A 57,671-nucleotide genomic window follows, 5' to 3' on the forward strand; every position below is an offset into this window, starting at 1 on the left:
ACAGCCGGCCCTCGTCGTGGAACAGCGCCGGGTCGAAACCGTGGCTCGCGACCCGGCGCGGGGCAGCCCACTTCCCGCTGACGTCCGAGGCCGTGGTGATGTAGGTGTCGGCGTCGAAGTACGGGGTGCCGACCGAGCGGACGATCGCGTACGTCATCCAGAACCGCTCGCTGTCCCAGCTCAGCGAGGGTGCCCAGACGCCGCCCGAGTCCGGGACGCCCGCCAGGGAGTCGCCGGGGACCGCGCCCCGGACGTGGCCCGCGTACTGCCAGTCGGCCAGGTCGCGGGAGCGGTGGATCGGGATGGTGGGGAACCACTCGAAGGAACTGGTCGCCACGTAGTACCGGTCGCCGACCCTGACCATCGAGGGATCGGGGGCGAAACCGCGGACAACAGGGTTGTGCAGCAAGGTCACTTGAGGGCTCCCAGGGTGACCCCGGTACGCCAGTAGCGGCGCATCGCGACCATCATCACGGCCATCGGGACGATCGACAGGAGTGCGCCGGTGAGGACCAGGCTGGTGAGGTCGACGCCCGACTCCATACGTTTTCCTGACCAGTTGTAGAGGCCGAGGTTGAGGGTCCAGTTCTCCTCGCCGCGCAGGACGGTCAGCGGGAGGAAGAAGGCGTTCCAGGTGTTGACGAAGGCCAGGAGGAAGACGGTTGCCCCGCCCGTCGTCATCATCCGCAGCACGATGCTGAAGAAGATGCGGAGTTCGCCCGCGCCGTCCAGGCGGGCCGCCTCCAGGAGTTCGAAGGGGACCGTGGCCTCCGTGTACACCTTGGCGAGGTACACGCTGAACGGGTTGATCAGGCAGGGGATCAGCATCGCCCAGGGGGTGTCCACCAGGCCGATCTTCGAGAACATCAGGTACAGCGGGAGGGTGAGCAGCGCGATCGGGATCAGGAACGAGCCCACCACGCACGCGAACACCGCGTTGCGGCCCGGGAATTCGAAGCGCGCGAGGCCGTAGCCCGTCGCGAGGGCGATGAGCGTGCCGCCCAGGGAGCCGACTCCCGCGTAGAGGAAGGAGTTCGCGGTCCAGCGCAGGAAGATGCCGTTCTCGTAGGTGAAGACCTGGCGCACGTTCGCCCACAGGTGCATGCCCGAGAACCAGAGGCCGTTGCTCTGGTACAGGCCCGTGCGGTCCTTGGTCGCGGCGACGATCAGCCACCACACCGGGAACAGGCTGTAGGCGCTGGCCAGGACGAGGCCGACGAGGAGGAAACGCTGGCCGCCGCGTGAACGGGCCGCCGGATCGGGCTTGTTGAGGCGGCGGACCTGATGGGCGTTCCGGCGTTCTTCGGTGAGGGTCATCAGTCGGCCTCCTTCGCGGTGAGCCGGTAGAAGAGGAAGGAGGCGAGGCCGAGGATGAGGGCGAGGAGGACCGAAAGGGCCGCCGCGTAGTGGTAGTTGCCCGCGTTGAACGCCTGGTTGTAGATGATCATGATGGGCGTGAAGCTGTCGTTCACCGTCTGCGGGGTGACGTTCCGGAACAGCGCCGGCTCGTTGAAGATCTGCAGCATCTGGATGATCGAGAGCATCCCGGTCAGCACCAACGCCCCTCGTACGTAAGGGATTTTGATGCTTGTGGCGACCCGGAACTCGGAGGCGCCGTCGAGGCGGGCCGCCTCGAAGAGGTCGCGGGGGACGCCCTGGAGCGCGGCGTAGATGATGACCATGTTGTAGCCGATGCCGTGCCAGGTCAGCAGGTTGCCGATGGACGGCCAGACCATCGAGGGCGCGAAGAAGTTCCAGGACAGCCCGAACACCTTGCCCAGCGACGTCAACGGGCCGACGTCCGGGCTGTACAGGTTGATCCACACGATCGCCGCGACCACCCCGGGGATCATGTACGGCACGAGGAGGAAGATGCGGAAGCGGCCCGCGGCCTTCGAGGACAGCGCGTCCAGGAACAGCGCCAGCAGCAGGCTGATGAGCAGCATCACCGGGATCTGCACGCACGCGAACAGCACCACGCGCAGGACCGAGTTCATGAACGCCGAGTCGGTCAGGCCCTGTTGGTAGTTGTCCAGGCCGGAGAACCGCTGCGTGGAGCCGCCGAGACCGAGCCCCGACTGGTGCTCCACGAACAGCGACTCGTAGACGGCGTACCCGATCGGTATCAAGTACAGGAAGACGAAACCGAGTTGGAAGGGCACCGTGAACGCGGCACCCTTCCAGCGCTGGGAACGGATCATCGGCGCTGCCTCAGCCCTTGACGCTGATACCGCGGGACTTCAGGTCCTTGACCGTCCACTCCTGCATGTGCGCCAGCAGATCGGTGACCTTCTCCTGCTTGTTCATCACCTTCGCCCAGCCCGTCTGCAGCTCGGTGAACATCGCGGTCCAGTCCGGGCCGAACACCCAGTCCGAGGTGACGGTGTTGAGGCTGTCGGTGACGATCTGCTTCGCGGGCTCGTAGTTCGTGCCGAGGAGCTTGTCGGAGATCGACTCGGCGACGTACGCGTTGCTGTCGGCCAGCGCCGGCATCACACCGTTGCCGGTGGTCGGGCTCGCCATCGTCTTCACCGCACCGGTGTTGGTCGACATCCACAACGCGGCCTCGGCGGCCTGCTGTTGGTGCGCGCACTGCTTGGTCACCAGGGTGACCCCACCGCTCTGGTTGGTCCCGGCCGGCGTCTTGGCCGCCTCGCCCGCGAACGTCGGCCAGGGCGACAGCGCCCACTTGCCGTCGGACTTGGTGAAGTTCTGCACCATGCCCGCCATCTGCCAGGTGGAGATCTGCCGGGTCGCGGTGCCGCCGTCGTCGTAGTTGCGCTGGACGGCCGCGTAATCGGCGAACGAGAGCTTGGAGTTGAGGTCGTTGTCGATGATGTCCTGGATCACCTGGGCTGCCTTGAGGCTGCCCGCGTCCTGGAAGTCGACCTTCCAGGAGTTGCCGTCGATGGCGTACCAGTGCGCCCCGGCCTGCATGGAGAGCACCTCCAGGGTGCTGGGGTCCTCACCGGCATAGTTGGTGATCTTGACGCCGTGCTTCTTCAGGACCTTGCCCGCGGCGATGAACTCGTCCCAGGTCGTCGGCGCCTTGAGGCCGTACTTCTTGAAGACGTCGGTGCGGTAGATCGTGAACGCGGGGGCCGAACTCGTGGGCACGCCATAGGACTTGCCCTGCACCTGCGCACTGGCCCACGAGCCCGCGTTGAACTTGTCCTTGTCGGCGGAGACGTATTTCGAGATGTCGGCGAGCGCGCCCTGCGAGACCCAGGTGGTCACGTACTCCGCCGTGTTCTGCACCAGGCAGGGCGCGTTGCCGGCCTTGACCGCGTTGGTCAGCTGCTTCTGCATCGTCAACTGGTCGGTGACCTTGGTGTACTTGAGCTTGACGTCCTTGTGAGCGGCGTTGAACGCCTTCACGACCGCGTCCTGCCCGTTGGCCCAGCCCCAGAAGGGGAGGGTGACCGGACCGGAAGACGTCTTGTCTCCCGAGCCGGATCCGCCACAGGCGGAGAGCAGACCTGTCAGCGCGAGGCTCGCGACGGCTGCACGGGCGAACCTTCTCCGGGGGCTGGTGAAGTTCATCAGGCCGTGTTCCTTCGGAAGAGAAGAGGTAGAAACCGGTTGCTGGGAAGGTAGGCACCGAGGCATGTTCGGAGCAAGAGGTGTGCAGCAACTTGTTTCGACGTCCCTGGACAGACCCGCTCTGGCCAGGGACTTTAAAGGGAAACCGGTTACGTAACGAAGGATCTTCCGGTGCGCCTAGTCGCGCCGCGCCGGCGGCCGCACCGAGTTCCGTACGACGACATGCGTGCCCAGGACCAGATGGTCGCCGTCGCCGCCCCTGCGCCGGCCCGTGCCGCCGCCCTCGCGCCGGTCCGCCACCGCGCGCAGCGCGACCCGGCCCATCTCCTCGTACGGGACGTGCACGGTGGTGAGCTGCGGGGTGAGCTGGGAGGCCAGCGGGATGTCGTCGTAGCCCACGATCGACACGTCCTCCGGCACCCGCAGACCCGCCGCGCGCAGTGCCTGCATGGCGCCCGCGGCGACCACGTCGGTCCCCGCGAGCACCGCGGTGAAGTCCACGCCCTCCTTCAGGGTGTCCTCCACCGCCTCGTACCCGTGCTCGTAGTCGTACGGCCCGTGCCGCACCATCCCCGGGTCGAACGGCACGCCGTACGCCTCGAAGGCCCGTTGCGCACCCCTCAACCTGCCCTGGGCGGTGGTGAGTTCGGCGTGCCCGGGGAGTACCAGGACGCGGCGGTGGCCCGCCGAGAGGAGGTGGCTGGCCATGGCGTAGGCGCCGCCCTCGTTGTCGTAGTCGACCGTCGTCGCCGGGACGTCGCCCTCCAGCGGCGGGCGGCCGACGAGCACGAGGTGCGAGCCCGCCGCGTCGAGGGAGCGGGCGAAGCGGGCCATGCGGAGCTGGTACTCGTCGACGTCGTACGCCCCGCCCAGCAACACCACGGCGGCGACGCCCTGTTGGCGCATGAGGTTGACCAGTGCGAGCTCGCGCTCCGGGTCGTCGCCGGTCGTGCCGACCAGGGAGAGCCAGCCGCGCAGGGTGGCCGCACCCTCAACTCCCTTGGCCACGTGGGCGAACGCCGCGCCGGTGATGTTGTTGATCAGGATCGCCACCGTGGGCGTACCGCCGCCGGCCAGGGAACGGGCGTGCGCGTTGGTGACGTAGTCCAGGTCGCCGACGACCTTCATCACCCGGCGGCGCAGCTCCTCCGACACCGGGTAGTTGCCGGACAGCACGCGCGAGACGCTCGCCACGGAGACCCCGGCGCGCTCCGCCACGTCCCGGATCGTCGCCCGGCCGATGTCGCCCGACGCCTTGCGCTGACTCACCGTAGCGACTCCTTCACCATGACCGCGTTCCCGCCGGGCGCTCTAGGGCCTGACCCCGCGCCGGTCCGGAAACCGTATCCCAAGGTCGTTCCCGGTGCGGTGGCCTGTGGACGGCGCGGATCAGGCGACACGGGCCAGGTCCGCGTGCCGTACCTCGTGGGCCGGTGGCAGGCCCGCGGCCAGGCGTTCCAGCTCGTCGACGACGATGCCGCCGAGCCGCGCCAGTTCGTTGCCGAGGGAGCCCGCGATGTGCGGGGTGAGGAAGACGTTGGGGAGTTGGTACAGCGGGGACGTGGGGGGCAGCGGTTCGGGTTCGGTGACGTCGAGGATCGCGGTCAGGCGGCCGGACAGCAGCTCGTCGGTGAGGGCCTCGTGGTCGATCAGGGCGCCTCGCGAGGTGTTGATCAGCACCCCGCCGTCCCGGATGAGCGCGAGCCGCCCGCGGTCCAGCATGCGCTGTGTCTCGGGGATGTCGGGGGCGTGCAGGGTCACGATGTCGCTGCCGCTCAACAGGTGGTCCAGCGGCAGGAGTTCGGCACCCAGCACGGCGGCCTCGGTGACGCTGACGTACGGGTCGTGCAGCAGAACCTCGAAGTCGTACGGCCGCAGCAGCTCCAGCAGTCGGCGGCCCACCCGGGAGGCGCCGATGACGCCGATGCGGCGGCCGAGGTTGCCGATCGGCGCGGTCTCGGCGGGTGTCGGGTACGTGTGCGTGGTCCGGAAGCGGTCCCGCTGGGCGAAGGTGTCCTTCCCGGCCAGCAGGATCATCGCGAGGGTGTACTCCGCGACCGGGAGCGCGTTGCCGGTGACCGCGCTGGAGACGGTTACCCCGCGTTCCCACAGGGCCTCGCCGACCAGCGAGCGGACCGAGCCCGCCGCGTGCAGCACGGTGCGCAGCCGGGGTGCCGCCGCCAGCGCGTCGGCGTCGAGGTGCGGGCAGCCCCACCCGGTGATCAGGACCTCGGCCTCGGCCAGGGCCCGGGCGGCCTCGGGTGCGCCGAAGTCCCTTACGACGAGCCCTGGTTCGATCTCGGCCGTCTGCCGGAGCCGGTCCATCAGGGGTGAGGGGAAGAGCAGGGGCAGGTGCACCGGATCCATGGCGAACACGGCCCTCGGCGGCTGGGCGCTGGGCATGACCCTCCAGTACGGGGTGGGAAACGTTTTCTGAAAACGTCTTCTACCGTAGATCTGCCGTGGAGCGGGGGTCAATCGGTGAGAAGGGACCCCGGGCGCGGAAATATTTCGATCGGTTCCGGGACCGGAAGCGGGTGATTCCGCGCGGCATGACCCGTCCAGCGGAGTTCGTCCGCCGGAATAGCCGGGCGCGATGTGATGCTCTGATGAACATGGTTCACGAGCGCGACGAGGAGCTGGTGGGCAGATGAGGGCAGAGCAGCTGAACCCCGTGGTCGCCACCCCCTACGGGTCGGTGCGCGGCCGGTACGAGAACGGGATCGCGGTCTTCCGGGGCATCCCCTACGCGGCACCCCCGATCGGTCCCCACCGGTTCCGCCCGCCCGTCCCGCCCGAGCCCTGGACCGGAGTGCGCGACGCGCTCGCCTTCGGACCGACCGCGCCGAAACCGCCGTACTCCGAAGCCTTCGCCAAACTGCTCTCCGACCCGGTCGTGCCCGGCGACGACTGCCTCAACCTCAACGTGTGGACCCCGGAACCCGGCCCGGGCGCCCGGCTGCCGGTCATGGTGTGGCTGCACGGTGGCGCGCTGACCCGGGGTTCGTCGGCCGTCCCGGTCTACGACGGACACGCCTTCGCCCGCGACGGTGTCGTCATGGTCTCGGTCAACTACCGCCTAGGCGTGGAGGGTTACGGCCTCTTCCCGGACGCCCCCGCCAACCCCGGCCTGCGCGACCAGCTCGCCGCGCTGCGCTGGGTGCACGAGTCGATCGCGGCGTTCGGCGGCGACCCCGACCGGATCACCCTCTTCGGCCAGTCCGCCGGAGCGATCAGCATCGGCGCCCTGATCGCCGCCCCGCAGGCCCAGGGGCTGGTGCGCCGGGCCGTGCTGCAGAGCGGGCCACCGGAGGCCTTCGACCGCGACAAGGTGCGGCGGATGGTGCGCCGGATGGCGACCCGCCTGAAGATCCCCGCCACCGCCGAGGCCTTCGCCGCCGTCGACCGCGAACTCCTGCTCCGCACCCAGGCCGACGTGGGCAAGCTCAGCAGCCCGGTGCTCGGCGGCCCCACGTTCGGGATCGTCATCGACGGCGACCTCGTGCCCCGCGACCCGCTGGAGGCGCTCGTCGAGGGCGAGGTGGGCCGGGGCGTCGACCTCATGCTGGGCTGGACCCGCGACGAGTACCGGCTGTGGCTGGTTCCCGGCGGCCTGCACGAGCGCGTCGACCGGCTCGGCGCGGTCGCCCTGGCCGGCGCGATGGCCCGCTGCCACTGCGGAGTCGAGGTCCCGCGCGGCTACCGCGCCCTGCACCCCGGCGCCGGCACCGCCGAGACCGTCGGTCAGCTCGTCACCGACCACCTCCTGCGCTACCCCCTGCACCGCCTCGCCGACGCCCGCCCCGGCACCTCCCACGTCTACGAGTTCGCCTGGCCCTCCAACCGCCCCGACCTCGGCTCCTGCCACGCCCTGGAACTCGGCTTCGTCTTCGACACCGGCGAGATCCCCGAGTCCGCCAAGCTCGCGGGCCAGGGTGCGCCGCAGGATCTGGCCGACGCGATGCACGGGGCGTGGGTGCGGTTCGCGGTGGACGGCGATCCCGGGTGGCAGACCTGGGACGACACGCACCCGGTCCGCGTCTTCGGGGAGGGCGAGCCGTATGTCGCGCACGGGCCGCGCGACCCCGAGTTCGCCCTGTGGGCTGCCGACGCCGTGACGAAGGCGAAGGAAGCGGTGGTTCCGGTCGAGGGTGAGGGTGCGGCGCCCGTGCGGAGTGCCACCGAACTGCGGGCGGTGGTACGGCGGTTGCGGCGGACGGGGGATGTGCGGCGGTCGTCGTGAGGGTGGTCGTACGGCGTGGAAACCGGTTGCCCAACGTCGGCTGCCGACAACTGCCGTGCTGACGTAGGGGAATTGGCCGACGCACGCCCCTCCTCCCGACCGGCGCCCGCTGCTACTCTCCGCGCAGGGAACCGGTTGCCGGAGTGTTGCCACAGGCCGGGGAGGGGCGAGGCGGTACATGACCAGGAAGAGCCAGGACGCGAGCGGGAGCACCATCCGGGACGTGGCGGCCCACGCCGGGGTGTCCGCGTCCACGGTGTCGCGGGTGCTCGGCGGCGAGTACCCGGTGAGCACGGCGACCCGCACGCGCGTGCTGCGGGCCGTACGCGAACTGGACTACGTCGCCGACGCGCGCGCCAAGGCCGTCGCCGGCGTCGGGACGCCGACCCTCGCGTTCGTCCTGGAGGACATCACGGGACCGTCGTTCGCGCTGATGGCACACGGTGTGGAGCGCGAGGCGACCCGGCTCGGCCACCTGTGCCTGGTGTGCAGCACGGAGGGGGACGTCCAGCGCGAACTGGACTTCATCGAGACCATGCGCGCCCAGCGCACCGCCGCCGTGATCCTGGTCGGCGGCACCGCGGACACCCCCGAGTACCGCGAGCGCACCCGCCGTATCGCCGACTCGCTCGCGGCGGCGGGCTCGCGGCTCGTGCTCTGCGGGCGACCGCCGCTCGGCCCGGGCGCACCGGTCACGGTCATCGAGTACGACAACGAAGGCGGCGCGTACGCCCTTGTCGCGCACGTCCTGGCCCAGGGCCACCAGCGCGTCCTGTTCCTCGGCGGCAAGCCGGACCACGCGACCGCGCAGGGACGTGAACGCGGTTACCTCGCCGCGCACCGCGCCCGCGGCCTCGAACCCGACCCGGAACTCCTGCTCCACGGCGACTTCACCCGCGACTCGGGCCACCGCCTGATGCGCCACGCCCTGAGCCGGAAACTGGAGTTCACGGCCGTGGTCGCCGCCACCGACATGGTCGCGGCGGGCGCGCTCACCGCGCTGCACGAGGCGGGTCTGGACGTCCCCGGCGATGTCTCGCTGGCCGGTTACGACGACATTCCGTTCGCCCGCGACCTGTACCCGGCCCTGACCACGGTCCATGTCCCCTACGAGGAACTGGGCCGCCTCGCCGTACGCACCGCGCTGGGTCGCACGGCGGAGTCACCGGACGAGCACCTGCTGCTGGGCACGCATGTGGTGGTGCGGGACTCGATCGCGGCGATCACGGTGTGAGCGTCTGCCTGATGGATGTGATCGCCTTGGGTCCCACCCGGCAGCACCCCCCGATCAGCCGCGCGCCGGATGCCCGCCAGCCCTCGACCTGTTCGGCGGTGAAAGTGGAACTGCCCGTCCACGCACGGGCGTTGGCGTCCCAGGTCTCACCGCTGTTGGGGTAGACGACGACCGGCTTGCCGGTGGCGCGGGCGGCGATCTCGATCGCGCCCTCGACGTCCTCGGGGGCGCTGCAGTTGACGCCGACCGCGATGATCTCGTCCGCTTCGGCGGCGAGCGCGAACGCCTCCTCCAGCGGCTGCCCGGCGCGGGTGCGGTCGCCCGCGATCGAGTACGACAGCCAGGCGGGCGTCCGCAGTCCGCGCACCGCGCGCAGCAGTGCCTCGGCCTCGTCGGTGTCCGGGATCGTCTCGAAGGCCAGCACGTCGGGCCCGACGACGTCCAGTACTTCCAGGCGGGGTCGGTGGAAGGCCTCCAACTCGGCGACGCTCAGCCCGTACCGGCCCCGGTACTCGGAGCCGTCCGCGAGCATCGCGCCGTACGGTCCGACCGAGGCCGCCACGTAGAGCGGCCGCTCGATGCCCCGGCGCCCCGCCTCCACCGCCGCGTCGATGGCCAACTCCACGCTCAGGGCGATGAGTTCGGCGGCCCGGTCGTGCTTGATCCCGCGCTTCGCGAAGCCCTCGAAGGTGGCCTGGTAGCTGGAGGTGATCGCCACGTCGGCGCCCGCCTCGTAGTACGCGAGGTGCGCCTGGGTGATCGCCTCGGGCTGGTCCGCGAGCAGCCGCGCCGACCACAGCTCGTCGCTCAGGTCGTGCCCGGCCGCCCCGAGCTGGTTGGACAGCCCGCCGTCGAGGACGAGGGTCCCGGCGGCGAGGGCGTCGGCGAGGAGGGGAGCGGTGTCGCTGGTCATGCCTCGACGCTAGTCGATACGGCCGCGGAGCCGGGGCCGCGTCCAGCTGGCGAACGGTATGCCCGGAATCTGGACACCTAGGGGATTTCTGTGGGCGCTAGCCTTGCCCGCATGCTCGACATCGTGGCCACGGGGGCCGAAGCGCGCGACGTCCTGGGGCACTCCGACGGATCGGTCGGCGCGGCCACGCTCACCCACAACGCCAAGAACGGCGTCACCGCGGGCGTCTGGGTCATCACCGCGGGCGATCGCACGGCCGTCCTCAAGGTCCTCACCCGTAGCAAGGACACCACCGCCCGCTGGGCCGCCTCGGACGATCCCCGCCACTGGAATTACTGGCTGCGCGAGGCTGAGGTCTACGACTCCGGGCTCGCGCGGAGCTGGCAGCCGTACGGTATCCGCGCGCCCCGACTGCTCGCCCGGGTCGAACGGGCCGACGGGGATGTCGCGTTGTGGCTTGAGCGGGTGGTGGGCGAGCCGGGAACTGCCTGGCCGCTGACCCGGCATGTCGAACGCGCCCGCCGTCTCGGTGCCGCGCAGGGGGCCGTCCCGGTCCCCGATGAACCGTGGCTCTCGCACCGCTTCCTGCGTCAGTACGTCGGCAGCAACACGGTTGGCGAGGAACTCCTCGACGACGACGAAGCCTGGCAACAGCCCCTGGTTCGCGACCACTTCCCCGTCGGGCTGCGTCAGGACATGGTCCGGCTGCACCACGACCGGGAGTGGTTCTTGGACGTCATGGAGGCCCTGCCGCGTGCTTTCAGTCATCTCGACCAGTGGCCCGCCAACGTCCGTTCGCAGGGCCCGGACAGCGTTCTGTTCGACTGGGCCTTCGCCGGCGATGGTGCCCTCGGCGAGGATCTCGGCAACTACCTTCCTGACTCCGTCTTCGACCTGTTCGTCTCGGCCGCCGATCTGCCGGGCTATGCGGCGCGGGCCTATGACGCGTATCTGCACGGCCTGCAGGGGGCGGGGAGCCGGGTCGATGAACGGCTCGTGCGGCTCGGGGTGTGTGCCTCCGTGGTGAAGTACGACTGGCTCGCCGGCGCCATGCTCGCGCGCGCGGGCGAGGAGCAGCGGGACTATGGCGGTGAGCGTGCCGTCTCTGCGGAACTCCGGTATCGGGAGCGGGGGTTGGTCCTTGCCTTTCTTGCGGGGTGGGCCGATGAGGCGCGGGTGCTGGCCCCGCAGGTGGGGTTTCCGGAGGCGCCTAGTGGCCGTTAGGTACGACGGTGGTTGTGCCGCGATGGGTTGTCGTTTTGCTGCGGCGCCGTTGTGGCTGGTCGCGCAGTTCCCCGCGCCCCTAGGGGGTTGCCGAACCGGCGTTTGAGACGCGTGCTTTCTGCCCCCGGGCCTCTGGGGGGGCGAACCGGCGTTTAAGACGCGTGCTTTCCGCCCCTGCGCCTGCCGCTTGCCCGGGTGTGCTTGGTTGCTGGGACCAACAGGCCGCCGAGTAGGCCTAGTCCGAGGGCGTAGGGCCACCAGCCGAAGCCGTCGCTGCGGGCGGTGTTTGTCGTGCGGGCCTCGGAGAGCGTCGTCCCGGAGGGCAACTTGGGGTGGGTGGTGGGGGAGGGGCTGCTTGTGGTGACGGTGGTCAGGACGACGTCGTTGCCGTCGCCGCCCCGGTAGGTGATGCGGTACGTCGTGTTGGCGAGCTTGAGTTTGGTGCCCTCGGGAAGTCCCTTGAAGGTGCCGGTCGTTGAGCCCTTGCCCGTGTGGTCGAGGATCGTGATGGTCCGCGCGGGGTGCGTTCCGGCGGCCGAGAGGTCCAGGTCGCCCGCCAGGACGACCTTGCCTCCCACCTTCAACGGCTTGTCGCGCAGGACCAGTTCGCCCTTCGCGCTCTGCGTGTAGTTCCCGGTCACGGTGAGCCCGGTGGTCACCACGCTGTCGTTCGTCACCGAACCTTTCACCGTGCCCACACCGGTTAGATCAGTCGACACACGCAGGCCTGCCGTGCCCGCGTCCAGCCGGGCGCCCGCCGAGGTGAGCCGAATCGCCTTGCTGTGGGCGAGGGTTGCCCCCGACCGCAGGGCCAGCGTGCCCTTCGAGATCGTCGTCGTCCCCGTGTACGTCACCGCAGGGCCCGTCAGTGTCGTTGTCGCGGCGCCGGACTGGACGAGGGACCCCTTCCCGCCAAAGTGTGACAGTTTTATGGGAAGTGCAACGTTTTCCGCGACAAGGGTCCCGTCGTCGACGATCCGCCGCCCCTCGGTACCGGTCAGCAGTCCGCCGTCGCCGCCCGGCTTCCCGGACCCCAGCCGCAGCACCGCGCCCTTCTCCACGGTCGTGGAACCGTCGTAGTACTGCGGAGCCGCGAAGGTCACGTCGTTCCCGCGCGTCCCCGCGATCACGATGTCCCCGGCGCCGGGCGCGGCCAGCGTGTCGTGGTACCTGCCGCCGCCGATCGGCGCGCCCAGGGTGACCGGACCGTCGTAGTCGAAGGTCAGCTTGGAGCGGACCCCGCTCGCCGCATGGAGGTTGATGTAGACGGTGTCCTTGGTGCCCGGCATGAAGATCTGGTGGGTGGTGCCGTCGCCCCACTGGACGTTCGCGCCCTCGATGTTGGTGCCGCGCTTGTTCAACTGGTGGGCTATCGCACGCCAGTTGAGGTTCGAGTCGCTGAGTGAGGGGTTCGTGTCGCCGCCCTGGTCGCTGTAGCTGTACTGGCCGGTGAGGACGACCTTGCTGCCGGGGCGCGAGTGGACGTTGACGTCGCTGCCGTACTCGCGCTGGTAGAAGTTCTGGCGCAGGGTGATCGTCTGGTAGAGCGGGGTGTCGATGATCCAGGAACCCTGGTTGAGGATCGCGCGGGCGTTGGGCAGTGCCACCGGGTACTCGGGGCGGCCGACCGCCATGCCGGTGCCGTTGTCAATCACCCCTGAGAAAGGGTGAGTTCCGGCTAGGTCGAGCGTCCCCCACATGTTGCGCGGCTGGGTGACCAGGCCCGAGCCGCTGATCGTGCCGATGTTGAAGGTGCGGGTCAGGGAGAGGCGCAGGGTGCCGTCGACCCGGACGTTGAGCTGATTCAACTGATAGCCGGGGGTGTTGTAAGGGAAGTGGCCGATCAGGCCCGTCCCACCGCCCGTGCCGTACTGGAGAGTTGTGCCGCTCGCGACCGTGATCGCGGGCGGGTCCGGGTTGCTGACGGTGGTGTACGGGTGGTTGCCGCCCTGGGTGGTCACCTTCTGCCGCTGCCGGGACGCGGGGAGCGTGAAGTCGCTGTCCTTGGTGAGGATCAGCGTGCCGCCGCCTCGCACGGTGAGCGTGCCCTGGCCGCGGAACACCCCGTCGTACGTCGTCGTCCCGGACGGCACGGTGACCACCGTGTCGCCGGTGAGCGTGACGTCGCGGTCCGCGAGGACGTCGGCGGTCGCGTCACGGGTGCCGACGGCCGAGGCCGGGGGAGCGCCGACCAGGAGGGCGACGGTCGCGAGGGCGCCTACGGCGGCTGAGGTCTTGTGGGTATGGCTGCGCACGTCACTGGAGACGGGCGTCGGCGGCGCCGATAACAGAAACTTCGCGACCGTCTTTGTCACGCGCGACCCGTTGACCTTCCCGTAACACACCCTTACCTTTTCGGCGTTCGTAATGACAGATGACGTACGAAATCCCGAACCCCCCACTCCTACCTGCTCTCCCCCCCCACACCTCCGAGAGGCGTCAGATGAGACGTGTGTACGCAATCCTCGTCGCCCTGTGCTGCGTGCTCGCCGCGGCCCTGGTGACCGCCGGACCGGCCCAGGCCGCCGCCCAGACCATCACCAACGGCGTTCAGTTCACGGACACTTCGGGCAACGCCGTGCACGCGCACGGCGGCGGGGTGATCAAAGTCGGCAGCTACTACTACTGGTTCGGCGAGGACCGCAACGCCGACAACACCTTCAAGTACGTGGACGCGTACCGCTCCACCGACTTGAAGAACTGGGAGTTCCGCAACCACGTCCTGACCCAGTCCAGCGCCTCCGAGTTGGGCACCGCCTACATCGAGCGGCCGAAGGTCATCTACAACGCGTCCACCGGCAAGTTCGTGATGTGGATGCACAAGGAGAACGGCGTCGACTACAGCGAGGCCAAGGCCGCCGTCGCCGTCTCCTCGACCGTGGACGGGAGTTACACCTACCAGGGCAGCTTCCAGCCGCTCGGCGACAACATGTCCCGGGACATCACGACGTTCGTCGACACCGACGGCACCGCGTACATGGTCTCCGCCGCCAACGAGAACTACGACCTGCACATCTACAAACTCACCGCCGACTACACCGCCATCGACAGCCTGGTCGCCAACCCGTGGGTCGGCGGACACCGCGAGGCACCGGCCCTGTTCAAGCGCAACGGCGTCTACTTCATGCTGACTTCGGCCGCCACCGGCTGGAGCGCCAACCAGCAGCAGTACGCCACCGCCACCAGCATCACCGGCCCGTGGACGGCCTTCACCAACGTCGGCGACTCGACCGCGTACAACTCGCAGACCGCCTACGTCCTTCCGGTCACGGGGACTTCGGGCACCTCGTACCTCTACATGGGCGACCGCTGGGGCAACTCCTTCGGCGGCACCGTCAACGACTCCCGTTACGTCTGGCTGCCGTTGACCTTCCCGACCACCACCTCGATGTCCATGGCGTCCTGGTACCCGGAGGTGTCGATCGACACGGCGGCCGGCACGATCAGCGGCACGAGCGCGACGTACAACACGCTCATCGCCCGCAACAGCGCCAAGTGCGCGGACGTGGCCAACCAGTCGTTGTGGCAGGGCGTCGCGATCAGCCAGTACACCTGCAACAGTGGCACCAACCAGAAGTGGTGGTTCAAGGACCTCGGCACCGGCTACTACGAACTCATGGGCCGGGGCAGCTCGTTGTGCCTCCAGGAGAACTCGACCAACGTCACCCAGGAGAACTGCACCGGCGCCACCGCCCAGCAGTGGAGCCTGACCACGTCCGGCAGTTACGTCCTCGTCAAGGCCAGGACGAGCGGAGAGTGCCTGGACGTGTCGGGCGCGTCCACCGCCAACTCCGCCGCGATCATCACGTACGCGTGCAGCGGGGCGACCAACCAGCAGTGGACGCGCGGTAGTTGAGAGAACGGTTACCGGACCGGGTTCCAACCGTCCGTGCCCGCCAGGTACTTCTGGGCCGTGTAGCTCGCGGCCTGGGAGTCGGTGAGCTGCGGGCGGTTGGAGTTCACCGTCGCGCCCGCGCCGGTGTTCTTGTACTCGAAGAAGCGGGCGTTCTTCCAGGAGTACCCGCTCATGTCCGTCCAGGGCCCGGCGACCTTCACGGTGGCGGGCAACGAGGTCTGCCGGACGACCAGTTGGCCCACCGCGTCCGCCGACGGGTGCCAAGGGCGGCCCAGGTAGTACGTGTTGGCAGCGGCGGAGCTGGTGATCGAGCTGCCGGTGACGAGGATGCCGTAGGTCTTCGCGGAGCTGGTGTTGGGCGCGGAGAGGAAGCCATTCAAACCACCGGCCGCGGCCCCCGAGTTGCGCAGCTGGATGTTGACCCGGTCGTAGACGGCGGTGGCGTTGCCGAAGATGAAGTCGACGTCGCCGGAGATGAACGACGAGTAGAAGTACTGCCGGTACTGGCCGGTGGACGAAGGCGACCAGTTGAGGACGGTGTCCTGGCGGCTGATGAACCGGTCGTTGGTGAACGTCTGCCGGTCGCCCTGCGCGGTGATCGCGACGGCCTGTGTGTCGGTGATGTCGGGGTGGGCCGTCTTGTCGAAGGTGTTCTGGACGGTGATCCCGGTGACGGTCAGCCCGCTAGCCGAGAAGGTCGCCACCGAACTGCCCAGCGTCCCGTACTTGTTGCCGCTCGCATCGGTGTAACCGGCGGCCCGGTCATAGGTGATGACGACGTCCTCGGCATTGCCGGTGGCGCCCTGGATGGTCAACCCCGTTTTGGCGACAGGCACGTTGACGATCTCGGTGTACGTACCCTTCGCGACGGAGACGGTGTCCCCGGCGGCGGCCGCGTTCACAGCGGCCTGCACGGTGGTGAATCGGCCCGAACCGTCCTTGGCGACGGTGATGACGGTGGCGGCCCGCGCCTGGGTCACCAGCGACACCGCGACCAGCCCGAGGGCGGCCGCGGTACCGGTCGCCACGGCGGCGGCTCGACGCCGGGCGGGGGAACGGCGGTGCGTGTTCGGCTCAGTCATGCCTACAAGTCGCCGTGCCCCGCCCGGGAGTTGCCGCCCCTAGGCGAGCAGATCGAGCGCGTCGATCGACGTACCCGCGCTCAGGAACGACGTCGTCCCCGACCCGCTCGCCACATAGATCTTCAGCGTGTTGTACGCGCTGGCGTCCGTCAGCCAGGCCGACGCCGGAACGCTGTACGTGAACGTGTTGTTGTTGCCCCGGTACGAGCCCACGGTCAGCGACCGCGTGCTCGGCTGGGTCGGCGGCGAGGGGACGGCCGAGGTCCAGGTGTCGTTGACGACGACCTGCGGACGGCCGTTCGCGTACGCCGTCGTCACCCCGATGCGCAGCGTGTGCGCGGCGGCCAACTGGGCGGCCGTCAGCTTGAAGTACACGATGATGCCGCTGTTGACGTCCTTCCACAGATAGCAGGGGAACGCCGAAGTCTCCGTCCCGCTGCCGACGACGACGTTGCCGGTCCAGGACGCGGCCCGTACGTCCGAGGGGTGCGCGTACGTCATCAGGTCCGCGTTCTTGAACCCGCTCGGCGAACCGTCCCAGTTGCCGATCCGCCAGATCGCGCTCGCATTGGAAGGGTCGTTGGAGGAGGGGATCGCGATGCTGTTCAGCGTCGTCGTCCCGCCCGCTGTGACCGCCACCGAGCTTGTGTAGACGGCGAGTTCACCCTTGAAGACCGTCAGCGTGTATGTCCCCGGCAGCACCCCCGGGATCGAGAAGTAGCCGTCCGAGGCCCGCGCCGAACCCCAGTACTGGGCGGCCGAGTTGGCGAGCCCGACCGTGTACGCGTACGCCGTGTCCCGCCCGGTGATGCCCACGCCCGCGACCCGGCCCCGCGAACTCGCCGTCGTATAGCCGGAGATGCCGAGCGAATCGGCCCACGAGGTGGTGAGGTTGGCGTGGTACAGGGACGAGGAGGGCGCGCCGCCGTCCGTGAGGGCGATGACATACGGGCCCTGGAGACCGAAGCGCTGCGCCTCCGTCTGGTTCTCGCCGTAGTACAGGATCTCGTACAACCCGCCGCCGTCCGCGCTCTGATGGCGCAGCAGGGAGCGGTAGAACGGGCCGCCGGACGCCTTCTCGTGGTTGCTGCGCACGACCCACAGGCCGACGCTGCCGGTGGTCCAGCCGACGTAGTCGTAGTCGATGACCCGCTTCTTCGAGTAGTGCTTGGAGCGGGTCTGGCCGTCGGACTTCTCGAAGACGTCGGCGGACTCGATGGTGGTCGGCGCGTAAGTGTAGGAATCCGGCTCGTCGTTGAGGAACATGCCGGCCTTGACACGCACGATGTAGCGGGTCGCGCTGACCGAGGTGTCGGCCTTGTTGGTCCACAGGTAGACGTTGTTCTCGCCGCTGCGGGCCGCGTAGTAGTGCTTCAGCGTGCCGTGCGTGACGGAGATCAGGATCGTCGTGCCGGACTGCGCGATCGTCACCGTGGAGGCGCCGAGGCCGGACTCGACATGCGAGTTCATGCCGCCGTAGCCCTGGTACTCGGTGCCCTTGTAGACCAGCGACGTCAGATCGCCGTTCGTCTTGCTGACCTTGAAGACCAGGCTCGCGCCGGTGTCGACGACGTAGTTCGAGCCGTCGTCGGTGTAGCCGAAGCTCGCGGCGGACGCGGTCTGGGCGAGCGGCCCGGCGAGCGCCGCCGAACCTGCCGTGGCCGCTGCGCCGAGGACGAAGGTGCGGCGGCGAACCGGTCTGTTCACAGAGCCGGACATGGGGGTGCCTCCTTCGGGAGGTGGGGGTGCGGGTGCTTGGAGGGTGGCAGTTGAATCGATTTCGCGAAAGGGCTTTCGCAGCCTCGGAGTTGGCGATGACGTGAAATCTGACGCAGGACTAGAAAGCGCTTGTCCGGAGCGGTACGGTCCTCCGCCAGGCCTTGTCGTCGGACGGAGGAGCCACGCATGAGACGTTTCAACATCGCCCTGCTGGCCGTACTGACCCTGAGCACCGCCCTCTCGACCGCACCCGCCCAGGCGCACGACCGCACGCCCCCGCTCGGCCTCGCCAACTGCACCGCCACCGCTTGCCACTTCGACGTCCCGCCCGGCACCTACGACGTCACGGTCCGCCTCGGCGGAGAGTCGGCCGCGAGTACGGCGATCACGGGCGAGACCCGGCGCTCCCTGCTCCCGGAGACGGCAACTGCCGCCGGCCGCACGGTGACCCGCAGCTTCACGGTCAACGTCCGCACGCCAGAAGGCGAACCGACCGGCCTCGACGGCACCCCAGGCCTCGACCTCGCCCTCGGCGGCACGGCCCCCGCACTCGCCGACATCCGCGTCACGCCCGCCCACCACGCCCGCCAGATCATCCTGATCGGCGACTCCACGGTCTGCGACCAGCCGGGCGACCCGTACTCCGGCTGGGGTCAACAGCTTCCGCAGTTCCTCCGCAAGGGCGTATCCGTCGCCAACTACGCGGATTCCGGGGAGAGTACGGTCACGTACCTGGAGAATCCCTTGCTGTGGGGGACAGTTGAGCCGCTGATCCACCCCGGCGACCTCGTCCTCGTCCAGCTCGCCCACAACGACAAGCAGACCGACGAGGCCACGTATCGCGCGAATTTGGAAACGCTCGTAGCGGGTATCCGTGACAGAGGAGGACGTCCGGTGCTCGTGACACCGATCGTCCGACGCTGGTTCAATGCCGACGGCACACTGGACAACGACATCGCGCTGCTGGTGAACGGACTCGGCGTTGACCTGCCGGGCGTCATCCGCTCGGTCGCCGCGACCGAGGGGGTAACGCTGATCGACCTCACGGCGCAGACCAAGGCGCTGGTGGAATCGCTGGGAGTGGAAGGCTCCAAGGCCCTCTACCTCTACAACGAGAAGAAGGACAACACGCATACTTCCGCGCACGGGGCCACCGTGTACGCGGGCCTGGTCCGCGACGCACTCGTCGCCCGGCATCTGCTGCCGGAGGACCGGGTACGAGTGGGGTGAGACCCGAAAGACCCCTGGGGCGTTCCGACCGGAACCGGGGCGCCCCAGGTTCCACTCTCCCGCCGCGCGTGTGAAAGCGAGCCGATGCAACTCCCTGCCGACGACCGCGTGTTGAGCCCCCGCACCGGCTACACCCGGGCCCACTGGGAGACGGCCGCCGACTCCCTCCTCGCGGCGGTGGAGCCGTACGCGACCGAGGACCGCGCGCTCTACCACCTCCCCGGCACCCACACCAGCTGGTCCGGCCAGCTCTCCGACGGTCTGGAGGGCTACGCCCGCACCCTGCTGCTGGCCGCCTTCCGCCGCGACGAGACGGCACTGGAGCGCTACGCGGACGGCCTGGCGGCGGGAGTCGCGGGCGTCTGGCCGACGATCGAGGACCGCAGCCAGCCCCTGGTCGAGGCGGCCTCCATCGCCCTCGCCCTCCGCCTGACCCGCCCCCTCCTCTGGGACCGCCTCGACGAGCCCGTACGGCAGCGCGCGGCGACCTGGCTCGCCGACGCCCTCACCGCCGAACCCTGGCCCTGCAACTGGGAGTTGTTCCCCGTCACAGTGGGCGGTTTCCTCCAGGACATCGGGTACGAGGTCGACGCGTCCCGCAAGGCGATCGACCGGGGCCTGTCGCGCATCGAGGACTGGTACGTCGGCGAGGGCTGGTACACGGACGGCGACGGCCGCAAGTTCGACTACTACAACGGCTGGGCGATGCACCTCTACCCGGTCCTGCACGCCTGGCTCGCCGACGACCCCCGCCTCCTCGACCTCTACGGCGGCCGCCTGGAACGCCATCTCGCCGACTACGCTCGCCTGTTCGGCGGGGGCGGCGCCCCGATGCGCCAGGGTCGGTCGTTGACGTATCGCTTCGCGACGACGGCTCCGCTGTGGCTCGGCGCGCTGACGGGCCGTACGCCGCTGCTGCCGGGGGAGACGCGACGGCTGGCCTCCGGGGCCCTCCGGTACTTCCTCGACCGAGGCGCCGTAGATGACCAGGGGTTGCTGAGTCTGGGCTGGCACCGCCCCAACGAGGCTGTCCTGCAAGGCTATTCGGGCCCCGCGTCCCCGTACTGGGCCAGCAAGGGCTTCCTCGGCCTGCTCCTCCCGCCGGACCACGAGGTGTGGACGGCCGTCGAGGAGCCCGGCCCGGCTGAGCGGGCGGACGCGGTGACGCCGGTCGCCCCTGCCAACTGGCTGCTCCAGTCGACCAGTTCGGACGGTCTGGTCCGCCTCCACAACCACGGCAGCGAGGACGTCCGCTACGACCCGTACTACACGCGCCTCGCCTATTCCACGGTGACGGAGCCCTCGTCGTCGTACGACAACAGCGTGATCGTCGGCGGGGATCCGAGCCGTACGGAGATCGTGCCGTTGGGGGTGGGGGAGGCGTGGGTCGCCTCGCGGCACACGGCGGCTTCCGGGGCCCGGGTGGTCAGCCTGGTGGTGGCCGAGGGGGCTGTGGAGGTGCGGGCCCATCTGGTGGTGGGCGCGGCGGCAGGGACGCCCGTGCGGGTCACGGGATGGCAGGCGGGGGAGTCGACGGTCGCCGAACTCGCCTCCCTGCTCGGCCTGTTGGATGGCGAGGGTGTCGTCCGCGACGGGCCCACCCTGTTCGTCGCCCTGGCCCGGCTCACCGGGGAGCCGGACCCCCGTCCCCTCGCGGAACTGGTGTCCGTGGAGGTCGACGGGGATCACGGTGTCTCCGTTCAGTGGACCGGCGGCAAGCGGATGGGCTTCCGGTTCACGGAGTCAGTCGGGCGATCCGGAGAGTCGTCGTGGTCGGTGAAGCCCCGTTGAGCGCGCTCGCATAGGTCGGTGTGACCGGCGCGTACGCCCAGGTCAGGGTGCCGTTCTTCAGGACCGCTATGTCGCCGCTGATCCGGGCGGTCACCACCTTGTCCGCGCCCTGGGCCTTGCCGTTCCAGTCGATGAGACGCAGGTGGGTGCCCGTGAAGGTGCCGGTGCAGGTGCCGGCGTTGCACTTGGCACCCTTCAGGGACTCCCAGGAGACGAGGAGGCGGTCCTTGCCGTACGGCGCGATGTGCACGTTGACGTTCTCGGTGCCGGTCGCGCTGGTGAGGTAAATCGCCTTGCCGGGGCCGGAGTTGCGGTTCGCCATGAAGGCGACGGCGACCTGGTGCGTGCTCGTCCTCGGGGTGACCGTCCAGCCGCGTCCGCTGGAGTCGGCGGCGTTCTTCTTGGCCGAGGCGGCACCCCGGGAGGCGAAGGCGGTGGCGTAGCGTCCGCTCGCCGACTTGACCAGGTCACCGGTGCGGCTGGGGAAGGTACCACCGCAGTACCCTGCCCAGCACTGTTCGCGCTGCACGACCGGTGCGACGTCCGGGGCGCCGATCCCGGTGGAGACGAACAGGCCCGAGCGCCAGTCGTCGAAGCAGAGCGAGGTGAAGGCGCCGGAGGTCTCCGCGTGCAGCGCGATGCCCTCGTTGTGGCTGCAGCCCCAGCTCCAACCACCGCTCAGCTTGGCGCCCTTGGCGCTGATGTACGCCAACTTGTCGCCGAAATGGCCGTCCGCGAAACCGCCCGCGCCGTGCACGACGAAGTACGCGCCGTACTTGGTGCCGTTCCAGGCGAGTTGGCCGTCGAGATCCGGTGAGGTGTCGTTCGACGCGGTGCCGGTGAGCTTGGTGGCGAAGGTCTGCCTGCCGTTGGTGTAGCGGACGATCGCGGCGGCCGTCTCCTTCCACTTGTTCGTGTCGGCGACTCGGGTGAGCAGCGCGAAGCCGTCGTTGTGCGCGACCAGACCGCCCACCTCCTTGGCGCCCTTGACGACCGTGTCGGCGCCCGAGCGGAGTCCGGCGGCGTTCAGCGGGGTCACGTGGACGCCGTCGGCGGCGGGCCAGGCCACCCGCAGGGTTCCGTTCGGGGCCACGGCCGTGGTCGTACGGGTCCACTCGCGGGTGTTGTTGTAACCGGCCGTCAGATAGGGGAACTTGGCGGCGAGCGCCACCGTGGTGCTGGTCGGGGAGAGTGTGCCGGTCGCGGCCTTGGCGGCGGTGACGGCCTTCGGGGTCGCCTTCGCGGAGACGGAGGCGGAGGTGGACGCTGTCGCCGTGCCGGAGGCGGCCGTAGCGCTGTGGGTGGCGGCCTTGGGTGATGCCGAGGCGTTGGTGGACGGGGTGGCGGACGTGGACGTCCCGGCCGCGGTCGAGCCGCCGCTGTCGCCGTTGTCCGTCGCCGCGGTCGCGTACCACGCACCGCCGAGCAGGGCCGCGACGGCGAGCGAGCCCGCGAGCGGCTTGCGGGCGATGCGGCGGGGGGAGCGGCGACGGTGCGTGGTGGTGCGTCTTGCGTTGGTCATGTCCCCAAGTCGCCGCCCGTGCGGGGGAGGTTGCCGTCGCGCCGCGCGAAATATTCGGAGGTCGGTAGGAGGCGGACAAGAGGAGGCGTCCGGGGTGAGACCGGCTCCACAGCCGGGACAGGCCGATCCTGGTACGTTGGAGGCTTTCCTGGGTATCAGACCCTTTGGACTCAGCACCGGCGAGGGACCGAGGAACCATGGCCATGGACCCCGGCGACAAGCGACTGGCTGCGGCCGTCGTGATGGACGACGACGGACGCGTACTTCTGGTGCGCCGGAGCGCGACCGAGAGATTCCTGCCGCGGGTGTGGGGCGTGCCGTGCGGGAAGCTGGAGCCGGACGAGCGGTCCGAGGACGGTGCGCTGCGGGAGCTGAAGGAAGAGACCGGGCTCCTCGGCGAGATCGTCCGCAAGATCGGCGAGTCGTCCTTCGTGAGCGAGTACCGCGGCCGCGAGATCAAGAACTGGCAGGACAACTTCCTGGTCAGGCCGCTCACTTGGCAGATCACCCTCCCCGAGCCCGACCAGGCGTATCTCTGGCTCCCGCCGTCCGGCATCACGAGTGCCGGTATCGACATCGACGCGTACAACCTGGACGTCGTACGCCAGGCCCTCACGAACTTCTGAGCGACTCCGCCAGGTTGTTCAACGCGCCCAGATACTCCGGTACTTGGAGCGGGATCTTCGGTACCGCGCCCGGATGCGGGCCCGCCGCCGTGAACACATCGGTGTGCCGCCGCCGTCCGGCCCCCGTCTCCAGGAACAGCGTCACGGTCGGTACGTCCGTGTCGCACCAGGCCCGGTGCAGGGTGTGCGCGGGGAGGGCGTAGGCGCTGCCCGCCGCGTACTGGCCCGTGTGCGTGAGCCGCAGCCGTGCCGGTCCCGTCGGCCGCAGCCGCCAGTCGGCGCTGCCCTCGGCCAGTGATTCCTCGTACCGGTCCGCCGTGATCCCGGCGTCGTCCCGCGCCTCGTACAGCTCCATGGTGAGCCGGCCCCGGACCACGTAAGAGGCGAGCGGGGAACGGTGGTTGTGGATGTCCTCCGCGCCGATCGCCTTCGCGCCGGGGTGCCAGAAGTGCGCGCGCAGCATGTGGCGGGGGCCGCCGTCGATCAGCAACAGCTTGTCGAAGCCCAGGACATGACGGTACGACAGCTCGGCGCAGGCCCCGGGATCGCCCTCGCCGGAGGCGAGTTCGGCGATCAGCTCCAACAGGCGGTCGGGGGAGCCCAGTTCGGCGACGGCCGCACGGGCCGCGGTCACCGTGTCGTGGTCGGACAAATCGCCGTCCAGCGTCTCCGTCAGCAGCCGTCGCGCCGCCAGGATCTGCCGACCACCCATGCACTCACTCCCCAACTCCGGCTCACACCGGCCTCGTTCGAGCGTCCGGCTGGTACATCCATACGGCATGCGCGCGCAGCGCCGAAAGACCTTGATAGGTCATCCAGATCGGCTGGCGCATTTCCTCGGTCGTGGTGAACGCGGCCCCGTCCCGGCTCCAGGACCAGATGCCGTCGGTCTGCGCCGCCCACACCGCGGCCGCCGCGCCGTCCAGCCGCTCCCGCCACGCGTCCTCGACGCCGTCCTCCCGCGCGATCTCCTGGGCGCCCGGGGTCAGCAGCGCCCGCACGATCCAACTCGCCGTGAAATGACGGACGTTCAGCACCTCGTGGTGCGAGGAGTCGTCCGGGTGCCGTCGGCGCACCTCCTCCCGCAGGTTCGCCAGATCGGCGCAGCTCTCGTGCGCGGTCGCCGGGCAGGCCAGCAGCCAGCGCACCCCGTCCTCGCGCGCCGAACGCTCCACGGGCCCCTCGCCCAGCACCCGGGCCGCCCGGTCCAGGGCGACCACGGCCTGCGCGGTGTGCACGGCGGAGGGCTGGGCGGGGTGCCCGACCCAGGGCAGCGGGGAGAGCCGGTGGCTCCAGCAGCGGCGGTGCTGGCGCTGGGGGTCGGAGAGCGCGCCGTCGATCAGGGCGCCGCGCAGCACGGGCAGCGTCGGCGCGTCCGGTGCCGCGCGCAGCAGCCCCCGCATCACGGTGGTGACGACATGGGTCAACGCCCGCCCCGTACCGTCGAGTTCACGGGTGAAGCCCGCCTCGCAGCGCGCCACCTCGTCCGCCAGCCGCTCCCGCGAGGCCCCCGCCCGGGCCAGGGCGCCCAGCACCATCGCGGTGACCTCCGGGCGGGCCACGGATCCCTGCGAACGGGCCGACCAGCCGCCGCCCTGCAGCCGTAGCCGCCACAGGGTGTCGACGAGGTCGGCGGTGTGCAGGCGTCCGTCCGGCACGCCCAGGTCCAGCACGATGTGCAGGCCGTACGCCGTGGCCAGCGAGGTCGGGCGGGCCGGGCCGTCCACCTCCTGGAGGGAGTGCGGCCAGCCGACGAGACGGCCGCGCACCGGGTCGTCCACCACGGCGACCTGGGCGGCGAGAGTGTCGTAGGCCGAGGTGAACACGTGCGGCAGGGGGCCGGGGGCGTTCGAGGAGAGGGGCGCGGGCGCAGTGAGCGGTGCGGGTCCGGCCGTGCGGGCGCGGAGCAGGGCCGCCGCAAGCCAGGTCATCCCCGCCGTGGCGAACCCGCTCAGCCCGGAGATCAGATACTTGGCCGGCTCCCCGTCGATCGAGTCGGGCAGCACGCCGAACAGGAACTGGAACACCGCGTATCCGGCGGCCACACACCCGAACCGGCCGAGCCAGCTCACGAAACGGGTCGGCGGGCTCGCTCCGGGACTCGCCGGACCGGGCGGCCCCGGCGCTCTCAAGGGACCGCGTCCCAGCTGTTGTTGAGACAAGGCGCGCTCCCTCCCCCCCTGGGTGGCACGTGACGTTCGCGAAGTTTCCAGTCTAAGTGGTCAGCGATACACCTGGGGCGCGGACCGGAACCGGCGTCTCCGTCAGCCCACTTGGGCCTCGCGCGGCCAGTGCGTCAGCGCCACGTGCAGGGCATCCACCGCACGCTCCCACGACCGCTGTACATCCCTCGGCGCGCCGAACCCGCCGCTCGACTCCAGCGCGCAGAAACCGTGGAACGTACTCCTCAACAGCCTTACGGCGTCGGTGAGATCGGGTTCCTCCAGGCCGTACGCGCGCAGCATGCCGTAGGTGATCTCGGCGGTGCGGCGCAGGGCGGGGGAGTCGGCGATCAGGGACTGGTCGATGCGGATCTGGGTCGCCGCGTACCGGCCCGGGTGCTCCAGCGCGTACGCCCGGTACGCGTCCGCGAAGGCGCCCAGCGCGTCCCGGCCCGCGCGACCGGCCACCGCGACGGCGATCCGGTCGATCAGTTCGCCGCCCGCGAGGAACGCGACCCGGGTGCGCAGGTCCTGGAGGTTCCTGACGTGCGAGTACAGGCTCGCGTCCTTCACGCCGAAGCCGCGGGCCAGCGCGGACAGGCTGACATTCTCGAAACCGACCTCGTCGGCGAGATCGGCGGCGGCCGCCACGACCCGGTCGGCGGTCAGTCCCGCGCGCGCCACGGCCCACCACCTCTCCTCTGACCTGCGACGACTGGAACCCCTAGGACAATAGCCAATAACAAGAGGGGCACCCGGCGCGTTTCACCACGGCCGACACCGGACTCCGGCAGCAGACTTCCCACCATGGACGACGACTCCGGCACCCCCGCCCCCACCGGCCTCCGCGCCACCGCACTCCTCGGCCGACCCAAACTGTGGCTGATCCCCACCGTGCTCACCGCCCTGCTCGCATTCCTGCTGTCCCTCCTCTACATGGGCGGCATCGTCAACCCCAACCGCGAACTGCGCGACCTCCCCATCGCCCTCGTCAACAGCGACACCGGCAAGCCACTCACCGGGCAGCAGCAGAACCTGGGCACCCAGATCGCCCACGCCATCGTGACCAACTCCGGTAGCCGCGCGGCCGGTTGGCGCCAGCTCACACGGGCCCAGGCCCAGGACGAACTCGACGACGGCAAGGTCTACGGCGCCCTGGTCATCCCCGCCGACTTCACCGACTCCGTCGCCGCGCTGACCACCACGAACGCCACCGCCCGCCCGACCATCACCGTGCTGACCAACCCCGGCAAGGGCAGCCTCGGCTCCTCCCTCGCCAGCAAGATCTCCACGACCGCGGCCCAGCAGGCATCCCTGACCATCGGCAAGCAGCTCACGGCGGCAGCCGCTTCAGCGAAGCCCGACTCCACGACAAAGCTGTTGCTCGCCGACCCCGTCGCCGTCACCACCCAGGTCGGCCACCCCATCGGCGGCAACAGCGGCATCGGCCTGACCGCCTTCTACTACACCCTGCTGCTGGTCCTGGCCGGATTCATGGGCGGCAACGTCATCAGCAACGGCGTCGACACCGGCCTCGGCTACGCCGACAACGAGATCGGCCCCTGGCACACCCGCCGCCCCACCGTCCCCATCAACCGCACCCAGACCCTGCTCCTGAAGATGGTCATGACGGCCGGCATCACCCTCCTCAGCGTCTCCCTGATCATGCTCGCCAGCGTCAGCATCCTCGGCATGGACGCGACCCACATCCCGCTCCTGTGGATCTACTCCTACTGCGCCGCCCTCGCCGTCGGCCTGGGCGTCCAGGCCATCAACGCCGCGTTCGGCGGGATCGGCCAGCTGGTCTCCATGTTCGTGTTCATCGTCCTGGGCCTTCCCTCCTCCGGCGCGACGGTCCCCCTCCAGGCCGTCCCCGGCTTCTACCGCTTCCTCTCCCACTTCGAGCCCATGCGCCAACTCAGCGACGGAGTAAGGGCGATCCTCTACTTCGACGCCCGAGGCGACGCGGGACTCACGCGCGCGTGGACCATGATCGGGATCGGTGCGGCGATCGGCCTGCTCTTCGGTTTCGCGATGGTCCAGTACTACGACAGGAAGGGCCACAAGCGCCTGACGCCGCAGCCGGCTTGAGACACCTCACCGTCAACTGTCCTTGAGGATCTGAGAGTTGACTCTCAGGCTTTCTGAGAGAACACTCTCAGACCATGGATTCCGGCAACCGTTTCGGCGACGTAGAGATATCCGACCCGAAGGCCATGCGCGCGCTGGCGCACCCCGTACGCCTCGCGATCCTCGAACGCCTCCAGCGCCACGGCCCCGCCACCGCCTCCCGCCTCTCCCCGCACGTGGGCGCCACCCCGTCCGTCACCAGCTGGCATCTGCGCCATCTCGCCGGTTTCGGCCTGGTCCGCGACGTGGAGGGCGGGACGGACCGGCGGGAGCGGCGCTGGGCGGCGGTGGCGCGGGGCTTTCGGTTCGAGGCACCGGAGGACGAGGAGGGTCGGTCGGCGGCGCGGGTGTTGTCGGGGGAGTTGTTCGCGCAGGCCGCCGACCTGCCGCTGCGCTGGCTGACCGACACAGAGCCCGAACTGGAGCCGGAGTGGACCAGGCTCGCCGGGGCGAACAACACGCGGATCGTGGTGACGGCGGAGGAACTGGCCGCGTTGCAGGACGCGTTCGAGGAACTGATCGCACCGTACGTCGTCCGCAAGTCGGACCCACGACCGCCGGACGGCCGGGGTGTCCGCCTGCTGATGTACGCGTTGCCGGAAGGCCCCGGGAACGAGGACGGCGAAACGACGACGGACCTGCCGGAGTGAAGGGCCGCTGGACCACCCGGCCCGGGTCGGGACTGAGTTCGGCATCGGCGCCGGAATCGCTGTGGCGGGACCGCCGCTTCGTACGCTTCTGGTGCGGCCAGTCGGTCTCCCAGTTCGGCGACCGTATCTCCGAACTCGCCTTGCCCCTCATGGCAGTTGGCGCGCTGCACGCCTCAGCGAACCAGGTCGCCCTGCTGACCGCGCTGGTCTGGACACCGAACCTCCTCGGCCTGTTCCTGGGCGCCTGGGTGGACCACCGCCCCGCCAAACGCCGGCTCATGCTGCTCGCGGACGTGATCCGGGCCGTCGTACTGCTGTCGCTCCCGATCTCCTACGCCCTCGACACGGTGACCCTGGGCCAGCTGTACACGGTGGCCGTGCTGACCGGCACGGCGGCGGTCGTGTTCAACACGGCGTACTCGTCCTTCTTCGCCCACCTCGTGCCGCCGGAGTCGTATGTCGAGGCGAACAGCAAGCTCAGCGCGAGCAGGTCGGTGTCCTTCATCGCGGGTCCGGCGGTCGGTGGCGCCCTGGTCCAGGCGCTCACAGCCCCGGTCGCGGTGATCGCGGACGCGCTGTCGTTCGTGACGTCGGCAACCCTGGTCGGCCGTACGAGAGTTGACGAACCAGCAGTTCCCACGACGCCGTCCGGCCCCTCGCTGCTACGACGCGCCCGAGAGGGTCTGGCCTTCGTGCTCCACGAGCCGGTGATGCGAGCGGGTCTGCTCTGCGCGACGACCGTCAACTTCTTCACGTTCCTGTCGGGCACCGGCCTGCTCGTGCTGTTCGCCGACCGGGTCCTCCAACTCTCGCCCGGTGCCATCGGGTTGGCGTTCGGCGTTGGCGCGACGGGCGGCCTCTTCGGCGCGGTGGCGTCCCCCGCGATCGCCCGCCGGATCGGCATCGGCCGCAGCATCGTCGCCGGGGCAGTGCTGTTCCCGGCGCCCTTCGCCCTCATCGCGGCGGCAACCGGCCCTGCCTGGGCCCGCCTCGGCACCCTGGGCGCGGCCGAGTTCCTCTCCGCCTTCGGTGTCATGCTCTTCGACGTCAACCTCAACTCCCTCCAGGCATCGGTGGTTCCGGACGGCCTCCGCAGCCGCGTGGCGGGCGCGTACAGCACGGTCAACTACGGGGTACGTCCGCTGGGGGCGCTGATCGGGGGCGAGTTGGCGACGCTGGCGGGCCTGAGGGTGATGTTGACAGTCGCGGCGGTCGGGGGTGCGATGTCGGCACTGTGGTTGTTGGCTTCGCCGATACCGGGGATACGGGAGTTGGGGCGGACGCCGATGGAATCAAGGCAGGAGTGATCGAGGTTCCGTGATGGATCGAGAAGAACCGGAACTGGAGAGGTGGCGGGCCGCTGTGACGACCGACCTCGGGAGTCCGGACATCGGGGTGTCCCCCAGAGCGTTGCTGGCGATGACATTCGACGATCCGGACCCCCGGCGGGTCGAGGCCGTTCTCCTCAACTGCCTTTCTCCTGAGGTCGATCCGCAGATCAGAGCTCTGGCGGTGACCTGCTTGGGACACGTGGGGAGAATCCACAGAGCTGTAAGTGCCGATGTTGTCCGGCGGCTTGAAGCGTTGCTGGATGACCCCGCACTGGGTGGCACGGCTGAAGACGCCCTTGGTGACATTGCGGCCTTCGCCGGTGAAGGCCCGAAGTGAGACCGGTCCAGCCGGCCTCGATCAGTTCGACGCGCTTCCGCAGAGCTTCAGCTCGATCGTGTCCCCCGTCTCCACGACCTTCGGGGCGTGGGGAGTGACCTCGACGACCGAGTCCGGCTCGCAGCCCGGGCTGTTCACCCTCGTCACCGTGCCGAGCTGGACGCCGGCCTTGAGGAACTGGCCCTTGGCGGTGGCGAGGTCCATGCCTGTGAGGTCGATCGCCACGGGGCCCTCCTTGCTGTAGGACAGCAGCAGGATGGCCTTCTTGTAGTCCGCACCGGGGGCGGTGGCCGTGGTGTCGGGCTTCGCCGGCGCCGTCCGTGAGGTGCCGCCTGTCATGGACGCCAGGGCCGTGCCGCCGCCCGCCACGATCAGGGCGGTGGCGATGCCGGCGATGAGGGTGGCCCGCCTGCGGCGGGTGCGGTGGACCATGCCGGCCGTGTCGAAGGACGGCGAGTCGGTGGAGTGCGCGAAGTCGTTCATGGCGTTGATCAGTTCCTCTTCGAAAGGTGTGCAGCCGGAGGACCGCGGGTCGTACGAACTCATCGCGTGCCTTCCGTGAGCTGCTGCGGCGAAGGGGTGGGGAGCGCGGGAATCTGGCTTCTCAAGCGGTCGATTCCACGGGCGAGTTGGGAACGGACGGTGCTCTGCGAGATCTTCAGGTCGGCCGCTATCTCGGCGTCGGAAAGATCGTGGAAGTACCGCAGCACCACCACGGTCCGCATCCGCATGGGCAGTTGCTGAAGAGCGCGCACCAACTGGTCCCGGCTGTCGATCCGTCCGTACTCGTCACCCGGCGCGGCCGGGTCGCCGTCCACCGGGTGCTGAGCCGTACGGCGGAATCTCCGCCAGCGGTCGTTGGCGAGGTTGACCATGATCCGCCGTACGTACGCGTCCGGGGCGTCCTTGGCGCTGATGGTGCGCCACTTGCGGCAGGTCCGTTCCAGGGTCTCCTGGACCAGATCCTCCGCCGCGTCGCGGCTGCCCGTCAGGACGAGTGCGCCCCGGAACAGCGCGGCCGACCGGGTGGCGACGAATCCATGGAAGTCACCTTCCGTGGTTCCAACTCCGTTGCGCCCCGCGTCCGTTGCCCACTTGGCTGCCAGATCCACACGCTCCTCCCTTCCTGTCACCCCTCCTCGACGGGGGAACAGGCGGATCTGCTGCACGGCTCTGCTGAGACCTGGGTCACAACTCCCCGAGCCGAGTGATGATCTCCTCCTCCAGCGGACCGGGTGGCGGCCACGGGAATCGGGGAATGCGGGCGCGGAGCAGGATGAGGCCGTGCAGGGCCGCCCAGAGAGAGGTCGCCGTGGTGAGAGCGTCCTCCGCGCGGGACGAGCCGTCGTGCATCGCGTCGGCGACGTCGCGCAGAAGTATCGAGAACGCTTCGGCGGGGGCGAGCTGAGTCGCGATGGACTCGCCGACGATGGGCGCGAGTTGGCGTACCGCCCGGTCGACGCGTTCTTCCGTGGTGCTGCTGCCCCTGGGCCGCGGCCGGGAGAACAGCAGGGCGTAGAGCTCGGGCTGCTCGGCACCGAAGACGAGATAGGCACGGCAGTCGGCCAGAAGCCGTTCACGCGCGCCTTCCGCTTCCGCCCGGGCGGTCTCCAGCTGACGCACCAGCAGTGAGCGGGTCTCGGTGACCACGGCCTCCACGATCTGGTCGGGCGTGTCGAAGTGCGCGTAGATCGACGGTGGCGCGATGCCGACCTTGCGGGCGATCGCCCGCAAGGTCACCGCACTGTCCGATCCGGTCTCGATCAGCAGCTCGCGGGCTGCGGTCACGATCTCGTCGCGGAGCTGTGCTCCCTGACCTCGGGGGTTGCGTTTCCGTGCTGCGGGTGGGGCCATGACGATGACTTTACAGGCGTAAGTTCTCATGCTCTACTTACGGCCGTAAGGTTACGAGGCTTCACGAAGGAAGATGATCATGAGTGCCACGACCGTCACCCCGCTTCCCATGGGCAACAGCAACGCCTACCTCCTGCGCGGCGAGCAAGCGGTCCTCGTGGACGCGGGCGGGCCCGAGGACGGCGACCGCCTGCGCGACGCGCTGTCCGCGCAGGGCCTTCAGCCTCGCGACATAGCCCTGGTCCTCCTGACCCACGGCCACAACGACCACAGCGGCACGGCGGCGTCGTTCGCGGATGCCGGCGTACCGATCGCGGTCGGCCTGGGTGACGAGCAACTCCTGCGTACCGGACGCATCGGCGCACTCCCGATCAGCCATCCGGCCGGTGCGCTGTTGAAGCCCATGGTCCTCCGCGCCAAGGCCCGGCCGGTCGAGGCCGACATCCTGGTGAAGGACAAGTTCGACCTGAGTCCCTACGGCGTCGACGCGCACGCCGAGCGGTTCGGCGGCCACACCCCCGGGTCGCTCGTCGTCCGCGTCGGCGACGACACGCTCGTCGGCGACCTGGTCCGCGGTGGAGTGCTGCGCCCCCGGAGCCCGAAGCGCCACTTCTTCACCGAGGACGCCGCCGGAGTGCGCAGGGCGCTCATGACCGAGCTCGACCGCCGCCCGCAGCGCCTGCTCCCGGGCCATGGCGGTCCCCTCGACGCGGACGAGACCCGACGACGCCTCGACAAGGTCGCTCCGGTACCCAGCGGGTCCGCGGCAACCGGGCCGAACGCGTGATCAGCCTCGGGTCAGTCTGATCAGGTGGACGGTCGCCTGCAGTGACGCGCCCGACAACAGGGTCAACAGCCAAGGCACCGCGTGGATCCCGGAGGCCTCGATCCCGACGCCGAGCAGCGGGGGAGCCGCCACGCCGCCGACATTCGAGGCCGCGATCACCCACGCACCGGCGCGTCTGGCCTGGGGGAGCGCCGAGTTGAGCCACGAGAGCCCCGTCGGGAAAACCGGCGCGATGAACAAGCCGACACCGGCGTACGCCACCGGTGCCACTCCTTCGACCAGCGTCAACAGCAGACACACCGTCATCCCGGCCGCGCACACCGCGAGGATGCGCTCGGGGGCGTGACGCATCGTGATCGGTACGACTAGGAAGCGGCCCGCTGTCATCATCAGCCAGTACACCGAGGTCGCGGACGCGGCCAAGGTCGCCGTGTAGCCGACGGTCTCCAGATGCGTGGGCTCCCAGCCGCCGACGCCCGCCTCCACGGCCACGTTGAGGATGTAGAGGACGAGGAAGCCGACGAGGGCGCGGGACAGGCCCAGCGACCTGCTGGGAGTTGATGTTGACGGAGCGTCAGATGCACGTGTACGTACGCCACTTGAGCCCGCGAACACCAGCACCGCCGCCAGTACCGCGCACGCCCCGAACGCGTAGGGGTAGTCGTCCGGGCCGAGCCAGGCCACGATCGCCGGGCCGAGGACCGCGCCGATGCCGAAGTGCGCGTTCAGCACGTTCAGCATGGCGGTGGAACGGTCGCCGAAGCCCACGGCGAAAAGCTGGTTGAGGCCGTAGTCGATCCCGCCGAAACCGAGGCCGCCGAGGAACGCGGCGGTGAGCGCGAGCGGCCAGTTCACGGCGAGTGCGAAGCCCGCGCCGCCCGCCGCCATCAGGCCGTAACCCCACACCAGAAGTGCCCTGTTGCTGATCCGGGAGTGGACCGCGTTGAAGGCGAGGACACCGGCGACCCCGCCCGCGAAGTGCAGGCTCAGGCCCAGGGCGGCGGCCGAGGGGGACAGGCCGAACCCGTGGCGCAGGCCCGGGATCACGGGGCCGTAGAGGGCCTGCAGCATGCCGATGAGGATGAAGCCCACGCAGGACGCGACCGCGGCCGACCGGGTGAAGAGCCGGTCGGCCGCAGGCGAGTTCGTGACTATGTCAGTCAACTGGTCTCCGGGGTTTCCGAGAACACGAACGAGAACTCGGTGGGTCGGGCGTTCAGGAAGTACTGCGGGAGCGGGCCCGGGCCGCAGGACTGGGAGCCGATGCCGTGCTGGGCGTGATCGAGGTTCACCCAGACCGTGTCACCCGGGGTGAGATCGGTGCGGTGGGTGGCCGCGTCCAGTTGTTCCGTCGTCCAGCGGCGGGCCGTGAACCAGAACTCCGGGTCGCCGTCGATGCGGAGGCCGCCCAGTTCGGCCCAACGGACGTCCGGGCGGGCGCCGTTCTCCTGCGGGCGGAGGTAGGGGGTCTGGAGGTCGTCGACCGTGGACTCCCAACGGCCGAGCATCGACGCCGACTTGGTGTCGGGGTACCCCTCGCCGGGACCGCCGCCGAACCAGCGCACCCGGTCGGCTCCGGCGTCGACGCCGAACCGGATGCCCAACCTCGGTAGTGGGACAGTCCAGTTGCCCTCGGGCGCGACGGACACCGTCAGCCGCAGCCGTGAACCGTCGGAGGTCCAGCGGTACACCGTGGCGAGCCCGATCTCCCAGGCGGCGGGTGCCACCCGGGTGCGGACGGTCAGCGCGTCCTCGCTCAACTCCACGCCGTCCAGGCGGTGTCGCATCCGGTGCAGGCCGAACTTCCGCCAGAGCAGGCCGAATCGGGTGTCCGCCTGCCAGGACGCGCCGTCGTCGTTGTCGGTGGGCGCCCGCCATACGTCGAGACGGAGACCGGTGACGTCGACCGCGCCGATGGTCTTCACCTCGCCTGTGCGGGCGTCGAAGGTGGCGGGGCCGAGCGTGATCCGCCGCTCCCCGCGCACGGGCCCGGCGACGGCGGAAACGGACGGCAACGGGCGTGCCATGACCGGGAATTGGCCCCAGCCGATGACATGCCCGGCGGGACCCCATGCGGTGTCGGCCGCGAGCGACGCCCTTACGGTCCACTGGGATTCGGCGCCGTTGGACTCCACGGGCGGTGCGGGCAGTTTGACGTCGGCCGACTCGCCGGGGGCCAGTGACGGCACGGTGAGGGTGCCCGACTCGACTGTCTCGCCGTCCACTTGGTAGGACCAGGTGAAGGCCAGGGCGGAGAGGTCGGCGAAGTCGTAGGCGTTGGTGATGCGTACGGTGCCGTCCGCGCCGTCGCCGGTGATCCGGACCGGCTCGATGACCTTCTTGTACTCGACCAACCCGGGGGAGGGGGTGCGGTCCGGGAAGATCAGGCCGTCGCAGACGAAGTTCCCGTCGTGCAGCTCCTCGCCGAAGTCACCGCCGTACGCGAAGCCGAAGCGCTCGTCCTTGATGCCGTGGTCGATCCACTCCCAGACGAAACCGCCCTGGAGCCGGTCGTACGACTCGAAGAGGCGCTGGTAGTCGGCGAGTCCGCCGGGGCCGTTGCCCATGGCGTGGGCGTACTCGCAGAGGATGAAGGGGAGTTGGCGGCGGCGGTGGGTGCCGCCGTCCAGGCCCCGGCCGATGCGCTCGACCTCGGCGTGGTCGGCGTACATCCGTGAATAGACGTCCGTGTCACGGCAGTTGATGTCGCCCTCGTAGTGCACGAGGCGGGAGTCGTCGCGGCCGCGGATCCACTCGGACATGGCCGTGAGACCGCGCCCGGTACCGGCCTCGTTGCCCAGCGACCAGATGACGATCGAGGGATGGTTCTTGTCGCGTTCGACCATGCGCGCGGCGCGGTCGAGGAGGGCCGGGGTCCAGCGGTCGTCGTCAACGGGGTTGTCGCGCCAGGCCTGTTCGGTGAAGCCGTGGGTCTCCAGGTCGCACTCGTCGATGACCCAGAGGCCGTACTCGTCGCACAGGTCGAGGAAGTCGGGGTGCGGTGGGTAGTGCGAGGTGCGGACGGCGTTGATGTTGTGCCGCTTCATCAGCAGCACGTCCTCCCTCATGGTCTCCAGGTCGAGGGCGCGGCCCTTCTCCGGGTGCCACTCGTGACGGTTGACGCCCTTGAAGAGGATCGCCTTTCCGTTGACCTTGATCAGGCCGTCGGAGAGTTCGACGGTGCGGAAGCCGATGCGGAGGGGGACGCGTTCGCCTTCGGTGGTGAGCAACCCGTCGTACAGGTACGGGAGTTCGGCCGTCCACGCGCGCACCGGCACGGTGACCGACTCGCCCGTCGCGACATCGATGTCCAGGGCGGGCACGGTGACGCGGCCGTCGACGTCGGAGTCGACGCGGAGGGTGCCCGCGCCGGCGACGTGGTCGTAGGAGGCGTGCACGAAGAAGTCGAGGGCGCTGCCCGGCGGGCGGTGCAGCAGGGTGACGTCACGGAAGATGCCGGGCAGCCACCACTGGTCCTGGTCCTCCAGGTAGGAGCCCGCGGACCACTGGTGGACGCGGACGGCGAGCACGTTGCCGGTGGGCTTGAGCAGATGCCCGACCGCGAACTCGTGCGGCAGCCTCGACCCCTTGAACTCGCCGATGTCCGTGCCGTTCAGCCAGACGCGGGCGCAGGACTCGACGCCGTCGAAGCGCAGGACCGCCCCGCCGTCCGAGGGCCACTCGGACGGCAGGTCGAAGGCGCGGAGGTGGTCGCCGGTCGGGTTCTCGGTCGGGACGCGGGGCGGGTCGACCGGGAAGGGGTAGAGGTGGTTGGTGTAGATGGGGGAGCCGTGCCCTTGCAGGACCCAGTGACCGGGGACCGTGACCTCGGCCCAGTCCCCGGCGTCGTAGCCCTCCCCGGCGAACGAGTCGTCCTCGGCGTCGGCCGTCGCCGACACACGCAGACGCCAACTGCCGTTCAATGACAGTGACTTGGCGTCCGAGGACGCGTAACGGGCGCGGGGTGGGAGGGCTCCGCTGCCCGGGGAGACGTCTTCGAGGTAGTCGGCGGCGGTGCTGGAAGTCATCGGTCTCCAGGTCGTGAGATGCGGGTGTCAGCCCTTGATGCCGGTCTGGGCGATCCCCTGGACCAGCCAGCGCTGGAGGAAGAGGAACACGAAGATCAGGGGCAGGATGGAAATCGCGGTGGCCATGAAGATCTGGTGGAACACGACGGTCTGGTTGGTCATGTACGAGGACAGCGCGACCTGGACGGTCCATGCCCCCGGATCCTGGCCGATGACCAGCGGCCACAGGAAGGCGTTCCAGCCGCTGATGAAGGTGATCGTGGCGATCGCGGCGAAGAAGTTCAGCGAGTTGGGCACCACGACCTTCCAGTACGCGCCCCAGTAGCCGAGTCCGTCCACGCGTGCCGCCTCCTCCAACTCCTTGGGGAACCCTAGGAAGTACTGCCGGAAGAGGAAGCAGGTGAAACCACTGAACAGGCCCGGGATGATGAGCCCCCGGTAGGTGTCGACCCAGCCGAGGGACGAGACGAGAACAAAGCTGGGCACGAAGGTGACGGCCGTCGGAACCATCAGGGTGCCCAGGACGAAGTAGAAGATCTTGTTGGAGTGCTTGTACGGGATGCGGGCCAGGGCGTAGCCGGCCAGCGAGCAGATCAGCAGGATGCCCACGGTCATGGAGACGGCGACGACCAGTGAGTTCCACATCGACCGGGCGAAGTCCACCGAGGTGTCGTCGAAGAGGTCGCTGACGTTGCCCCACTGCAGGTGCGTGGGGAAGAACTTCCAGTGCTCCCCGGTGATTTCGGCGTCCGTGGAGAGCGCGTTGCGGACCAGCAGATAGAACGGGACGAGGAAGAGGAAGGTGGCGACGCCGGTCGCGAGATACAGACCCGTGTTGCCGAGGACGCCGCCGCGCTTCTTGCCGCGCGGCTTCCTCAACTGCGGTGCGGTGGTGGTCACTTGGCCTCCTCCCCCCGGCCGAAGCCCATGAGCTTGCCCTGGAACAGGGTGACGATGATGATCAGCAGGGTCAGGATCACGGCGCCCGCGCTGCCGGCGCCGTAGTCCTGGTTCTCGCCGAGGGCGGTGTAGTACAGCTCGACGAGGGGCGGGCGGCCCCAGGTGGTCTTGGACAGGAGGTTGAAGAACTCGTCGAAGGCCTGGTAGGCGGCGATGAGCAGGAGCAGGACCACCGCGGTCGAGGTGGCCCGCAGCTGAGGCAGCGTGATGTACCGGAAGGTCTGCCAGCCCGGCTTGGCGCCGTCGATCGCGGCCGCCTCGTACAGCTCCGCCGGGATGTTCTGCAGCGCGGCCAGGAAGAGGATCATGTAGAAACCGGACTGCAGCCACAGGCGGGCGGTGACGATGACGAACCAGTACCAGGGCGGGCTGGGGTTGGACAGCCAGGCGATGTTGTCGACCCCGAACCAGCCGATGACCGTGTTCATCAGACCGAAGCGGACGCCGCTGAAGATGGACATCTTCCAGATCAGCGCCGCCGCGACATAGCTGCACGCGGTCGGCAGGAAGAACACCGACCGGAAGAACGCCCGCATGAACCGGAGCCTGTTCACCAGCAGGGCCAGGCCCAGGGACAGCGCCCAGGTGGTGGGCACGATGAACGCGGCGAAGACGGTGAACGTGCCGAGCGAGCCGACGAAGTCGGGGTTCGTCAGCATGTACGTGTAGTTGTCGAAGCCGATGAACTTGCTCGGTGTGACGGTGAAGCGCGCCTCGAAGAAGCTGAGGTAGATGCTCCAACCGATCGGGACGTAGACGAAGATCATCAGCCCGGCGAGGAACGGGCCGATGAAGAGCCAGAAGTTGAAGGTGCGGTTGCCCCGCAGACCCCGCCGCCGCTTGGCCGGAGTGGCCTTCGCCGGGGCGGGGCTCGCGAGGTCGCGTGTCGTGGTCGTCGACATGTCCGGTCCGTCCCGGCCTATCCGAACAGCTTCTTGAGCTCGCGGTTCACGGCCGTGTCGGCCTTGTCGAGCGAGGCCTCCGGGTCACCGCCCTTGCGGACGGAGTTGGCGAAGACGTCCTCCAGCGCGGTGATCATCGCCTGGGTCCAGCCGATGTTGTCGAAGTGGCCGTAGTCCTGGAAGAGCTTGACGCCCTCGGCCGGCAGACCCGTCTTGAGCTTGGTGGCCGACGCGGCGATCGAGGCGCGCGGCGGGATGTGGAAGCCGTAGGAGGTGGCCCAGTCCTCCTGGTCCTTCTTCTGGTCGATCCACAGCCACTTCACGTACTCCTTGGCCGCGTCGACGTTCGCGCCCTTGGCGTTGACGAACATCGACCAACCGCCGTTGTAGACCGACTGCTTGCCGGAGTCGATGGTCTTCGGGAACGGGAAGATCCCGATGTCGTCGCCGAGCGCCTTCTGGAACTGGGGCATCGCCCACATGCCGCAGAACTGGATCGCGCACAGGCCCTGGTTGAGGGCGGACGGGTCCCAGTAGTCCGTCGGGGCGTCGAGCAGCAGGTCGCCGCTGGTGAACAGCTTGCGCATCTTCTTGATGCCCTCGATGACGCCCGGCGTGTGGTACGCGATCTCGTTCTTGTCGTTGAGGGTGTCGGCGCCGGCCGACCAGATCATCGGGCTGATGACCGCGTGCAGGTCGTTGCCGAGGTACAGGCCCTTGACCTTGCCGGTGGTGAGCTTGGCGGCGGTCTCGATCAGCTCGTCGAGGGTCTCCGGGACCGTTACGCCGGCCTTCTTGAACAGGGAGGGCCGGTAGAAGAAGAACTGCGGGTCGTCGATCATCCGGACGCCGTAGATCTTCCCGTCCACCGTGTGCGAGGCGATGTCGGCCGGGTTGAAGTCGGACTTGACCGGGTCGATGATGTCGCTCAGGTCGGCCACCTGACCGCTCTTCACCATCTGGATCTGCGGGTGGAACTCGAAGAGGTCGGGCGCGTTCTTGGTGAGCAGTGTGGCGAACAGCTTGCTCTCGTAGTCGCTGCTGGTGATCCACTGCGTGGCCACGTTCGCCTTGGAGTACGCCTTCGCGTAGCGCTTGATGGCCTGTTCCGTCCCGGCCTCGCCGTACGCGTGGAACATCTGGGTGAGCTGCTTGCCCGAACCACCGCTCGCGCCCCGCCCGTTGTTGCCGCCGCAGGCGGCCAGCGTCCCCGCGGCCGCCATCCCTGCGGCCGCCCGGAATATCGATCGGCGGGACCAGTTGCTGTTGCTCATTGCCGACATGGTGACGTCCTTGTCTCTCGCGCGGCTGCGGCTCCACGGCTCCACGACTGAGTGGCGGCCAGTGGCTCAATTCGAGGTGCGGTGCGGGACGTTAACCTTCGCCTAAGCCTTCGGCAAGGGGTTGGACGAAGTCTGTTCGAAGCGTTGTGTAGCGTTCGGAATACCGGACGTGACGAAGGCGCGGGCCGCCGCGGAGGCGACCCGCACCCCGTACTCAGGTGGTCATTACACCTTTGACCAGGCCTCGTTGGCCCCGCCGTTGCAGCTGTAGAGGATCACCTTGCTGCCGTCCGCGGTCGCCTGTCCGCTCACGTCGAGGCACTTCCCGGACGCCTCGCTGAGGATCTGGCCGTTGGCGTTCAGCAGCCACCGCTGGCCGGGATCGCCGGTGAAGTCGGCGGCGGTCGTCAGGCCCGAACTCCCCACCGTCAGATACCCGTTGGCGATTTCCAGGCCGCCTTTCGCGTCGTACGACCACGTCTGCCCGGCCCCGCCGGTGCAGGTGGCGAGCGCGGCGCCCGAGGTGTCGGCGGTCAGGCACTTGCCGGACTGGTTGCCCTGGAGGGCGCCGGTGACTGAGGTCGAACTCCTGTGTCCCTTACCGGCCTTGCGGTCCTTCTGGTCGAAGACGTACGTCGTGATCGAGCGGGCCGCGAGCGACGCGGACACCGTCGAGCCGCTCACGTCCGGCGCGGCGACCTTCGCCCAGTTCTCCGTGGCCGAGGTGCGGACCGCCTGCGTCGCACGCACCGGCACCTTGCTGTTGAAGTGCAGGTTCAGCGAAGTGGCCGTCGTGTTCTGGTTGTTGACCACGACGACCCACTTGCCGTCCCGGTCGTACGAGCTGACCTCGACGCCGCTCGGCGCACCCGTCACGTTGTGCGCGACGGAGCCCGGGGTCACGAACTTGCTGTACTGGCCGAGCGCGTAGTACCGCTTGGTGAAGTACAGGGTCTGGTTGCCGTTCGTCGCGTAGTCGGGGTCGTAGTAGATCAGCCCGTCGTTCCAGCCGGTGTCGTTGCGCGCGGTCGGGTCCGTGCCGTAGCCGCTGGCGAGGGCCACCCACCACTGGAACGCCGAGTCGTGCGAGGTCGCGAAGTCCTTGTAGATGATGCGGGACATGAGCAGGGCGTTGTCGATGGTCGGGTCGTACTCCTGGTTCCAGCCCGTGGTGCCCTTGCCGAAGCAGCAGATCTCGGTGGCCCAGGAGGGCTTGCCGACCGTCTTCGCGGTCTCGTAGACGTTGCCCAACTGGCCGTCGTTCGGGTTGTTGTACGTGTGGTGCGCGAGCTTCGACACGTACTGCGCGGTGTCCGGCTGTGCGATCCACTGCGGGACCTCGGTCGAGAAGCTGACCGTGCTGCTCGACTCGTCGGCGATGATCGAGGACTTCTGGTGCCGGGCCCGCTGCTCGGCGCCCAACGCCCGCACGATGTCGTCGCGTTGGTCGACGGTGACCTGCATGCCCTCCTGGCCGCAGTCGCCGAAGTCGTTGTTCGGCTCGTTGAAGGGGCTGATGTAGTCGAACTTCGCGCCCTGCTTCGCGAAGTGGGCGGTCACGTCGGCGACGTACTTCGCGTAGTCGGTCTCGTTCTCCGGCTTCAACTGGCCGCCGCAGCTCTGCCCGTTGGTCGTCCACTGCGAGGGCGCGCTGTTGACGAAGCCGATCAGGTCCTGGACGCCGTACCTCGCGGCGTACCTGAGGAACGTCTGGCCGCCCTTGTCCTTGCTCCAGTCGTACGTGCCGTCGGAGTTCAGGAAGTCCTGCGCGGCACGGGCCGGGGTGGTGACCGCGGTGCCGCCACCGCCGATGTTGTAGCGGTACGAGGAGAGGTCCAACCCTTTTGAGGAGAACAGGAGTTGGGCCACCCGGGCCTGGACCGCGGGCGTGAAGTGCTGGAGGTCGTTGACCCACCAGGCGCCGGACGCGCCGATGTTGTCGATGGTCTGGGCCGCGTGGGGGGAGACTTCGGCCGGTGCGACGCCGTCGGCGGTCGCGGGCGGCGCGGAGAGCAGGGCCCCGGTGACGGCGAGCGCGGCTGCCGCTGTCGCGAGGATCGTTCTCCTGGGGTGGGGGTGAGTCACGTGCATCCCTTCCGTCGTCATGAAGGTGGTGCGGTACGGCTCCTTGCTGAGGTGGTGCGCTTGCCTGCCCTCTGCCCGACCGACTGAAGTGCCCCTTCGAGCGCGAACGTTGCCGCGCCCAGGCACGCCGGGTCGGTGAGGATGGGGGAGAGGACGATCTGGGTGGCGGCGAACGGCCGCCTGAGCGCGTGCCGTTGGACGGCCTCGCGCACCTCGTGCAGCAGGGGTTCACCGAGCCTGCGGGCGACCCAGCTGCTGAGCACGACGACCTCGGGGTTGAGGATGTTGACCAGGTTGGCGATGCCCGCACCGATGTAACGGGCCGTCTCCCGCACGACTTTGAGAGCCACGGGGTCGTTCGCGTCCACGCCGTGGGCCAGGGCGTCGATGGTGGCTGTCTGGTCATCGGGGTGCAGCAGTGGGCTGCGCGGGCTCAACTCCCGTAGGTTCAGCATGATTCCGGGTGCGCCGACGTACGCCTCCACGCAGCCGTGGTTGCCGCAGCGGCACAGGCGTCCGTCCAGGACGAGTGTCGTATGGCCCCACTCGCCGGCGCTGTTGCTCACCCCCCGGTACAGCGCACCGCCGAGCGCGAGTCCCGCGCCGACGCCGGTCCCGAGGTTGACCACCACCGCGTCCCCGCGGCCCCGCGCCGCCCCGAACCACATCTCCGCGACCGCGCAGGCGCGCAGCGGATTGTCCAAGTACAGGGGGTAGGCGATGACTTCGGACAGCAGGTCGAGCAACGGCACGTCGTGCCAGTCCCAGTTGGGCGCGTACTCCGAGACGCCGGTGTCGCGGTCCACCTGCCCCGGCACGCTCACCCCGACGCCCAGCACCCGCGCGCCCTCGATGCCGGCCTGCGCGACCACCGAGCCGACGGCGGCGGCCACATGGCTGACCACCTGCTCGGGCAGGCTCTCGCCGGGGCGCATGTCCTCGTCGGCGCGGGCCAGCACGTTCAGTCCCAGGTCGAAGAGTTCGACATGGACGTACGTCTCCGCGATGTCGACGCCGATCAGCGCGCCCCCCGACGCGTTGACCGCCACGAGCCCTCGCGGGCGGCCCCCCGCCGAGTCCTCGAAACCGACCTCCGTGATCATCCGGAGGTCGAGCAGCTCACCGACGAGCGTGGCCACCGTGGCCAGGCTCAGCCCGGTCGCGGCGGCCAACTCCTGCCGGGAGGTGGGTGATTCGGCGATGATCTGGCGCAGTACCTCGTAACGGTTCGCGGTTCGGATGTCGCGTGATGTGCGCTTCACCGGAGTGACCGCCATCCCTCCCCCTCGCATCATGCCGAGGCACGACGGCACCGGCGCGCGGCAAGGCTATGGGCAGTGGGTGACGTTCGACAAGGGGTTAGGAAAGGGGCCATACAAAGTCGCCGCCCAGCCGGTCGCGCCGTCAGTCGCCCAGCACGTTCCGGACGAAGGAGTTGGCGAATGTGCCCTCCGGGTCGAGGCTCCGCGCCAGCGCCGCGAAGTCGCCGAGCCGCGGATAACGCCCGCGCAGCACCTCCGCCGGAGTGGTGAACACCTTGCCCCAGTGCGGCCGCGCGTCGAAGGCGTCGAGTGCCTCCTCCAGCCGCCGCACCACGGGCAGTACCGTCTCCGTGTCCTCGATCCAGGTGAAGTGCAGGGCGACCGTGTCCCGCCCGTACGACGGGCTCAGCCACTGCGCGTCGGCGGCGACCGTCCGCACCTCGCAGGTCTGCAGCACACCGGCGACCGTCTCCCGGATGCCGTCGACCGCGTGCAGCGCGTCGAGTGCGGCCGAGCGCGGCAGCAGGTACTCCGACTGCAGCTCCGCCCCGCTGCTCGGCGTGAACTCCGCCCGGAAATGCGGCAGTCGCTCGTGCCAGGGCCCCGCCACCCCGAGCTGCTCGGTGGTGTTGACCGCGGGCATCCCCGGCACCGGGTGCAGCGCCTCGGTCGCGGGCGCGGCCCACGGGAAGTCGACCGCCGGCTGGTCGGTGCGCCGCTTCAGCCACACCTGCCTGAAGCCCGGCTCCCGCCAGTCGGTGAACAGGCTCACGCTGTACGCCGACGCCGCCACCGTCTCGAAGTCCAGCCCGGCGAGGGGGAGTTCGGTGAAGACGTGCTGCTCGACCTCGAAGGCCGGTTCCAGGTCGAGGGTGAGGGAGGTGACGACGCCGAGCGCGCCGAGAGAGGTCACGGCACCGTCGAAGCGGTCGTCGCCGCGCGCGATGGTGACCGTGGAACCGTCCGCCGTCACGATCTCGACCTCGCGTACGGCCGACGCGAGCGAGCCGTTGCGGACGCCCGAACCATGCGTGCCGGTCGCCACCGAACCGGCCACCGAAATGTGCGGCAGGGACGCCATGTTGGGCAGCGCGAGACCGTGCCCGGCCACGCGGCGGGCGAGTTCCGCGTACCGGACGCCGCCCGACACCCGTACCGTCCGGGCCGTCGTGTCCACGTCGAACTCGGGCGGCAGGGCGGCGATCGTCAGCAGGGTGCCGTCGGGGCCCGGCTCGGCGATCTCGTTGAAGGAGTGGCCGCTGCCCAGCACCCGTACCCGCGCGCTCTCGGCCACGAGGGTCCTGAGCGCGTCGAGTGTGCGCGGGCGGTGGAGTTCCTTCGCCGCGTAGGTGATGTTGCCGGCCCAGTTGGTGACCGTCTCCGTCATGCCTGCCGTCCCTCCGGGAGCGTGCGTTCGCGTGTTCTGCCCCAGGGGTCGGTGCGCCACAGCCGGGCGTGGATCAGCCCGACGAGGAGGACTCCTGCTGCTGCCGCAGCATAAGTCGGCAGCGGTTGTGCCTGTGTATCGGTGTAGTGCCAGCAGACGGCGGCGGCGACGATCAGCACCCAGCCGGAGAGGACGTTGGCGGTGGCGGAGGGCCGGAACGGGCCCGGGCTGATCGCCTCGCCGGTGCTGCCCATGACGTAGTACGGGAGGCCGTCCCCCGCGCAGAAACCGGCGGCGAGACCGAGGGCGATCGTACCGATCATGGTGCTCAACTCCTTTGTGGCGGTGGGGTGTTCCTTCGGTCCGGTGCGGTGTTCTTTCGGTTCGGCTCGCCGTCGAGGCCGCTCATGACGAGGTCGACGAGTCGGCGCAGACGGCCGCGGAGGACCTCCGGTGTGCCGTCGGACTGACCGATACCGACGGTCGCGGCGAGCAGGAGCGCGGCGGTCTCGCGGGGTTCGGGAATTCCGGCGAGCAGTTCCACCAGTGCGTCGACCAGCCCGTCCTCGACCGGGGTCAGCCCCATCCCGGCGGCCTCCGAGACCAGTTCCTGCCGGAATCGCGCCTCGGTGACGCCGATCGCCGTCTCCAGCTTCACCGCGAGCACGCCGTAGACCTGGTCGGCCGGTGTCCCCTCGGCGTCGCGGGCGCGGTGGGCGGCGGCCGTCATGAGGTCGGTGACGCGGGCGGCGACGGCGGCGAAGACGTCCTGCTTGTTCGCGAAGTGCAGGTACAGCGCGGGCCGGGACACGCCCGCGGCCCGCGCGAGGAGTTCCATCGAGGTCTGCCGGAACCCGTACCGGCTGAACACGTCGACGGCCGCTGTGACGATGTCGTCCCGCTTGCTCATGCTGACAATTCTGACGAGAAATGTCAAAGACGTCAATGCTTCGGATTTCGTTGCAGTGATGCCGCGCAGGTGCTGTATTCGATAGAGGTATGGCGGTTCATGTACGGCATCGGTAGCCTCCGTGGGTATGACCGATCGCCTCCCGCAGACCGACCTGACCCGGCACCGCCGCCTCGCCGAACAGGGCAGCCTCGACCGTGCCGACCTGGACGCGATCCTCGACGCCGGTTTCGTGTGTCACCTGGGGGTCGTGATCGAGGGGCGTCCGGTCGTAGTCCCCACGGTGTACGGGAGGTACGGGCGGGAGCTGTACTTCCACGGGTCCGTCGCGAGTCGTAGCCTCGCGGGCGGACACCCCGTGTGTGTCACCGTCACGCATGTCGACGGGCTGGTGCTGGCCCGGTCGGTCTTCGAGCACGGGGTGAACTACCGCAGCGCGATGATCCACGGGGTACCCCGCAAGGTCACCGACCCGGAGGAGAAACTGGCCGGCCTGCGCCGCCTCACCGAACACGCGACGCCCGGCCAGTGGTCGTACGCCCGACAGCCGAACCGCAAGGAACTCGCGGCCACCACCCTCCTCGCCCTCTCCTTGGAGGAGGCCTCCGTCAAGATCCGCACCGGCGCCCCCGACGACGCCGACGGCCCCGACGCCGAACTGGACCTGTGGGCAGGAACCCTCCCCCTGACCTCAACCTGGGGCAAGCCCGTACCGGACCCGGCGCTACCCCCTGGCATCCCGGTACCGGCCCACATCGCGACCCGCGAGGGAACGAGACAGGGCTGACCTGATGGCCCCAACCCCGCCCGCCCTCATGCCCTAAGGGGCGCGAGGAACTGCGCGCTCAGCCACAACACACCCGCACCCCGCAAGCAACCCCGACCCCCCCCCCCCGCCCCGGACACCCAGCCAAACCCTCCCGAACCGCACCACACCGACCCCCCGCTCCAACCGCCCAACCGCCGGAGGCATACCGTGAGGAGTCGGTACGCCTGAGCAGGGCGCCTGAGCCGGGAGGAGATACGGGATGGGCAGCCGCACCGCGCTGGTCGAGGATCTGATGGAGCGCTTTCCGCACGTGCCGCGGGAGGCCGTCTTCAAGGAGGACCTGCTGCGCGGAGGTGTCGCCTTCGACCCGTCCGCGCTGAGCGACAACGAGGGCGGTGAGGTGAAGCCGAAGTCGTACTTCATCTTCTCCTTCGACCACGGCACCCTCCCCGAACTGGGCGAGGCCGCGCTCCGCCGCCCGCCGGAGGAGATCATCCTTACGGGAGGCCCGTACGACCTGCGACGGACCGTCGTCTCCGTGCGCGTGAACCCGACCTCGCCGTACCGCGTGGCCTCCGACGACAACGGAGTCCTCGGGCTGTATCTCGACGGCAAGCGCATCGCCGACGTCGGGGTGCCGCCGATGCCGGAGTACTACAAGCACAAGCTCGCCAACGGGAAGTCCGTCATGGAGGTCGCCCCGACCATCCAGTGGGGCTACCTGATCTACCTGACCGTCTTCCGCGTCTGCCAGTACTTCGGTGCCAAGGAGGAGTGCCAGTACTGCGACATCAACCACAACTGGCGCCAGCACAAGGCCGCCGGGCGGCCCTACACCGGCGTCAAGGACGTGGAAGAGGTCCTCGAAGCGCTGGAGATCATCGACCGGTACGACACCGCGAAGACCTCAACTGCCTACACCCTCACCGGCGGTGCGATCACCAAGACCGTCGCCGGGCGCGACGAGGCCGACTTCTACGGCCACTACGCCAAGGCCATCGAGGAGCGCTTCCCGGGGCGGTGGATCGGCAAGGTCGTCGCCCAGGCTCTGCCCAAGGACGACGTGCAGCGCTTCAAGGACTACGGCGTGCAGATCTACCACCCCAACTACGAGGTGTGGGACGAGTATCTGTTCAAGCTGCACTGCCCGGGCAAGGAGCGCTACGTCGGCCGCGCCGAGTGGCACAAGCGGATCCTCGACTCCGCGGAGATCTTCGGCGCACGCAACGTGATCCCCAACTTCGTCGCCGGCGTGGAGATGGCGGAGCCGTTCGGCTTCAAGACCGTCGACGAGGCGATCGCTTCGACGACAGAGGGGCTGCGCTTCTTCATGTCGCAGGGCATCACGCCCCGCTTCACCACCTGGTGCCCGGAGCCCACCACCCCGCTGGGCAAGGCCAATCCGCAGGGCGCTCCGCTGGAGTACCACATCCGCCTGCTGGAGGCCTACCGCGCGACGATGGAGGACTTCGGCCTCAAGTCCCCGCCCGGATACGGCGAACCGGGTCCCGGCCGCGCGGTCTTCTCCGTCAGCTCCTTCATGGACAGTCTGCCCGCCGAGCCCGCCGAGGAGCCCGCGTCTTTGTAAGGTAACGGTGTGGCCAACTCCTGCGACGGATGAGCCGGGAGAGGCTCGGACACGTACAACTGCATAGAGGCGACTGACAGTCACCGTAATTGAATACGCGGCTTGTCAGTTGTGTGGGATGCGTGAAAGGCTCTGGCCCTGTCACGAGGCAGCCCCCCTCCAACTCGCTTACTGTCAGAGCTAGTTGGCCGTCATTCGTGGATGCAGGAGACCCATGCCCGACCTGCCGACTCCTCAGGACGCCGCTGAGGCAGCGCTCTTCACCGAGAGCTGGGACGCCGTGCTGTCCTACGCCGACCTGTGCACGTCCGGCGCCGCCTCGGCCACCGAACTGGCCAGCGAGGCCTTCGCACTTGGCATCCAGGAGGCCCGCTCCGCCGGGTCCGGTCCGATGCGCGGACCGGCCCGCCGGGTGCTGCCGGTGATACCGCTGCTGCTGACCGCCGTACGCACCACGGCGGCCACCTGGGAGCTCGCCGGGCGGGGGCACCGGCTCGACCCGGACCTGCGGCTGTGGCTCAACTCCGAGAAGGCGGCCCGTTATCACGGCATGCCGTTGCAGCGCCCGATCGCGCTGCGCGGGCTGCGGGACCTTCAGGAGGCGGACGCGGCGCTGCTGTGGCTGGCCGAGGTGGAGGCGCTGCCGCTGACCGTCGTGGCCCGCCGGCTCAGCCTCGACCCCGCCGTCGTATCCAGTGAACTCGCCCAAGTGCGGGCCCTGTTCAGGGACCGCTGCCACCGCAACCACCTCGACACCCCGATGGACGCGGAGTGCCGCAGCTACGCCCGGCTGCTGGACGCGGTGACCCGGTCACCGGCCGCCGACACCCCCGAGGACCTCTCCCGGCACCTCGCCACCTGCGTGCAGTGCGCGGAGGCGGCCGCCTGTCTGCGCCTCGCGGGCGGCGGACTGCCCGCGGCGCTCGCGGGCGGGGTGATCGGCTGGGGAGGGCTCGCCTATCTGGAGCGCCGCCGCCGGGCCGCCGAGGTACGGCTGGGCGCGGGGCGTCCCGTGGCCGAACTGGAGGCCGGGGAGCCGAAGGAGGGCGCGAGCAAGGCGCGTCTCGTCCGCAACAGTCTGCTCGCCGCGGCCGTCCTGCTGTCGCTGGTGGCGCTCGGGGTGTCGATGATGCCGATGAGCGGCTCCGGGCACGACAACGCGGCCAGCGACGACGCCGGCGGTCAGCCGGTGGGGGATCCCGCCCCGACCCTGTCGTCCGTCGGCGCCCACCCGTCGGGTACGGCCTCCTCGTCCACCCGGCCCACGACGAGCAGTACGGCGACCGACTCCGGGGACAAGAACCCCGACACGGAACCCCAGGGCACCGCCTCGGCCACCGCGGGCAACTCGCCTGATCCGACCAGGAGTTCGGGCTCGGGTGCGGGATCGGGTTCGGGTACGACCACACCGGCGAGCTGCGACGTCACGTACGACCTCGTCAACCAGTGGCCCGACGGCTTCCAGGCCGCCATCACCGTCACCACCACCAAGGCCCTCGACACCTGGCGCGTCGCCTGGTCCTACCGCGACGGCCAGCAGGTCACCCAGATGTGGGACGCGAGCGTCGCCCAGGACGGCTCCCGGGTCACCGCCACCGCCGCCGACTACAACAAGAACGTCGCCGCGGACGGCAGCTTCACCTTCGGGTTCCTCGGCACCTGGAACAACAGCAAGAACTCGGCGCCGTACGGCTTCACGCTCAACGGCGCGGCCTGCGGCAAGTAGGCCTGCCCGTACGGCTGTCACCCGCCCCGGCGCGAACTCTCCGGTCTCCGGGAGGGCGACGGCCGTAGCCGACGAACTACGCTCTTACGAACCGGTGTTACCGCGCTTGCCGATCAAGTCCCGGTACAGGGCCGCGCGTTCCTCGTCCGTCTTGGCCTTGGCGAGTTCGGCCTTCCAGTCCTTCTCCAGGCTCTTCAGCTTCTGCACCCAGTCGCCGAACTTCTCCAGGTCGACGTGGCGCTGGCTCGAACTGAGGGGGGCGTTGCCGCCAGGCTTGTCGTCCTTGTGTCCGCCGAACTGGCTCACCGGGTTGCTGTTCTTCTCGCTGCTGGTGATGCCGTGCTTGTAGCCGTCGGGGGTCCTGCCGCCGGGCCCGGCGGTCTCGAGGCCGACCTGGAGTCCCCCGTCGCTCTCTTTCGTCGGGTGCTTGTACCCCATGAACATGTGCCCGTACGACTCGTTCGGGATGATGGTGTCGCCGTGGTAGTCGGTGCTGCCCATGCCACCCGCGGCCATGGGCAGGCCGTAGAGGTGGGTGCGGGGATCGAACCAGTTCTGGACGGTGGCCCCGATCTCGCCCTTCTCCACGAACGCGCCCGGCGTTCCGTCGACCGGGTCGTTGTCGCCGATCTTCAGGTGATGCGTGCCGAACCTGCGCCGGTACACCGGCTCTTCGGGCGTCGACCTGGACTCCCAGGGCCGCCGGTTCTCCTTGGTGATGTGGAGCCACTGGGGCAGCTCGTATCCGTGCTGGCCGTCGGCCAGTTGGGGAATGCGGATGTTGACGCGGCCGCCGTAGGCCAGCGCGTGGGCGACGTCGTCCTTGAAGTCCTCGTGCATGCCGGTCTCCGGGTTGAAGACCTTCAGCCCCTCCTTCAGGATCAGGAAGATCTTGGTCAGCACCTCGGTGCCGCGCTCGACCCGCTCCCGGTGCTTGGCGGCGTCCGGTACGCGGTCGCTGATACCGGGAGGGACCATGGTCGTCACGAAGGTCTGGAAGATCTGCTCGTTCCGTTCTCCCGTGAGCTGTTCCTTCTCGGTCTCCGGGGTGTCCTTGTCGTGCATGGCGTGGTGGCGGGCGAGTTGGTAGTCCGAGCGGGTGGGTTTGTCCGTCGACTTCCCCTGAGCGCGGTCCGCGACCTCCTGCCGCCAGCGCAGGCTGGCGATGAGGAGGCGTTTGCCCTCCGGCTGCTGGAGCCAGTTGTGGAAATCGCCGGCCTTGAGGTACGCGTCGGCCTCGACGGTGCTGCACATCCCCACGGTCTTCAGCCACTTGGGGTCCTCGGACTCCACGGCCCTGATCGCGTCGAGCTCCTGGTCCGTGAAACTCGGGCCGCTGCGCACCCGCGTGTGGATGACCGCCCGCACGTCCTTGTTCCTGATCGCTTCCTTGTCCCTGACGAGCAGTCCCGCCAGCCGGGCGATGGCCGGCTGCGAGTCCTGGATCGGGGGTGAGGACGAGGCCGGGGGCGGAGTCGTGCTCTGGGCCGGCGGCGTGGTCGACGGTCCGGGCCGGTCCGCCCGCTGGACGGAGACGTCCACGCTGCGCTGCACCGCCCCGCCGGGTAAGTCGGCCCCGGGCAGGGCCAGTTCGGGGGCGGCACCCCGGGCCAGCTTCCGGCCGTTGGCGCCGGCGCTCCGCTCGAACGGGTCGTCCGGGTGGGAGACCTTCTCGCCCCGGCCGTTGTCGGTACCGGGCACCGGTCCCAGGGCCTGCTGGCGTACGTGGTCGACCTCTTCGTACATCACCTCGTCCTCGACGCGACGGTCGCCGAGCACGATGTGGGAACCGGTGGTGTAGGCGAGGGCGCCGAGTTCCTCGGCGGAACGCTGGGCGACGGGGCTGTCGTGCACGCGTACGTGGCCGAAGTCCATGTCGTAGGCCTGCTCGGCCCGTTGAAGGATGCGGGGTTCCAGGGGGCGTCCCGGGGAGCCGACGGCGTCGACCACGGATGCCCGTCGCTGCACGGGGACGGCTCCCTCGGCGGCGCGCGCCTCGGGGCCACCGTGCTGCTCGTCACCGTGCTGTTCGTCCCGGGCCCGCTGGATCGCGCGGGTCACCGCGGCGTTTCCGGCGGCCTGTTGGAGCGCGGTGAGCGGGGGGAGGGCGGCGGCGGGACGGGCCGTTGTCCGAGCCGTGGGGCGTCCGCCGGTGCGGTCTCCGTTCGGGCGGTTCTCTCCCTGGACGCGCATGTGCGGTTCCCCTTTGGTCGGCGGGTGCCCTTGCCTGGTGCGGGTGCTCTTCCCTCTTACCTGATGGACGGCCGGGGGTGGGAAGTCCGTAGGGGCAGAGTCGGGGGCAGAGTTGCCGTTCGCCGAACAGGGCCCTGGCCGGCGCACCGACGCCCGCGCGGGCAGGCTGGTGCGGTGAGCGCGGCCAGGGCCCCGGTGTCAGGCTCGGTTACGGCGGCGGCGCAGGGCGACGAAGCCCAGGGTGCCCGCTCCGGCCGTGATGAGGGCCGACGCCGACGCGGCGGTCGCCGAGATACCGGCGCTGCCGGTCTTGGCCAGCTGCGTGGTCGTTCCCGAGGTGGTCCCGGAGATCGTTCCGGAGGACGTCGTGGTCGTTGCCGTGGGCGAGGTGGAGGGCGTGGACGAGCTGGTCGGGGTGGCCGACGTGGAAGGCGTCGCCGAGGTGGTCGGGGTGGTGCCGGAGGCGGCCGCCTTCACCGTGATCGACGCCGACGCTCCGCAGAACGTGGTGCCGGTGAACGGCGTCGAGCCCTGGTTGACGAACGCGCAGGGGTGCACGGTGGTCTTTCCGGCAGGCGTGTTCTTGAGGTAGGTCACGCGGAACTTGGCGGCCGCGCTGCTGTGCGCCGCCAGGGAGGAGTCCTTGCCGGTGATGTCGAAGCCGTACACGTCCGGTTCGTTGCCGGCGGTGATCGGCTTGAGCGTCTTCCAGGTGCCGGAGCTCAGCACCTGCACGGTGGCGTAGCGGCTGGTGAACAGCACGCCCGTCACGTTCTCGTACGCCGAGGCCGTGGCGTTGGACACCGTGGCGCCGAAGGTCACGCCGGGTCCGCCCGCGGTGGCGGTGGTGGGGACGCCGGACAGGGTGGCGTCGAGCCCGTCGACCTTGACGGTGTCCTCGTCGCTGTCGTTGGCGGCGCCCGAAGTGCCGTAGGAGACAAGGGTGTTGAGCTTCAGTTGGTCGGTGCCGCCGTTGCTGTCGCCGTGGTGCGGGGTGCCCATCGGGAGGCCGAGGCGCAGCTGTACGGTCCGCGACTGGGCGGCGGCCAGCGCGAAGGACTCGGGCAGTTCGCCGGAGAACTGGGTGCCGGTCAGGGTCAGCGGCACGGTCTTCCACGCCGTTCCGCTGAGCCGGTACTGCAGGCTGACGGCGTTCGGCGGCAGACCGGCGCCGCCGTCGATGTGGTAGATCAGCCGCGCCGAAGTGGTGTCCTCCGTACCGACGTTGGACGCCGTGGTGGTGAACTCGACGGGCTGGCCCGCCAGTCCGATCTCCGCCGGTGCCGCGGTGGAGACGGCGAGGGCCGGCGGCTGCGCGTCGGTCGTCGCGGCGGTGGCCGCCGGCGCCAGGACGGCACCGGTGGCGGCCAGCAGCAGGCCGGCCCCCGTGACCGTCACGGACGAACGCAGCGTGCGTGCAGTGCTGTTCAACGTTTCCCCCAGGATGCGTATACGGCGCGGTGGACCGCCACGCCGGAGACGGCGAGCCGAACCGCCCGCCGTTCACGCCCAGTTGGACCTGCCGCCCCGGCATCCAGTTGTGGCGTCCTGTGCGACGGTTCTGTCACCGGACGGTTGTGGTTTCGTGCGGTCGTGGGTGCGGGTGCCGACCCGTCGGGTGGGTGCGGGGCTGTCGCGATCGGGTCGAGGAGCCGGCGGGGTGTGTTGATCGCGCTGGAGACGGGGTCGCCTTCGTGGTCCGGTGCCTGGAAGCCGGGTCCGGGTCCGGGTTCGATCCGGATCTCCGGGACCGGGAGGGCTGAACCGCACTCCTGGCAACGGCCGTTGGGGTCGAGGAGGCTGCCGTCGAGGTCATCGCGGACGAGGAGAACGCGGACGTCGACGCGTTCAACGCGCGTGCCGAGGACCGTTCTTCGCCGCGTTCTTTGCCGAGGCCGGCGCCTACGCCGAGGGTCTGACGTGGCTCATGCAGGGCCAGCTCGTCGGCGCCGATCCCCACGAAAGACGAGGTCCACCTTGTCCTCCGTACTGATCACCGGCGCGCCCCAGGGCATCGGCCGAGCCATCGCCGTAGCACTGGCAGGCCGGGGCCACCGGGTGATCGCCACCGCACGCCGCCCGGAAACACTGGCCGACCTCCCCGTCGACCGGCGCCTCCGCCTCGATGTCACCGACCAGGAGAGCGTCGACCGGGCCGTCCGGGAGGCAGGCGACATCGACGTCCTGGTCAGCAACACCGGGGAGGCCGGGCGCGCACCCCTGGAGAGCGTCCCGCTCGCGGAGGTCGAACGGCTCTGCCAGGTCAACACCCTCGGCGCGCTGCGGGTGGCGCAGGCCGTGCTGCCCGCCATGCGCGAACGAGGCGCGGGGTGTCTCGTCTTCGTCTCCAGCATCCAGGGGCGCATGGTGCTGCCCATGATCGGCCCCTACGGCGCCAGGGTGTACCTCCGCGAGAACGACCCGTACACCCCGCTCTACCAGTCACTCCCCGCACTCCGCGGCGAACTCGTCACCCCGGAGGACGTGGCCGCCGTAGTGGCCGACACGATCGAACACCCCGCCCCGCCGCTGCGCGTACCGGCCGGCGCACCCGCCGAACGGGCGCTGCGGGCCCGCAAGGAGGCTCCGGAGGACGAACCCTTCTTGCTGGCCGGGATCGATTGGTAGGGGTCACGTGCAGAGGGCGCGTGATGGATGCGCGTTAATTCGGTGGCGTCACGCCCGGCGCACCTTCTAGGGTCGGTCCCGTTGGAACGGCGGCCCGAGGTCGTCGTAGGTGACGCGCGAGTGGTTTGTGGGAGGTGTGACCGATGGCTGTCTCTGTGATGGGCCCTGCCCGCATTCAGAAGTGCATCAAGTCCACCTCCGTGGCCACCGGCTGACCTTCCTCTTCCATCGCGCCCGAGTGCGCGCGCCGGGGCCACCCTGTGAAGGGTCTCCCTTGACTTCCAGTTCTGCTTTTCTCGCGCTCGCCCGCTACGGCTGGGACGACGCGTGGGCGGATGAGTTCGCCCGCTACGACGCCGAAGGACTGCTGGCCGGCCGGGTCGTCCGGGTCGACCGGGGGCAGTGCGATGTCGTCACCGCCGACGGCACGGTGCGGGCCGACACCGCGTTCGTCACCCCGAACGACCCGCTGCGCGTCGTGTGCACCGGTGACTGGGTCGCCGTCGAACCCGTCGGCAACCCGCGCTACGTACGGACGTATCTGCCCCGCCGTACCGCCTTCGTGCGCTCCACCTCCTCCAAGCGGTCCGAGGGGCAGATCCTCGCGGCCAACGTCGACCACGCGATCGTGGCCGTACCGCTGACCGGGGACCTCGACCTCGGCCGTATCGAACGGTTTCTCGCGCTCGCGTGGGAGTCCGGCAACACTCATGCAGCGGTTGGCCGCAACCCGCGCCCGGGCTTGGGCCAGTCTTCGAAGTCTCCGCGTTGCGAGTGAGCAGACCAAGTTGAGAGATCGGCTCGGGCTGTGCAGCCGTGGATCTTGGCGAATGAGCGGTGACAGCAGGAATCCAGTACCTCGGTGGTCCCACGTCCCATCGTCTGGCCGGAGATGTCATGCAAACGCACCGAGAAGGCGCGCGTTGCAGCGCTCACCACCAGCTGGCAGCGGCTCACTGCCCTCGCGGACGTCCCCGGACGCCTCGTCGAATGAGGATCTTGAAACGTTGGCCAGTTGCTGACGCATCGATCGACTAGAAATAATTGTGGTCAGAAACTTCCTTACGGTTCCGGGATCTTGAATTTATAAGTAGCTTTGATTCCTGCGCGGTCGAGTCTCGGCCGCGTGTAATTCGGGGGGTTGTCGCGTGGGTGCTTTCAGGGAAGCTCTGCCGCGCGAAAATTTCGTACCGTGCCATCAAGTGGACCAAGAAGTCGCTGCGGATGTGCGTACCTTGCGACTCACAGGTAACGACCTTCAGTCCCGTTGCATCGCACTCGGGAATCTCGCTATATCCCTGTATTCACGTCACCGCTGTCAGGGCGGCCTGCGTGACCTGGATGCCGCGATCGACCACCTGCGCACCGTGCTGCGGCTCCTGCCAGTCGGCCATCCTGAGCGCAACACCGCGCAGGGAAACCTGGCGATGATGATGGCGGCGCGTCGAACGCGCGAAGACCTCGACGACGCAGTGAGCCTCTGGCGTACCTGTCTCGCCCGAGAGCGGTACGGAAGTCAGGAATGGGCCGCCTCTGCCGGTCAGCTGGCACAGGGACTGTATGAGTTGTTCACCCTCGACGGCGACGCCGAACTGCTCGACGAGGCATTGACCCTACTGGAGCGGGCACTGCGGGACCTGCCGGTTGGTGGGTACGGAGACACCCTGCGGGCCAACCGAGCAGTGCTGCTCACCACACGCCACCAGGCCACGCGGCCCGACCCGGACGGGCTCGACGAGGCGATCGCCGTCCTGGACGACTTTGTGAAACGCAGCGCGCACGCCGGGGACCCCGATCGGGCGGACTGGGCTGCTGCCCACCTGGCGCAGGCCCTGATGCTTCGATATGCGGACCGGGGGAATCCCGTAGATCTCTCTCGTGCTTCTTCGCTCGGGAAACGGTCCGACAGTCCGCCCGGAAATTCCGTCGCACCGGGTTCCCGATTGGGTGCGGGATTGGTAATCGGATCGGACATCCAGGCCACGGTCGCGCTTTTCGAATACATGTCCGATGCGCGGCAGGCGGATGTCGACCAGGCAATTCTCGATCAGCAAAAGGCGCTCGACCAGTGCGGTGACGATGTTGTCCGACGTGGCCCACTCGTGATCAATCTGGCGCTCACCCTGGCTGTTCGTCATCACGCCCGCCGAGGCGCGGAACAAGCGGACGGGAATGTGCCTTCCGAGGGCGCCTCCGCCGATCTGACGCGCGCCTTGGACCTCTTGCGGGAGAACGACGACGAGAACGTGCCCGCCCAGCACCGGGGAGGGGCGAAGGCGCTCAGCGGCATGCTGCTCCTGGAGCGCTACATGACGGACCCCGTCCGGTACGCGGCGGACCTGACCGTCGCCGAAGAGCTCCTGCGTGGCGCCCTCGACCACCCGGGCCTGGACTATCGGTCCAAGACCGGCGTGACACTGCGGCTTGCCTACTGCCGCTTGGCGATCGCCCGGTCTACGGGCGATGCGATGTCGCTGGAGGCGGCGGTCGACTTGGCGCGGCGCGCGGTCGACGGCATCGCGGGGGAGTCCCCGCTGCGCGCCGGGGCACTGGGCTGCCTGGCGGACGTCCTGCTGGCGCGCGCGGAGACGACCCGGCTTGCCTCCCACCAGCGGGAGGCAAGTGATCTGTGTCGGCAGGTCTGTCGTGACTACGCGGACTCCGACCGCGCGGCCGTGTACCTTGCGGCACGGGTATGGTCCGAGTCGGCCTGGCGACGCGGCGCGATGGGGGAGGTTGCCGAGGCAGGAGGCATCGCCGTGCCGCTGTTGCACGACATCGCATCCCTGCAACTGGGCCGCGACGACAAGGCCGTACCCCTGCGGCAGGCCGAAGGGCTGGCGGCGCGTACGGCGTTCGCACTGGTGACGAGGGGGGAGACGGCCGCAGCCGCCACCACCTTGGAGACCGGCCGGGCGGTGATGCTCGCGGAGGTCATGCAACGCGAGCATCCTGATCTGCTCCGGTTGCTGGCCAGCGAATACCAGAACCTGTCGTCCCGCTTCCGTCGGGCGTCGGGCGAGGTGATGGTGCTCGAACGGGGGTTGCTCACGGGCTCTCAGGGCCTGCCTGTGGTCGACGGCACCCGCGAGATGTATCGCGTCCGGCTGGGGGAGCTCGATGACGTCGTCCGCGACATCCGCAGGCTGCCGGGCTTCGCTACATTCCTGCGCCCACCAGAGATGGCGGACCTGTCCGGCGCGGCGGATGTCTGCCGGAGCACCCTGGTCTACCTGGCGGCGACGGACAGAGGCGGCGTCGCGCTTCTGGTCCCAGCCGCCTCCTCCGGTACGAGCGGCCAGCCGGTGCAAGTCGTCGAACTGCCCCGGCTGACGGCCGACTTCGAGAAGCAGTCGGTGGCGGCGCTGCGGGGTGCTGTCGCACACGAAGACCTAGACGAAGCTGAGCGACGCATGGACGTGCTGACCTGCAGGCTGTGGGAGTCGGTGATGGCGCCAGTGGTCCGCGCGGTGGGCGCCGGCACACCGACGATCCTGATACCCGACGGTCCCCTCGGCACGCTTCCGCTGCACGCCGCCGCACGCACCGACCCCCAGGCGCCCACTGGACGCCGCTTTGTGATCGACGACATACCAGTGGCCATGGCACCCAGCGCCCGGACCTTGAGCGTCGCGGTCGCCCGCGTTTCCGAAGCACCGGTGCGCCGGCTGCTCGCGGTACGTGATCCCTCGCCGAGCGGCGAACGGCCCCTGCCG

The 57,671-nt window shown here is 69.4% G+C and carries 46 protein-coding genes and 1 pseudogene (2 of these 47 cut by a window edge); 18 read left to right on the forward strand and 29 right to left on the reverse strand.

Annotated elements, in window-relative coordinates; genetic code table 11:
- From OO69_RS17255 to OO69_RS17280, 6 genes are all read right to left on the reverse strand, one after another.
- Positions 1-415, reverse strand: partial view of a family 43 glycosylhydrolase gene (locus tag OO69_RS17255; RefSeq protein ID WP_033281545.1) — the 5' end (the start) only. It extends 1,178 nt beyond the left edge of the window; 415 of the gene's 1,593 nt are visible here — the first part of the coding sequence; its start codon is at positions 413-415; its stop codon lies beyond the left edge, outside the window.
- A complete protein-coding gene (locus tag OO69_RS17260; protein WP_033281546.1) occupies positions 412-1,317 on the reverse strand; it encodes a carbohydrate ABC transporter permease in 906 nt (301 codons plus the stop codon). Before OO69_RS17260 ends, OO69_RS17255 begins: the two co-directional genes overlap by 4 nt.
- On the reverse strand, positions 1,317-2,201 hold the full coding sequence (locus OO69_RS17265; RefSeq protein ID WP_033281547.1) for a carbohydrate ABC transporter permease: 885 nt from the start codon (positions 2,199-2,201) through the stop codon (positions 1,317-1,319). Before OO69_RS17265 ends, OO69_RS17260 begins: the two co-directional genes overlap by 1 nt.
- Before the next feature lie 10 nt (positions 2,202-2,211).
- Positions 2,212-3,543: an ABC transporter substrate-binding protein gene (locus OO69_RS17270; RefSeq protein ID WP_033281548.1), complete on the reverse strand. Its 1,332-nt coding sequence runs from the start codon at positions 3,541-3,543 to the stop codon at positions 2,212-2,214.
- Positions 3,544-3,720: 177 nt separating this feature from the next.
- Positions 3,721-4,812 carry a LacI family DNA-binding transcriptional regulator gene (locus OO69_RS17275; RefSeq protein WP_033281549.1) on the reverse strand — a complete coding sequence of 364 codons (1,092 nt, stop codon included), beginning with the start codon at positions 4,810-4,812 and terminating at the stop codon, positions 3,721-3,723.
- A 120-nt stretch (positions 4,813-4,932) separates the two neighbouring features.
- Positions 4,933-5,946, reverse strand: a complete 1,014-nt coding sequence (locus OO69_RS17280) for a hydroxyacid dehydrogenase (RefSeq protein WP_199810963.1) — start codon at positions 5,944-5,946, stop codon at positions 4,933-4,935.
- A gap of 247 nt (positions 5,947-6,193) precedes the next feature.
- Here OO69_RS17280 and OO69_RS17285 point away from each other — a divergent pair, with 247 nt between their 5' ends.
- Together OO69_RS17285 and OO69_RS17290 are read left to right on the forward strand one after the other, a co-directional pair.
- On the forward strand, positions 6,194-7,786 hold the full coding sequence (locus tag OO69_RS17285) for a carboxylesterase/lipase family protein (protein ID WP_033281551.1): 1,593 nt from the start codon (positions 6,194-6,196) through the stop codon (positions 7,784-7,786).
- Between the two features lie 178 nt (positions 7,787-7,964).
- Positions 7,965-9,020 carry a LacI family DNA-binding transcriptional regulator gene (locus OO69_RS17290; protein ID WP_033281552.1) on the forward strand — a complete coding sequence of 352 codons (1,056 nt, stop codon included), beginning with the start codon at positions 7,965-7,967 and terminating at the stop codon, positions 9,018-9,020.
- Here the strand turns inward: OO69_RS17290 and mmuM are convergent.
- Positions 9,010-9,933: a homocysteine S-methyltransferase gene (gene mmuM, locus OO69_RS17295; RefSeq protein WP_033281553.1), complete on the reverse strand. Its 924-nt coding sequence runs from the start codon at positions 9,931-9,933 to the stop codon at positions 9,010-9,012. The genes OO69_RS17290 and mmuM overlap by 11 nt on opposite strands.
- Before the next feature lie 111 nt (positions 9,934-10,044).
- Between mmuM and OO69_RS17300 the strand changes: the two genes are divergently transcribed.
- On the forward strand, positions 10,045-11,157 hold the full coding sequence (locus OO69_RS17300) for an aminoglycoside phosphotransferase (RefSeq protein ID WP_033281554.1): 1,113 nt from the start codon (positions 10,045-10,047) through the stop codon (positions 11,155-11,157).
- 152 nt (positions 11,158-11,309) lie between these two features.
- On the opposite strand, the gene OO69_RS17305 is transcribed toward OO69_RS17300, so the two are convergent.
- Entirely contained in the window at positions 11,310-13,412 is a 2,103-nt protein-coding gene (locus tag OO69_RS17305) for an autotransporter-associated beta strand repeat-containing protein (RefSeq protein ID WP_033281555.1), read from the reverse strand.
- A gap of 188 nt (positions 13,413-13,600) precedes the next feature.
- Between OO69_RS17305 and OO69_RS17310 the strand changes: the two genes are divergently transcribed.
- Entirely contained in the window at positions 13,601-15,013 is a 1,413-nt protein-coding gene (locus tag OO69_RS17310) for an RICIN domain-containing protein (protein WP_033281556.1), read from the forward strand.
- A gap of 8 nt (positions 15,014-15,021) precedes the next feature.
- On the opposite strand, the gene OO69_RS17315 is transcribed toward OO69_RS17310, so the two are convergent.
- Together OO69_RS17315 and OO69_RS17320 are read right to left on the reverse strand one after the other, a co-directional pair.
- On the reverse strand, positions 15,022-16,095 hold the full coding sequence (locus OO69_RS17315; protein WP_234444460.1) for a pectinesterase family protein: 1,074 nt from the start codon (positions 16,093-16,095) through the stop codon (positions 15,022-15,024).
- Positions 16,096-16,134: 39 nt separating this feature from the next.
- Positions 16,135-17,814, reverse strand: a complete 1,680-nt coding sequence (locus tag OO69_RS17320) for a rhamnogalacturonan lyase B N-terminal domain-containing protein (RefSeq protein WP_033281558.1) — start codon at positions 17,812-17,814, stop codon at positions 16,135-16,137.
- 186 nt (positions 17,815-18,000) lie between these two features.
- On the opposite strand from OO69_RS17320, the gene OO69_RS17325 reads away from it, so the two are divergent.
- Positions 18,001-19,044 (forward strand): rhamnogalacturonan acetylesterase, encoded by a 1,044-nt coding sequence (locus tag OO69_RS17325; protein ID WP_033281559.1) that lies wholly within the window; start codon positions 18,001-18,003, stop codon positions 19,042-19,044.
- Positions 19,045-19,128: 84 nt separating this feature from the next.
- Positions 19,129-20,835: a DUF2264 domain-containing protein gene (locus OO69_RS17330; protein WP_033281560.1), complete on the forward strand. Its 1,707-nt coding sequence runs from the start codon at positions 19,129-19,131 to the stop codon at positions 20,833-20,835.
- Here the strand turns inward: OO69_RS17330 and OO69_RS17335 are convergent.
- Positions 20,780-22,357 carry a hypothetical protein gene (locus tag OO69_RS17335; protein WP_033281561.1) on the reverse strand — a complete coding sequence of 526 codons (1,578 nt, stop codon included), beginning with the start codon at positions 22,355-22,357 and terminating at the stop codon, positions 20,780-20,782. The two genes, OO69_RS17330 and OO69_RS17335, sit on opposite strands and share 56 nt — an antisense overlap.
- A gap of 203 nt (positions 22,358-22,560) precedes the next feature.
- Here OO69_RS17335 and OO69_RS17340 point away from each other — a divergent pair, with 203 nt between their 5' ends.
- Complete coding sequence (locus OO69_RS17340; protein WP_033281562.1) at positions 22,561-22,983, forward strand: NUDIX hydrolase; 423 nt, start codon at positions 22,561-22,563, stop codon at positions 22,981-22,983.
- Here the strand turns inward: OO69_RS17340 and OO69_RS17345 are convergent.
- The 3 genes from OO69_RS17345 to OO69_RS17355 form a co-directional block, all read right to left on the reverse strand.
- Positions 22,970-23,695, reverse strand: coding sequence for a hypothetical protein (locus OO69_RS17345; protein WP_033281563.1), 726 nt, complete (start codon positions 23,693-23,695; stop codon positions 22,970-22,972). The two genes, OO69_RS17340 and OO69_RS17345, sit on opposite strands and share 14 nt — an antisense overlap.
- A gap of 22 nt (positions 23,696-23,717) precedes the next feature.
- On the reverse strand, positions 23,718-25,055 hold the full coding sequence (locus tag OO69_RS17350) for a hypothetical protein (RefSeq protein ID WP_033281564.1): 1,338 nt from the start codon (positions 25,053-25,055) through the stop codon (positions 23,718-23,720).
- Between the two features lie 192 nt (positions 25,056-25,247).
- Positions 25,248-25,829: a TetR-like C-terminal domain-containing protein gene (locus OO69_RS17355; RefSeq protein ID WP_033281565.1), complete on the reverse strand. Its 582-nt coding sequence runs from the start codon at positions 25,827-25,829 to the stop codon at positions 25,248-25,250.
- Between the two features lie 123 nt (positions 25,830-25,952).
- On the opposite strand from OO69_RS17355, the gene OO69_RS17360 reads away from it, so the two are divergent.
- From OO69_RS17360 to OO69_RS17375, 4 genes are all read left to right on the forward strand, one after another.
- Positions 25,953-27,236 (forward strand): YhgE/Pip domain-containing protein, encoded by a 1,284-nt coding sequence (locus OO69_RS17360; RefSeq protein ID WP_033281566.1) that lies wholly within the window; start codon positions 25,953-25,955, stop codon positions 27,234-27,236.
- A gap of 74 nt (positions 27,237-27,310) precedes the next feature.
- A complete protein-coding gene (locus OO69_RS17365; protein ID WP_033281567.1) occupies positions 27,311-27,925 on the forward strand; it encodes an ArsR/SmtB family transcription factor in 615 nt (204 codons plus the stop codon).
- Complete coding sequence (locus OO69_RS17370; protein WP_033281568.1) at positions 27,922-29,232, forward strand: MFS transporter; 1,311 nt, start codon at positions 27,922-27,924, stop codon at positions 29,230-29,232. Before OO69_RS17365 ends, OO69_RS17370 begins: the two co-directional genes overlap by 4 nt.
- Positions 29,233-29,245: 13 nt before the next feature.
- Positions 29,246-29,593, forward strand: a complete 348-nt coding sequence (locus OO69_RS17375) for a hypothetical protein (RefSeq protein WP_033281569.1) — start codon at positions 29,246-29,248, stop codon at positions 29,591-29,593.
- Between the two features lie 21 nt (positions 29,594-29,614).
- On the opposite strand, the gene OO69_RS17380 is transcribed toward OO69_RS17375, so the two are convergent.
- The 3 genes from OO69_RS17380 to OO69_RS17390 form a co-directional block, all read right to left on the reverse strand.
- Positions 29,615-30,139: a PASTA domain-containing protein gene (locus OO69_RS17380; RefSeq protein ID WP_033281570.1), complete on the reverse strand. Its 525-nt coding sequence runs from the start codon at positions 30,137-30,139 to the stop codon at positions 29,615-29,617.
- The gene (locus tag OO69_RS17385) at positions 30,136-30,705 is read right to left on the reverse strand and encodes a SigE family RNA polymerase sigma factor (protein ID WP_033281571.1); all 570 of its coding nucleotides are present in this window, start codon (positions 30,703-30,705) and stop codon (positions 30,136-30,138) included. The genes OO69_RS17380 and OO69_RS17385 overlap by 4 nt, the downstream gene beginning before the upstream one ends.
- Positions 30,706-30,781: 76 nt before the next feature.
- Positions 30,782-31,447, reverse strand: a complete 666-nt coding sequence (locus tag OO69_RS17390; protein WP_033281572.1) for a TetR/AcrR family transcriptional regulator — start codon at positions 31,445-31,447, stop codon at positions 30,782-30,784.
- 79 nt (positions 31,448-31,526) lie between these two features.
- On the opposite strand from OO69_RS17390, the gene OO69_RS17395 reads away from it, so the two are divergent.
- On the forward strand, positions 31,527-32,234 hold the full coding sequence (locus tag OO69_RS17395; RefSeq protein ID WP_158713399.1) for an MBL fold metallo-hydrolase: 708 nt from the start codon (positions 31,527-31,529) through the stop codon (positions 32,232-32,234).
- Here the strand turns inward: OO69_RS17395 and OO69_RS17400 are convergent, their stop codons facing one another.
- The 10 genes from OO69_RS17400 to OO69_RS49445 all read right to left on the reverse strand — a co-directional run bounded on the left by OO69_RS17400 (position 32,235) and on the right by OO69_RS49445 (position 45,051).
- Positions 32,235-33,398: an MFS transporter gene (locus OO69_RS17400; RefSeq protein ID WP_078652462.1), complete on the reverse strand. Its 1,164-nt coding sequence runs from the start codon at positions 33,396-33,398 to the stop codon at positions 32,235-32,237.
- Positions 33,395-36,262, reverse strand: a complete 2,868-nt coding sequence (locus OO69_RS17405; RefSeq protein WP_033281574.1) for a glycoside hydrolase family 2 TIM barrel-domain containing protein — start codon at positions 36,260-36,262, stop codon at positions 33,395-33,397. The genes OO69_RS17400 and OO69_RS17405 overlap by 4 nt, the downstream gene beginning before the upstream one ends.
- A 27-nt stretch (positions 36,263-36,289) precedes the next feature.
- Positions 36,290-37,162: a carbohydrate ABC transporter permease gene (locus tag OO69_RS17410; RefSeq protein ID WP_033281575.1), complete on the reverse strand. Its 873-nt coding sequence runs from the start codon at positions 37,160-37,162 to the stop codon at positions 36,290-36,292.
- Complete coding sequence (locus OO69_RS17415) at positions 37,159-38,124, reverse strand: carbohydrate ABC transporter permease (protein ID WP_033281576.1); 966 nt, start codon at positions 38,122-38,124, stop codon at positions 37,159-37,161. The genes OO69_RS17410 and OO69_RS17415 overlap by 4 nt, the downstream gene beginning before the upstream one ends.
- A gap of 17 nt (positions 38,125-38,141) precedes the next feature.
- Positions 38,142-39,407: an ABC transporter substrate-binding protein gene (locus OO69_RS17420; RefSeq protein WP_033281577.1), complete on the reverse strand. Its 1,266-nt coding sequence runs from the start codon at positions 39,405-39,407 to the stop codon at positions 38,142-38,144.
- 225 nt (positions 39,408-39,632) lie between these two features.
- Positions 39,633-41,498: a glycoside hydrolase gene (locus OO69_RS17425; RefSeq protein WP_033281603.1), complete on the reverse strand. Its 1,866-nt coding sequence runs from the start codon at positions 41,496-41,498 to the stop codon at positions 39,633-39,635.
- Positions 41,499-41,509: 11 nt separating this feature from the next.
- Positions 41,510-42,769 carry an ROK family transcriptional regulator gene (locus OO69_RS17430; protein ID WP_199810964.1) on the reverse strand — a complete coding sequence of 420 codons (1,260 nt, stop codon included), beginning with the start codon at positions 42,767-42,769 and terminating at the stop codon, positions 41,510-41,512.
- Between the two features lie 127 nt (positions 42,770-42,896).
- The gene (locus OO69_RS17435) at positions 42,897-44,141 is read right to left on the reverse strand and encodes a D-arabinono-1,4-lactone oxidase (protein ID WP_033281578.1); all 1,245 of its coding nucleotides are present in this window, start codon (positions 44,139-44,141) and stop codon (positions 42,897-42,899) included.
- Positions 44,138-44,464, reverse strand: coding sequence for a hypothetical protein (locus OO69_RS17440; protein WP_033281579.1), 327 nt, complete (start codon positions 44,462-44,464; stop codon positions 44,138-44,140). The genes OO69_RS17435 and OO69_RS17440 overlap by 4 nt, the downstream gene beginning before the upstream one ends.
- Before the next feature lie 5 nt (positions 44,465-44,469).
- A complete protein-coding gene (locus OO69_RS49445; protein WP_051801075.1) occupies positions 44,470-45,051 on the reverse strand; it encodes a TetR/AcrR family transcriptional regulator in 582 nt (193 codons plus the stop codon).
- A gap of 127 nt (positions 45,052-45,178) precedes the next feature.
- On the opposite strand from OO69_RS49445, the gene OO69_RS17450 reads away from it, so the two are divergent.
- From OO69_RS17450 to OO69_RS17460, 3 genes are all read left to right on the forward strand, one after another.
- Positions 45,179-45,838, forward strand: a complete 660-nt coding sequence (locus OO69_RS17450; protein WP_033281580.1) for a pyridoxamine 5'-phosphate oxidase family protein — start codon at positions 45,179-45,181, stop codon at positions 45,836-45,838.
- Positions 45,839-46,079: 241 nt separating this feature from the next.
- Positions 46,080-47,408, forward strand: a complete 1,329-nt coding sequence (locus tag OO69_RS17455) for a radical SAM protein (RefSeq protein WP_033281581.1) — start codon at positions 46,080-46,082, stop codon at positions 47,406-47,408.
- A 214-nt stretch (positions 47,409-47,622) separates the two neighbouring features.
- A complete protein-coding gene (locus tag OO69_RS17460; RefSeq protein WP_033281582.1) occupies positions 47,623-49,134 on the forward strand; it encodes a cellulose-binding domain-containing protein in 1,512 nt (503 codons plus the stop codon).
- A gap of 84 nt (positions 49,135-49,218) precedes the next feature.
- On the opposite strand, the gene OO69_RS49450 is transcribed toward OO69_RS17460, so the two are convergent.
- Both OO69_RS49450 and OO69_RS17475 read right to left on the reverse strand, forming a co-directional pair.
- The gene (locus OO69_RS49450) at positions 49,219-51,327 is read right to left on the reverse strand and encodes an eCIS core domain-containing protein (protein WP_051801076.1); all 2,109 of its coding nucleotides are present in this window, start codon (positions 51,325-51,327) and stop codon (positions 49,219-49,221) included.
- A gap of 198 nt (positions 51,328-51,525) precedes the next feature.
- Positions 51,526-52,758, reverse strand: coding sequence for a hypothetical protein (locus OO69_RS17475; protein WP_033281583.1), 1,233 nt, complete (start codon positions 52,756-52,758; stop codon positions 51,526-51,528).
- Between the two features lie 546 nt (positions 52,759-53,304).
- Here OO69_RS17475 and OO69_RS17480 point away from each other — a divergent pair.
- The 3 genes and pseudogenes from OO69_RS17480 to OO69_RS17490 all read left to right on the forward strand — a co-directional run.
- Positions 53,305-53,955, forward strand: coding sequence for an SDR family NAD(P)-dependent oxidoreductase (locus OO69_RS17480; RefSeq protein WP_033281584.1), 651 nt, complete (start codon positions 53,305-53,307; stop codon positions 53,953-53,955).
- A gap of 274 nt (positions 53,956-54,229) precedes the next feature.
- Positions 54,230-54,658 (forward strand): annotated as a pseudogene (locus OO69_RS17485) (GTPase RsgA); the annotation flags it as partial.
- Between the two features lie 499 nt (positions 54,659-55,157).
- A protein-coding gene (locus tag OO69_RS17490; RefSeq protein ID WP_158713400.1) for a CHAT domain-containing protein crosses the window boundary here: on the forward strand, positions 55,158-57,671 show its 5' portion. 630 nt of this gene lie beyond the right edge of the window; the window shows 2,514 of its 3,144 coding nt (coding positions 1-2,514); its start codon is at positions 55,158-55,160; its stop codon lies off the right edge, out of view.

Source organism: Streptomyces sp. NRRL F-525 (genome assembly GCF_000716605.1).
Lineage (GTDB): Bacteria > Actinomycetota > Actinomycetes > Streptomycetales > Streptomycetaceae > Streptomyces.

Excerpts from the sequence above, each read along its gene's own strand:
- OO69_RS17425 (WP_033281603.1), bottom strand. The coding sequence starts at position 41,498 with ATGCACGTGACTCACCCCCACCCCAGGAGAACGATCCTCGCGACAGCG.
- OO69_RS17315 (WP_234444460.1), bottom strand. The coding sequence starts at position 16,095 with ATGACTGAGCCGAACACGCACCGCCGTTCCCCCGCCCGGCGTCGAGCC.
- OO69_RS17335 (WP_033281561.1), bottom strand. The coding sequence starts at position 22,357 with ATGACCAACGCAAGACGCACCACCACGCACCGTCGCCGCTCCCCCCGC.
- OO69_RS17285 (WP_033281551.1), top strand. The coding sequence starts at position 6,194 with ATGAGGGCAGAGCAGCTGAACCCCGTGGTCGCCACCCCCTACGGGTCG.
- mmuM (WP_033281553.1), bottom strand. The coding sequence starts at position 9,933 with ATGACCAGCGACACCGCTCCCCTCCTCGCCGACGCCCTCGCCGCCGGG.
- OO69_RS17380 (WP_033281570.1), bottom strand. The coding sequence starts at position 30,139 with ATGAGTTCGTACGACCCGCGGTCCTCCGGCTGCACACCTTTCGAAGAG.
- OO69_RS17435 (WP_033281578.1), bottom strand. The coding sequence starts at position 44,141 with ATGACGGAGACGGTCACCAACTGGGCCGGCAACATCACCTACGCGGCG.
- OO69_RS17365 (WP_033281567.1), top strand. The coding sequence starts at position 27,311 with ATGGATTCCGGCAACCGTTTCGGCGACGTAGAGATATCCGACCCGAAG.
- OO69_RS49450 (WP_051801076.1), bottom strand. The coding sequence starts at position 51,327 with ATGCGCGTCCAGGGAGAGAACCGCCCGAACGGAGACCGCACCGGCGGA.
- OO69_RS17290 (WP_033281552.1), top strand. The coding sequence starts at position 7,965 with ATGACCAGGAAGAGCCAGGACGCGAGCGGGAGCACCATCCGGGACGTG.
- OO69_RS17360 (WP_033281566.1), top strand. The coding sequence starts at position 25,953 with ATGGACGACGACTCCGGCACCCCCGCCCCCACCGGCCTCCGCGCCACC.
- OO69_RS17280 (WP_199810963.1), bottom strand. The coding sequence starts at position 5,946 with ATGCCCAGCGCCCAGCCGCCGAGGGCCGTGTTCGCCATGGATCCGGTG.
- OO69_RS17340 (WP_033281562.1), top strand. The coding sequence starts at position 22,561 with ATGGACCCCGGCGACAAGCGACTGGCTGCGGCCGTCGTGATGGACGAC.
- OO69_RS17440 (WP_033281579.1), bottom strand. The coding sequence starts at position 44,464 with ATGATCGGTACGATCGCCCTCGGTCTCGCCGCCGGTTTCTGCGCGGGG.
- OO69_RS17405 (WP_033281574.1), bottom strand. The coding sequence starts at position 36,262 with ATGACTTCCAGCACCGCCGCCGACTACCTCGAAGACGTCTCCCCGGGC.
- OO69_RS17450 (WP_033281580.1), top strand. The coding sequence starts at position 45,179 with ATGACCGATCGCCTCCCGCAGACCGACCTGACCCGGCACCGCCGCCTC.
- OO69_RS17460 (WP_033281582.1), top strand. The coding sequence starts at position 47,623 with ATGCCCGACCTGCCGACTCCTCAGGACGCCGCTGAGGCAGCGCTCTTC.
- OO69_RS17320 (WP_033281558.1), bottom strand. The coding sequence starts at position 17,814 with ATGTCCGGCTCTGTGAACAGACCGGTTCGCCGCCGCACCTTCGTCCTC.
- OO69_RS17415 (WP_033281576.1), bottom strand. The coding sequence starts at position 38,124 with ATGTCGACGACCACGACACGCGACCTCGCGAGCCCCGCCCCGGCGAAG.
- OO69_RS17420 (WP_033281577.1), bottom strand. The coding sequence starts at position 39,407 with ATGTCGGCAATGAGCAACAGCAACTGGTCCCGCCGATCGATATTCCGG.
- OO69_RS17310 (WP_033281556.1), top strand. The coding sequence starts at position 13,601 with ATGAGACGTGTGTACGCAATCCTCGTCGCCCTGTGCTGCGTGCTCGCC.
- OO69_RS17345 (WP_033281563.1), bottom strand. The coding sequence starts at position 23,695 with ATGGGTGGTCGGCAGATCCTGGCGGCGCGACGGCTGCTGACGGAGACG.
- OO69_RS17430 (WP_199810964.1), bottom strand. The coding sequence starts at position 42,769 with ATGGCGGTCACTCCGGTGAAGCGCACATCACGCGACATCCGAACCGCG.
- OO69_RS17395 (WP_158713399.1), top strand. The coding sequence starts at position 31,527 with ATGAGTGCCACGACCGTCACCCCGCTTCCCATGGGCAACAGCAACGCC.
- OO69_RS17265 (WP_033281547.1), bottom strand. The coding sequence starts at position 2,201 with ATGATCCGTTCCCAGCGCTGGAAGGGTGCCGCGTTCACGGTGCCCTTC.
- OO69_RS49445 (WP_051801075.1), bottom strand. The coding sequence starts at position 45,051 with ATGAGCAAGCGGGACGACATCGTCACAGCGGCCGTCGACGTGTTCAGC.
- OO69_RS17375 (WP_033281569.1), top strand. The coding sequence starts at position 29,246 with ATGGATCGAGAAGAACCGGAACTGGAGAGGTGGCGGGCCGCTGTGACG.
- OO69_RS17330 (WP_033281560.1), top strand. The coding sequence starts at position 19,129 with ATGCAACTCCCTGCCGACGACCGCGTGTTGAGCCCCCGCACCGGCTAC.
- OO69_RS17260 (WP_033281546.1), bottom strand. The coding sequence starts at position 1,317 with ATGACCCTCACCGAAGAACGCCGGAACGCCCATCAGGTCCGCCGCCTC.
- OO69_RS17325 (WP_033281559.1), top strand. The coding sequence starts at position 18,001 with ATGAGACGTTTCAACATCGCCCTGCTGGCCGTACTGACCCTGAGCACC.
- OO69_RS17270 (WP_033281548.1), bottom strand. The coding sequence starts at position 3,543 with ATGAACTTCACCAGCCCCCGGAGAAGGTTCGCCCGTGCAGCCGTCGCG.
- OO69_RS17300 (WP_033281554.1), top strand. The coding sequence starts at position 10,045 with ATGCTCGACATCGTGGCCACGGGGGCCGAAGCGCGCGACGTCCTGGGG.
- OO69_RS17390 (WP_033281572.1), bottom strand. The coding sequence starts at position 31,447 with ATGGCCCCACCCGCAGCACGGAAACGCAACCCCCGAGGTCAGGGAGCA.
- OO69_RS17455 (WP_033281581.1), top strand. The coding sequence starts at position 46,080 with ATGGGCAGCCGCACCGCGCTGGTCGAGGATCTGATGGAGCGCTTTCCG.